This is a genomic window from Hydromonas duriensis (assembly GCF_004363775.1).
Classification (GTDB): domain Bacteria; phylum Pseudomonadota; class Gammaproteobacteria; order Burkholderiales; family Burkholderiaceae; genus Hydromonas; species Hydromonas duriensis.
Genome location: NZ_SNZE01000016.1, coordinates 1 through 48,346 on the forward strand (window position 1 = coordinate 1; position 48,346 = coordinate 48,346).

Annotated in this window: 44 protein-coding genes; 30 read left to right on the forward strand and 14 right to left on the reverse strand. The window is 48.8% G+C overall.

The features are described from left to right. Positions 1-56: 56 nt before the first annotated feature. The 10 genes from DFR44_RS07650 to DFR44_RS07695 form a co-directional block, all read right to left on the reverse strand. Positions 57-2,000, reverse strand: coding sequence for a two-partner secretion domain-containing protein (locus tag DFR44_RS07650; protein ID WP_133620720.1), 1,944 nt, complete (start codon positions 1,998-2,000; stop codon positions 57-59). Positions 2,001-2,065: 65 nt separating this feature from the next. After that, on the reverse strand, positions 2,066-3,826 hold the full coding sequence (locus DFR44_RS07655; protein ID WP_133620722.1) for a ShlB/FhaC/HecB family hemolysin secretion/activation protein: 1,761 nt from the start codon (positions 3,824-3,826) through the stop codon (positions 2,066-2,068). A 141-nt stretch (positions 3,827-3,967) separates the two neighbouring features. Further along, the gene (locus tag DFR44_RS07660; protein ID WP_133620724.1) at positions 3,968-4,639 is read right to left on the reverse strand and encodes an HAD-IA family hydrolase; all 672 of its coding nucleotides are present in this window, start codon (positions 4,637-4,639) and stop codon (positions 3,968-3,970) included. Between the two features lie 63 nt (positions 4,640-4,702). Next, entirely contained in the window at positions 4,703-5,416 is a 714-nt protein-coding gene (gene ubiG / locus DFR44_RS07665; protein ID WP_133620726.1) for a bifunctional 2-polyprenyl-6-hydroxyphenol methylase/3-demethylubiquinol 3-O-methyltransferase UbiG, read from the reverse strand. Between the two features lie 17 nt (positions 5,417-5,433). After that, entirely contained in the window at positions 5,434-6,462 is a 1,029-nt protein-coding gene (gene galE / locus DFR44_RS07670) for a UDP-glucose 4-epimerase GalE (protein WP_133620727.1), read from the reverse strand. A gap of 65 nt (positions 6,463-6,527) precedes the next feature. Beyond that, positions 6,528-7,292, reverse strand: a complete 765-nt coding sequence (gene lptB, locus DFR44_RS07675) for an LPS export ABC transporter ATP-binding protein (RefSeq protein WP_133620729.1) — start codon at positions 7,290-7,292, stop codon at positions 6,528-6,530. Positions 7,293-7,419: 127 nt separating this feature from the next. Then, the gene (lptA, locus tag DFR44_RS07680; protein ID WP_162845204.1) at positions 7,420-7,962 is read right to left on the reverse strand and encodes a lipopolysaccharide transport periplasmic protein LptA; all 543 of its coding nucleotides are present in this window, start codon (positions 7,960-7,962) and stop codon (positions 7,420-7,422) included. Between the two features lie 10 nt (positions 7,963-7,972). Then, entirely contained in the window at positions 7,973-8,620 is a 648-nt protein-coding gene (gene lptC / locus DFR44_RS07685; protein ID WP_133620733.1) for an LPS export ABC transporter periplasmic protein LptC, read from the reverse strand. Beyond that, a complete protein-coding gene (locus tag DFR44_RS07690; protein WP_246012081.1) occupies positions 8,620-9,210 on the reverse strand; it encodes a KdsC family phosphatase in 591 nt (196 codons plus the stop codon). The genes lptC and DFR44_RS07690 overlap by 1 nt, the downstream gene beginning before the upstream one ends. Beyond that, positions 9,210-10,205, reverse strand: coding sequence for a KpsF/GutQ family sugar-phosphate isomerase (locus DFR44_RS07695; RefSeq protein WP_133620801.1), 996 nt, complete (start codon positions 10,203-10,205; stop codon positions 9,210-9,212). The genes DFR44_RS07690 and DFR44_RS07695 overlap by 1 nt, the downstream gene beginning before the upstream one ends. 126 nt (positions 10,206-10,331) lie before the next feature. Between DFR44_RS07695 and DFR44_RS07700 the strand changes: the two genes are divergently transcribed. Continuing rightward, complete coding sequence (locus DFR44_RS07700) at positions 10,332-12,368, forward strand: cation:proton antiporter (protein ID WP_133620735.1); 2,037 nt, start codon at positions 10,332-10,334, stop codon at positions 12,366-12,368. Positions 12,369-12,585: 217 nt separating this feature from the next. Here DFR44_RS07700 and DFR44_RS07705 read toward each other — a convergent pair whose 3' ends face one another. After that, entirely contained in the window at positions 12,586-13,290 is a 705-nt protein-coding gene (locus tag DFR44_RS07705; protein WP_133620737.1) for an OmpA family protein, read from the reverse strand. A gap of 463 nt (positions 13,291-13,753) precedes the next feature. Here DFR44_RS07705 and gyrA point away from each other — a divergent pair, with 463 nt between their 5' ends. The 7 genes from gyrA (at position 13,754) to DFR44_RS07740 (ending at position 20,744) form a co-directional block, all read left to right on the forward strand. Continuing rightward, complete coding sequence (gyrA, locus tag DFR44_RS07710) at positions 13,754-16,405, forward strand: DNA gyrase subunit A (RefSeq protein WP_133620739.1); 2,652 nt, start codon at positions 13,754-13,756, stop codon at positions 16,403-16,405. Positions 16,406-16,595: 190 nt separating this feature from the next. Then, positions 16,596-17,384: a gamma-glutamyl-gamma-aminobutyrate hydrolase family protein gene (locus tag DFR44_RS07715; protein WP_133620740.1), complete on the forward strand. Its 789-nt coding sequence runs from the start codon at positions 16,596-16,598 to the stop codon at positions 17,382-17,384. Between the two features lie 267 nt (positions 17,385-17,651). Continuing rightward, positions 17,652-18,551, forward strand: coding sequence for an RNA polymerase sigma factor RpoH (gene rpoH, locus DFR44_RS07720; protein ID WP_133620743.1), 900 nt, complete (start codon positions 17,652-17,654; stop codon positions 18,549-18,551). Between the two features lie 93 nt (positions 18,552-18,644). After that, positions 18,645-19,109, forward strand: coding sequence for a hypothetical protein (locus DFR44_RS07725; protein WP_133620745.1), 465 nt, complete (start codon positions 18,645-18,647; stop codon positions 19,107-19,109). Further along, positions 19,106-19,354: an accessory factor UbiK family protein gene (locus tag DFR44_RS07730; RefSeq protein ID WP_133620747.1), complete on the forward strand. Its 249-nt coding sequence runs from the start codon at positions 19,106-19,108 to the stop codon at positions 19,352-19,354. The genes DFR44_RS07725 and DFR44_RS07730 overlap by 4 nt, the downstream gene beginning before the upstream one ends. Before the next feature lie 79 nt (positions 19,355-19,433). After that, positions 19,434-19,757: a YkgJ family cysteine cluster protein gene (locus DFR44_RS07735; protein ID WP_133620749.1), complete on the forward strand. Its 324-nt coding sequence runs from the start codon at positions 19,434-19,436 to the stop codon at positions 19,755-19,757. 102 nt (positions 19,758-19,859) lie between these two features. Continuing rightward, positions 19,860-20,744 carry a DMT family transporter gene (locus DFR44_RS07740; protein WP_133620751.1) on the forward strand — a complete coding sequence of 295 codons (885 nt, stop codon included), beginning with the start codon at positions 19,860-19,862 and terminating at the stop codon, positions 20,742-20,744. 94 nt (positions 20,745-20,838) lie between these two features. Here DFR44_RS07740 and aqpZ read toward each other — a convergent pair whose 3' ends face one another. Beyond that, positions 20,839-21,537 (reverse strand): aquaporin Z, encoded by a 699-nt coding sequence (gene aqpZ, locus DFR44_RS07745; RefSeq protein ID WP_133620754.1) that lies wholly within the window; start codon positions 21,535-21,537, stop codon positions 20,839-20,841. A 436-nt stretch (positions 21,538-21,973) separates the two neighbouring features. On the opposite strand from aqpZ, the gene DFR44_RS07750 reads away from it, so the two are divergent. Then, positions 21,974-23,449, forward strand: a complete 1,476-nt coding sequence (locus tag DFR44_RS07750) for an APC family permease (protein WP_133620756.1) — start codon at positions 21,974-21,976, stop codon at positions 23,447-23,449. A 2-nt stretch (positions 23,450-23,451) separates the two neighbouring features. Continuing rightward, complete coding sequence (locus DFR44_RS07755) at positions 23,452-24,336, forward strand: universal stress protein (RefSeq protein ID WP_133620758.1); 885 nt, start codon at positions 23,452-23,454, stop codon at positions 24,334-24,336. A 64-nt stretch (positions 24,337-24,400) separates the two neighbouring features. Here the strand turns inward: DFR44_RS07755 and ruvX are convergent, their stop codons facing one another. Both ruvX and DFR44_RS07765 read right to left on the reverse strand, forming a co-directional pair. Next, a complete protein-coding gene (ruvX, locus tag DFR44_RS07760; RefSeq protein ID WP_133620761.1) occupies positions 24,401-24,814 on the reverse strand; it encodes a Holliday junction resolvase RuvX in 414 nt (137 codons plus the stop codon). Further along, a complete protein-coding gene (locus DFR44_RS07765) occupies positions 24,814-25,428 on the reverse strand; it encodes a YqgE/AlgH family protein (RefSeq protein WP_133620763.1) in 615 nt (204 codons plus the stop codon). The genes ruvX and DFR44_RS07765 overlap by 1 nt, the downstream gene beginning before the upstream one ends. A gap of 480 nt (positions 25,429-25,908) precedes the next feature. Between DFR44_RS07765 and mraZ the strand changes: the two genes are divergently transcribed. The 20 genes from mraZ to DFR44_RS07865 form a co-directional block, all read left to right on the forward strand. After that, positions 25,909-26,337, forward strand: a complete 429-nt coding sequence (mraZ, locus tag DFR44_RS07770; protein WP_133620765.1) for a division/cell wall cluster transcriptional repressor MraZ — start codon at positions 25,909-25,911, stop codon at positions 26,335-26,337. After that, positions 26,334-27,266 carry a 16S rRNA (cytosine(1402)-N(4))-methyltransferase RsmH gene (gene rsmH, locus DFR44_RS07775; protein ID WP_133620767.1) on the forward strand — a complete coding sequence of 311 codons (933 nt, stop codon included), beginning with the start codon at positions 26,334-26,336 and terminating at the stop codon, positions 27,264-27,266. The genes mraZ and rsmH overlap by 4 nt, the downstream gene beginning before the upstream one ends. 105 nt (positions 27,267-27,371) lie before the next feature. Continuing rightward, positions 27,372-27,689: a cell division protein FtsL gene (gene ftsL / locus DFR44_RS07780; RefSeq protein ID WP_133620769.1), complete on the forward strand. Its 318-nt coding sequence runs from the start codon at positions 27,372-27,374 to the stop codon at positions 27,687-27,689. Beyond that, positions 27,686-29,464, forward strand: coding sequence for a peptidoglycan D,D-transpeptidase FtsI family protein (locus DFR44_RS07785; RefSeq protein ID WP_246012082.1), 1,779 nt, complete (start codon positions 27,686-27,688; stop codon positions 29,462-29,464). The genes ftsL and DFR44_RS07785 overlap by 4 nt, the downstream gene beginning before the upstream one ends. Beyond that, complete coding sequence (locus DFR44_RS07790; protein WP_133620771.1) at positions 29,464-31,005, forward strand: UDP-N-acetylmuramoyl-L-alanyl-D-glutamate--2,6-diaminopimelate ligase; 1,542 nt, start codon at positions 29,464-29,466, stop codon at positions 31,003-31,005. The genes DFR44_RS07785 and DFR44_RS07790 overlap by 1 nt, the downstream gene beginning before the upstream one ends. After that, a complete protein-coding gene (locus DFR44_RS07795) occupies positions 31,005-32,402 on the forward strand; it encodes a UDP-N-acetylmuramoyl-tripeptide--D-alanyl-D-alanine ligase (RefSeq protein WP_246012083.1) in 1,398 nt (465 codons plus the stop codon). The genes DFR44_RS07790 and DFR44_RS07795 overlap by 1 nt, the downstream gene beginning before the upstream one ends. Before the next feature lie 33 nt (positions 32,403-32,435). Further along, positions 32,436-33,605, forward strand: a complete 1,170-nt coding sequence (mraY, locus tag DFR44_RS07800; RefSeq protein WP_133620773.1) for a phospho-N-acetylmuramoyl-pentapeptide-transferase — start codon at positions 32,436-32,438, stop codon at positions 33,603-33,605. 25 nt (positions 33,606-33,630) lie between these two features. Further along, a complete protein-coding gene (gene murD, locus DFR44_RS07805) occupies positions 33,631-35,097 on the forward strand; it encodes a UDP-N-acetylmuramoyl-L-alanine--D-glutamate ligase (RefSeq protein ID WP_133620775.1) in 1,467 nt (488 codons plus the stop codon). Then, positions 35,098-36,309 carry a putative lipid II flippase FtsW gene (gene ftsW, locus DFR44_RS07810; RefSeq protein ID WP_133620777.1) on the forward strand — a complete coding sequence of 404 codons (1,212 nt, stop codon included), beginning with the start codon at positions 35,098-35,100 and terminating at the stop codon, positions 36,307-36,309. It begins immediately after the preceding gene. Beyond that, positions 36,306-37,382, forward strand: coding sequence for an undecaprenyldiphospho-muramoylpentapeptide beta-N-acetylglucosaminyltransferase (murG, locus tag DFR44_RS07815; protein ID WP_133620779.1), 1,077 nt, complete (start codon positions 36,306-36,308; stop codon positions 37,380-37,382). The genes ftsW and murG overlap by 4 nt, the downstream gene beginning before the upstream one ends. A 23-nt stretch (positions 37,383-37,405) precedes the next feature. Further along, positions 37,406-38,827 carry a UDP-N-acetylmuramate--L-alanine ligase gene (murC, locus tag DFR44_RS07820; RefSeq protein ID WP_133620781.1) on the forward strand — a complete coding sequence of 474 codons (1,422 nt, stop codon included), beginning with the start codon at positions 37,406-37,408 and terminating at the stop codon, positions 38,825-38,827. Positions 38,828-38,838: 11 nt separating this feature from the next. Further along, positions 38,839-39,807, forward strand: coding sequence for a D-alanine--D-alanine ligase (locus DFR44_RS07825; RefSeq protein WP_133620783.1), 969 nt, complete (start codon positions 38,839-38,841; stop codon positions 39,805-39,807). Between the two features lie 5 nt (positions 39,808-39,812). Beyond that, complete coding sequence (locus DFR44_RS07830; RefSeq protein WP_133620785.1) at positions 39,813-40,604, forward strand: cell division protein FtsQ/DivIB; 792 nt, start codon at positions 39,813-39,815, stop codon at positions 40,602-40,604. Beyond that, positions 40,601-41,926, forward strand: coding sequence for a cell division protein FtsA (gene ftsA / locus DFR44_RS07835; protein WP_133620787.1), 1,326 nt, complete (start codon positions 40,601-40,603; stop codon positions 41,924-41,926). The genes DFR44_RS07830 and ftsA overlap by 4 nt, the downstream gene beginning before the upstream one ends. An 83-nt stretch (positions 41,927-42,009) precedes the next feature. Continuing rightward, positions 42,010-43,329: a cell division protein FtsZ gene (ftsZ, locus tag DFR44_RS07840; protein ID WP_133620789.1), complete on the forward strand. Its 1,320-nt coding sequence runs from the start codon at positions 42,010-42,012 to the stop codon at positions 43,327-43,329. A 326-nt stretch (positions 43,330-43,655) separates the two neighbouring features. Beyond that, complete coding sequence (gene lpxC, locus DFR44_RS07845; protein ID WP_133620791.1) at positions 43,656-44,591, forward strand: UDP-3-O-acyl-N-acetylglucosamine deacetylase; 936 nt, start codon at positions 43,656-43,658, stop codon at positions 44,589-44,591. A 307-nt stretch (positions 44,592-44,898) separates the two neighbouring features. Then, positions 44,899-45,279 (forward strand): 30S ribosomal protein S12, encoded by a 381-nt coding sequence (rpsL, locus tag DFR44_RS07850; protein ID WP_133620793.1) that lies wholly within the window; start codon positions 44,899-44,901, stop codon positions 45,277-45,279. A gap of 158 nt (positions 45,280-45,437) precedes the next feature. Further along, positions 45,438-45,908, forward strand: a complete 471-nt coding sequence (gene rpsG / locus DFR44_RS07855; RefSeq protein ID WP_133620795.1) for a 30S ribosomal protein S7 — start codon at positions 45,438-45,440, stop codon at positions 45,906-45,908. Between the two features lie 129 nt (positions 45,909-46,037). Further along, a complete protein-coding gene (fusA, locus tag DFR44_RS07860; protein WP_133620797.1) occupies positions 46,038-48,140 on the forward strand; it encodes an elongation factor G in 2,103 nt (700 codons plus the stop codon). A gap of 112 nt (positions 48,141-48,252) precedes the next feature. Continuing rightward, the coding region (locus DFR44_RS07865) for a GTP-binding protein (RefSeq protein WP_005434227.1) at positions 48,253-48,346 on the forward strand (94 nt) is incomplete at its 3' end.

The window sequence follows — 48,346 nt, forward strand, 5'->3', positions numbered from 1 at the left end:
CCTGCTTATAAAATAAGCAGAATACTTGGATTACCTGGTCAATTTTGAACGCAAATTTATGCCTTTAAATGGTCAGTTTTGAACGAGCAGCAACAGCTGCTGTTGTTCAGCGTGAGGTTTTTAGCGGTGATGCTGCCTTGTTGGTTGTTAAATTCGGCTTGGCTAAAGCTCAAATCGCCACCGCTGATGATGCTGCCTTTGGTGTTGTCGATGCTGGGCGTGTTTAATGTCAGGGCTTTGCTTGCAATGCTGCCTTGTTGGTTGATGATTTGACCTCTGGCGTTAAGTGTCAAGCTGGTTTCGCCCGTGATTTGACCTTTGGTGTTGTCGATGGTCGGTGCGGTGACGGTGAGGGTTTGTGCTTGTAATTTGCCTTGGTTATGCAACTGATTGGCACTGATGTCTGCGCTGGTTTGTGATTTAATGGTGCTGTTTGTGCTGTTGGTTAGGGCGTTGGTGTTGAGGCTTAATGCGCCTGCCGTGCGAATCGCACCGTTGTTGGTCAACGTGTCGCTGTTGCTGATGGTCAATGCACCGCTGGTGCTGATGGTGCCGCTGTTGGTCAGGGCGTTATCGACTTGGATGTGCCCTGCTTTGAGTACCACAGGATTGGTGGTGACGGGTGCGCTGCTGCCATTGTTGGCGGTCGTGTTGCCCGTATCGGTGTTGGGCGCTTGCGTGTTGCTGCTGGTGCTATTGCCTGTCGCGGGGTCGGTGGCGATGGGTTTACTGGTGTCTTCTGCGATGCCAATGGTGCCACTGTTACTCAAAGCGGTGCTGCTGAGGGTGAGGGATTGTCCGCCTGTTTGGCTGATGGTGCCTGTGTTGTTAAGCTCGCTCGCTTTGAGCTGCACGCTGCCCGCCAAGACCTTGCTTGTGTTGGTGACACTTTGGCTGCTGCTGATGTCCAAATTGTTGATGGCACCGATTTGGCCTGAGTTGTTCAGGGCGTTGGCTTGAATGTGAGTGTCGTTCGCGCCTTGTATTTTGCCGCTGTTGATGAGTTGACCTTGTGCGTTTAAGGTCAAGTCGTTGGCATCGGCGATGATTTGCCCTTGGTTGTTGACGCCCAGCCCTGCTTCTGTGCCGACAATGGTCATTTGACCTGCATACATACTGCCCAGTTGCGAGACATCGAGCGCGAAGCTGGGGGCTGCGCCTGTGCCTGCTTGTGCAGTGGCGGTGCCTGAACTGCCACTGTTGTCGGCGGTGACTTGGTTGGCGCCGAGGGTGACTTTGACTTGATTGCCCCACAGCTGCGCGTTGACTTGAGCGGCGCGGCTAATCAGTTCGAGCTTGTCGACATTCGAGGCGTTTAAACCACTGCCGTTGATGTTGATGGTGCCTTGATTGACGTTGTAGCCCGTTAGCGCGCCATTGTTAAACTGTGGTGTGCCTGTGGTGAGGGTGACGTTGGCGGCGTTGATGAAGCCTGCGCCGTTAATGGAAATGCCATTCGGGTTGGCGATGACGAGGTTGGCGCGATGGCCTGCGATTTCATGAAAGCCGTTGATGTTGGAGCCGTTGGGCCCCGTGACTTGATTGACAATGGTGCTGGCGGAGGCGTTGCCTAAATAAGGGTTGCCTTGTACGTAGCCCGCCAGTTGCGTTTGATTCATGCCGCCGCTGTTGTTGAGAATAACCCCTTTGTTGTCGACATTGTATTGATTGAATTGGTTAAGCGAGACGCCGTTGCTGTTGGGTGCGACGATGTTGATGACAGGCACGCCATTGCCTGCAACGCCGATCATCGGTTTGCTGCCTGCTTGGTTGGGGTCGTTGCTGATTTGTGCTTGTGAGACCAATGGGGTTAAGGCTTGAAACGCCATGAGCAAGGCGGCAAAGCCTTGTTTGACTTGAATGCTCAAGCCTGAGTGCGAACTTGAACCCGCGCGTGACTCACCCAGTGCGCCGTCGTTGTGGCTGTTGGCGGTTTCGGCGACGGCAACTAACATGCCACGGATTTTACTGAAGATGAGTTTGTATTGACGTTGGTTCATGATGATGGTGTTCCTGTGAAGGGATATGAATCTGGTTTATCTGTGATGGGTCTGTGTGTCGTGGCTTAAAACTGGTAGCTGATGCTGCCGTAAAATGAGGGGTCGTGCCGATGGCTGATGTACTTGGGGCTCTTAATGGGTAGGCCAAGAGCTAAATCGTAGTTCAGCCCTTTGTAATATCCTCGGACTCCCAGTGCTGAGCCCATTAAACTTGTGGCCAGCGAATCTTCAGTCGCAGGGCCTTTGACCTTGCCCCAATCAATGCCAAGGTAGACTTGTTGTCGTTTGTCGGGGCCATAAAGATACGCCCATTCGTTGCGTATCAACACGCCGTCTTCGCCGCTGATGGAGAAGCTCTCGTCAAATCCACGCACGGTGTAGCGGCTGCCGAGGCTGAACAGCTCAGAGCCTGGTGTGGGGCGTTTGGCGCGTTGCGCTTTTAATGTGCCGTTGTATCTAAATGTGGCGGTACCGAGTTTGAATGGGATGGTTGCACTGGCATTGAGCGTATACACGCGCCATTTGCCATTCCAATCGGGTTCGCCATACACGTAGCCGACCGATTTAGAGAGTGAGGGCAGGTTTTGGCGGACATTAAAGCCAATCGTGTATTGCTGGTCTTTGTGGTATTGCGTGTGATTGAGCCCCATGTCGGTGTAGACATAGTCCCGCATTTGAATCGGAATCTCTGTATCGTCAATGAGGTTGTGGCTGATTTTACGCCCCAGCTTGATGGCCGCTTGAGTTTTACTGTTGCTGCTTCGATGCAGCATAAAACCTGCGCTGGCGTAGAAGTCTTGACTGTTACCCGTGTAGGCTAAATTGCTTTGATAACCCGCTACAGTTTGTAAATAGCTGCTTTTGTTATAGCCCAAATCAAATGTACCGTAACCCGTGGCGATGCCCCAATAGGCACCATAGGTTTCGGTGTTGTGGTCGCTGTTGGACGCATCTGCATTGTGGTTGTAGTTGAGCGTCAGTTGGTCATTCAGATGCAGTGGTGAGTCAATCGACAGGCTGCCATTGGCTTGATATTGGCCTGAGGTTTTTGAACCTGCATTGTCGAAGCCTATTGTGCCGTTAATGCGCTGCAAGAATGTTTTAGGTTCAAGTTTGTATACGATGTTGGAGGTGCCCGTGGCTTCACCTGGTTGCAACTCAATCGTGGCATTGCCTTGGCTGGATAGTCGCTTGAGGTTTTCTAATGCTTGGTCGGCTTGTCGTTGGTTGTATAGCTGACCTTCTCGATTTGGGAACAACACGTCTAAGCTGCCAATGGGTTGACCCGTCTTGGTATCATGCGTGATTTTAGCCACGGTACCAGGGTACCAATCAATGGTGAGTTGACCCGAGGCGATGTTTTGAGCGGGGAAGTTGATTTTGCTGGTGATGTGTCCGTGCTCTATCAGTGCGTTGGAGAGGTCTTTTTGTAGTTGAATAATTTGTGCTTGATTGAGGCATTCATGTGCGTGTATCCCTCGATAGGCCTTGTATTTAAGATACAGTGGCGGTGGAATGAGGCCTTGAGTCTGTTGCCAAATAATATGTTTCAGTGCAAAGCAAGGCCCTTCATTGGCAACGGGCTTGTCAGGTGTCGTGGCAGTGGCTTGAGCATTGGGCGTTTGCACGCGTGAGCGTTGCTCTTGCTCTTGTTGTTGCTGTAAGCGCAGTTGTTCGGTTTGTTCGCGTTGACGCTGTTCTATGCTTTGTGCGTTTTGAATCACAGGAGGTATAGTCGGTGATGCACTGGTTTGTGCCCACGCAAAAGCAGGCATCGTTAAGATGCCTGCACTGAGTAAACAGCGGGTGATTTGGTTCTTGCGCATGGGTCAATTTCCACAAAACAAAATATTAAGATATATTTTTATTTAATGCTTATATCTTAGTCTGAATTAAATTAAGCGGGAATTGTACGTGCCTATGCGTTTTGCGACAATATTTTTGTAAGCTTTATGTAAATTTGTGTTTTATTTGAGTAACTTTAGGATGTCAGTGGGCGTGTTTAGAATGGCGTCTGCGTGCCATGTTGCCACCTCGCTGGGTTGACAGTAGCCATAGGCGGCGGCGAATGCACTCATGTAATGTGCTGCGCGAGCCGCTTCGATGTCGCGCGCATCGTCACCCACGTAGATGAGTTGTTCTACGGGGCGTTTTAATATGTTGGCGGCGTGTTGTAGGGGTAGAGGGTGGGGTTTGGCGTGAGCGGTGGTGTCGCCACTGATGATGACGGCGGCTCGTGCGTCTAGTCCCAAAGCTTGAACCAATGGGGTTGTGAAGCGTGTATGTTTATTGGTGATGATGCCCCACGGTAGGTGGTGCGATTCGAGCCATTGCAGCACCTCTTCAACACCGTCGAAGAGGTGGCTGTGTACGCAGCAGTGGGTTTCGTAATAGTCTAAAAATTCATCGCGTAGCATTTCAAAATCGTTGTGTTCGGGCGTGATGCCCATGCCTGCGCCAAGCAGTCCGCGCGCGCCTTGAGAGGCAAAAGGGCGGAGTTGGGCAAGGGGCAGTTCGGTTAGGCCACGTCGTACGCGTAATGCGTTGACTGCGCCTGCGAGGTCAGGGGCGGAGTCAACTAAGGTGCCGTCTAAATCAAATAGGACTGCGCTGGGGGCGGGTTGTAAATGTGGATTCATGCGTGAGTGACGTCAGTGATTCGTATGTGTTGCTGTTTTTTATAGAGTGGGCGAGACATGGGGTTAATTTTTGCGACAGGCCATCATGTAATTGACATCGGTATCGTGGGTCGTGACAAAGGGGGCCTGTTTGTCGCGCCAAGGATGGTAGGCGATGCCACGAACGTCAATGACTTCTAACCCAGCCAATCGCGCATATTGCGCCAGCTCACTGGGCTTGATGAATGTTTTGTATTGATGTGTGCCTTTGGGAATCCAGTTGAGTAGGTATTCAGCGGCGACAATGCCGAGGGCGAGTGCCTTTGGATGACGGTTCAGCGTGGAGAAAAATACCGTACCGCCTGTTTTAACCATTTTGGCGCAGGCTTGAATCACTGATGCAGGGTCGGGTACGTGTTCTAACATTTCCATGCAGGTGACGGCATCAAAAGTATGTGCGGCTTCTTCGGCCATCTGTTCGGCGGTGTTGACATGGTAAGTAATGGGCAGGTGATGCGCCAGTGCGTGTAGTTTCGCGATTTCAATGGAGTCTGCAGCCATGTCTAAACCTGTGGCGTGTGCGCCTGCGCGTGCCAAGGCTTCGGTTAAAATGCCGCCGCCGCAACCCACATCAATGACGCGGGCTTGTTGTAAATTGATGTGCTCACTTATCCATGCTAAACGCACGGGGTTGACTTGATGCAATGTTTTTAATGGGCCGTTTTCATCCCACCATTGTTGGGCATGTTGTGAGAATTTTTCGATTTCGGCTGGGGTGATGTTTTGATTGAGGGGCATGTGCGTATTCATCCATGTCAATTGGGTTGTTCGGTTTCATAGCCATTTGGGTTTTGACGCTGCCAGTTCCACGCATCGCGGCACATGTCGTCAATATTGAATTCCGTGTGGAAGTTCAAAATGTGTTGAGATAGGCTGGGGTCGGCATAGAAGCATGCAATGTCACCTGCACGGCGTGGTGCAAATTGGTACGGAATTGCTTTGCCGCTTACCGCTTCAAATGCCTTGACCATGTGCAATACGGATACAGGCTGCCCTGTGCCGAGATTGGTCGTGATGGAGTCTTTACCGCTTAATAAATGTTGCACGGCGAGCACATGACCACGCGCCAAGTCCATGACATGGATGTAGTCGCGTTCGCCCGTGCCGTCGGTTGTGTCGTAGTCATTGCCAAAAACAGATAACTTGTCACGTAAGCCAACAGCGACTTGCTGAATGTAAGGCATGAGGTTGTTTGGAATGCCACGAGGGTGCTCGCCAATTAACCCCGATGGATGCGCGCCGACAGGGTTGAAATAACGGAGCATGGCGTAGCGTAAAGTCAAGTCGGCTTTGGCGACATCGCGGATGATGTGCTCCATCATGACTTTAGATTCGCCGTAAGGACTGGTCGCGGATAAAGTGCTGTTTTCTTTATAAGGCGAGACATTGTGCTCGCCGTAGACAGTTGCTGACGAGCTGAGGACGATGTGTTTCACATCGGCCGCGCGCATGGCTTGCAACACATTAATCAGACCAACCACGTTGTTATGGTAGTACTCCAGTGGCATGGTGACTGATTCGCCGACCGCTTTCAGCGCGGCAAAATGAACGACCGCTTGAATATGATGGTCTCGCAATACTTGAGTCACGCCTGCGGTATTGAGGACATCCATTTCAATTAATATGGGTCGAACGCCCGTGAGTCGCTCCAGTCGGTCAAGAACTTTAGGTGAGCTGTTGATGAAGTTGTCGAGCAAAATCGGTTGCAAGCCCGCTTCAATTAAACTGACGGCGGTGTGTGACGCTATGTAGCCTGCACCGCCCGTGAGAAGAATGTTTGTCATTGTTGATTCGCTTTCGAGTACACGAGAGTTTGAGCGAGTATAAATGTGTGCTCAATTGAGTGTGTTTACATGGAGAAGTTTTCACCTAAATACACTTGGCGGACGGCCTCATTGTCCACAATCGATTGAGCATCACCCTCGGCCAGTACTTTACCTTCACTGATGATATAGGCTCGGTCACAAATGCCCAATGTTTCACGCACATTGTGATCGGTAATGAGGACGCCGATGTTGCGCTCTATTAAGAATTGAATGATTTTTTGAATATCGATGACCGCAATCGGGTCAACCCCTGCAAAAGGCTCATCCAGCAAAACAAAGCGCGGGCGAGTGGCTAAGGTGCGCGCAATTTCAACTCGGCGACGCTCGCCGCCAGATAACGCAGGCGCAGGGCTGTGGATGATGTGGCCAATTTGTAAATCGGCGACCAAGTGGTGCAGCTCATCAGAAATTTGGGCGTTGGTTAATTTTCGACCATCGGCATCGCGTTGTAGCTCTAACACCGCGCGGATGTTTTCTTCGACGGTGAGTTTACGAAAAATAGACGCTTCTTGTGGCAGGTAAGACAAACCCAAACGAGCGCGCTTGTGCATCGGTAAGCGGTTAATGACGGCGTTATCAAGCGTAATTTGACCGCCATCCGTGCCGACCAAACCGACCACCATATAAAAACATGTTGTTTTGCCCGCACCATTCGGCCCAAGTAAGCCGACGACCTCGCCACTTTTAACTTCAAAAGACACGTCTTTGACTACGGTACGAGCGCCGTAGCGTTTTTTGAGCTGCTGTACGCACAGAATGTGCTGTTCGGATGTTGTGTGTGTTGGCATGGTCTGTGGGTGCTAATGCACTTCTTGTTGAAATACGAAGAAATAAAAAATTAACGTTATTTGTTCGAGGTTGACGGGTATATAAAACATGGGCAAGTGTTTAAGGGCTTGCCCAAGAGAGCAGTGGCTAGTTTGTTTTGGAAGCAGGTGTAATCACCACCCGTGTGCGACCAGGCACGCCTGCGAGTGTATGTGATTCAAAAACCTCAGTGAGTTGATTGTAGACCAATTCGTCGCCATTGATTTGGTCGATGAGTTTGCCGTTAGGGGAGAAGCGTTGCATTTGCGCACGGTCAGATAACACAATAATATTTTGCTTGCCGTCATAAATGAGTTTATTGGCTTGTGCTTTGATGATTTCGTTGCTGCCTTCTCGTTTTTGACTGAATTTAACCATGCCTGATTTATTGGTCATGCTGGCAGTGGCGAACTGATAGCCCTCAGGGTCGGTGACCGTTTCCATTTGGTCAGCTTGAATCATCATAGAACCTTGGGTCAAGATAACTTTACCCGTGAATAGGCTGGTTTGTGTGATGTCTTTATACGTAACGCCGTCGGCTTCAACCGTAATGGGTTTTTGACGGTCGCTGTTTTGGTTTTGAGCGTGCAAGCTGGCGGCAGGAATAATTAAGGCCACGAGCGGCAGTAAGAGTGAGCGTCCCAATGTCATGGGTTTATCCTTATTTGGTAGGGTCATTTTTTATGTTTTGCAAAACAGCAGAGATGCGTTCACCTGTGTTGCCGCCCATCATGAGGTCGCGCGAGGCGTAATCATAGCTAAAGCGACGGCCTTTGACGCTGTCATGTTGTCCGCGTGTCAAGACGAATGCGTCGTCACTGCTGGCAATGTTGCTGTATAAACCGATGGTCATGGCTTCTGTGGTGAGTTCCAATGGCGCAGTTTCTGGCGTTGCGAGTCTATTCATGACAACATGACCTTTTAAATCAATGACATGTGTTTCATCCGACCAAGTGGCGGTGTCTGCTCGAGCCGTCGATGTGGGTTGCCCAATGGGGGTGGCCGCCACTGTGACTTCTTTTAACTCGGCATTTTTGTCACCGAAATGCACAACTTCTTTGGCGGTCACAACGTATTCAACCGCGCCATTTTTACCCGTACGGTTGATTTGCATGCCAGAAGTGAAAGCGTCGGCTAACTCAGGGTGATGTTCTTTAGCGGGCTTTTCGGTTTCACTGTCTTTTTTTATCCACCAATAACTACCCGCAGCGACCACGATTAAAATCAGTAAATAGATGAGGTTGGGCAGGTGAAATCGTGTCCAATAACGCCAGCGAGAAAATGTGGTTTTAAGGGGTTGCTTGTCCATTACATGATGTCCAGTTTCGGGGTGTGCTCATCGTTTAGATAGGCATCATAGGCTAAACTTAATTTGTCTTGGGCAAATAATATCAGCTCGGCTATTTCGCGAACGGCACCCATGCCGCCGCTATTGTTACTGACCCAATGAGCGGCTCGCTGGGCGAGTACATGTCCATTGGGTACGCTGGCAGCAAAGCCAACCGCTCGCAAAATTGGCAAATCAATCACATCATCGCCTATGTAGGCACATTGTTGTGGGGTGACGTGTGCTTCCTGCATCAGCTGAGACAGTGCCAAGCCTTTATCTTGTGCGCCTTGGTAAAGAAAATCGATTTTTAAATCTTTGGCGCGTGCTGCGGTTACTTTAGAGTTGCGTCCACTGATGATGGCGATGGGGATGCCGACTTGACGCAGCAATTGAATGCCCAAACCATCGTGCACATAAAAGGATTTGACAACTTCGCCGTTGGCATCGTAGTCCAAGTAGCCCGTGGTCATGACGCCATCAACATCTAAAATCAATAAGCGCACTTCACGCGCCAAGGCGAGAACCTCTTCCGAGGGCATGACGGCGGGGAAATATAAATTTTCTGCCATCACATGACCCCTGCGGCCAATAAATCATGAATATTGAGTGCGCCGATGAGCGTGTTGTTTTCGTTGGTGACCAACAGTTGATTGATGCGATGGCTGTCCATCATCTCAACGGCAGACACGGCGAGCACATCCGCAGCAATCGTGCGGGGGTTGATGTGCATGACTTCGTCAATGCTAAGCGTGCGCACGTCCACACCTTTTTCAAAGAGTCGGCGCACGTCGCCATCAGTCAATACGCCGAGAACTTTATTCGATGTGTCAACCACAGCGGTCATGCCCATGCGTTTATTGGATATTTCTAGTAATGCCGCCGTTAAACTCGTACCGCTTGTGACGGACGGGATTTGCTCGCCTACGCGCATGACGTCTGAGACGTAGGTCAATAAACGTCGCCCAAGAGCCCCGCCTGGGTGTGAGCGGGCAAAGTCTTTTTCGTTGAAGCCGCGCAACTCAAGCAAGGCAATCGCCAGTGCGTCGCCAAGAGCAAGGCTGGCGGTGGTGCTGGCGGTGGGCGCGAGATTGAGCGGGCAGGCTTCTTTCTCGACTTTAATCATGAGATGCACATCGGAGAGCTTTGCCATCGGAGAATCAGCGTGCCCTGTCATGGTGATGAGTTGAGTGTGATGGCGTTTAACTGCGGGTAAAATGGCTAGTAATTCCTCACTTTTACCCGAATAGGATAATGCAAGCACCACGTCGTCTTGGGTAATCATGCCTAAATCGCCGTGAGCCGCTTCACCTGGGTGCATAAAAAAAGCAGGTGTTCCTGTCGAAGCCAATGTTGCGGCAATTTTGCGAGCAATGTGCCCCGATTTCCCCATTCCTGAGACCACCACGCGCCCCTTGCATGCGAATAGCATCCGCACCGCCCTCACAAATTGTGTGTCTAGGGTGTGAGTGAGGTTCATTAATGCTTGCGCTTCAATGTTCAAAACTTTGTGCGCGGCATTTAATATGTCGTCGTCGTTTAAAAGGCTGGGTTTGTTTGTTATCATCATGGCTGCCAGTATAGCGTTTTTAAATCATCAGTACAATGATGGTGCGGTTTTCGGCGAAGTGAAGGTGTTGTTCAGCGACAGCTTTGCACTGTTTTTGCAACTCCACTGAAGGTGCTTTTTCTTATGCATGGTCTCACATTTCTTATTTTATTGCTTGCGGTCACAGTTTTGGGCGTGGTGCTCTTTCGTCTGATGCATCTGCCACCTGTGCTCGGGTATTTGTTTGTGGGCGTGTTGGTTGGACCGCATTCGTTTGGATTGTTGCCTGATACTGAGGATACCAGCCATTTAGCTGAATTTGGCATCGTCTTTTTGATGTTTACCATTGGTTTGGAGTTTTCCTTGCCTAAGCTGAAGTCGATGCGTCGCGTCGTATTCGGTCTTGGTGGCTCTCAGTTGCTGGGGACGATGCTTGTGAGCGTGCTGCTGGGCTTTGCTGTGAACTGGTTTTTGCCTGAAGATTACAAAATGGGCAACAAGGGCTGGTTTGCCCTTGGTGGCGTGTTGGCGATGTCTTCAACTGCGATTCTCATGAAAGTTTTGACCGAAAGGATGGAGCTTGACTCGCAGCACGGGCGCAATATTTTTGGGGTGCTGTTGTTTCAAGATTTGGCTGTTGTGCCGTTGTTGATTTTAATTCCAGCCTTGGCGAATAGCGAATCAAATTTAATGGTGCTTATGGGGGTAGGTCTTTTAAAAGCGGCTTTGGTTCTGGCGTTGCTTTTGAGTTTTGGGCAAAAACCGATGCATGCATGGTTGACCCTTGTGGCAAAACGTCGCTCGCAAGAGCTGTTTATGCTCAATTTGTTTTTGATGACGCTGGGCTTTTCATGGTTGACAGAGATGGCGGGGTTGTCATTGGCACTGGGGGCTTTTGTTGCAGGCATGTTGATTTCGGAAACCGAATTTAAATTACAGGTGGAAGAGGATATCCAGCCATTCAAAGATATTTTGCTAGGCTTTTTCTTTATCACCATGGGCATGCAGTTGAATTTGCCACAGATTTATACGCAGCTGCCCTTGGTGCTCATCACGTTGGCGGTGCTGTTGTTAGCAAAATTTGTTGTGATTGCGGGGTTGACGCGTGTATTTGGTCATTCGCCAGGCAATGCGGTGCGTACCGCGCTGGCGCTGGCGCCCGCGGGTGAGTTTGGATTGGTGCTGTTGACGTTGACTTTACAGTATCAGTTGGTGCATCCAATGGTGGGGCAGTGGGTGTTGGCGGCCATGTTAATTTCAATGTTTTTGACGCCGTTCATTTTGCAACATGCCGATAAAATTGTATTTCGTATCACCCGAAGCGAGTGGATGCTACAGTCGTTGCAATTGACTAACATAGTCAGCAGCACCATTGAGGCAGAACAACATGTCGTCATAGCGGGGTTCGGTCGTAGCGGCACCAGTTTGGGTCGCTTGTTGCGCGAACAGAATATGCCCTATATTGGTTTGGATAATGACCCTGAGTGTGTGCAAAAATCGGTGCTGCAAGGGCATGATGTCGTTTATGGTGACTTTACGCGCAAGGATGCGTTGTTGGCGGCAGGGGTTGCGCGTGCGCGTGCGTTGGTTATTACTTATATTGAGCCGAAAGTGGCTTTGCAAGTTTTGCATCATGTTAAAGCGATTAATCCTGAGTTGCCCGTTATCGTTCGCACTTTAGATGACGAGATGCTGGAGCAATTGCAAAAAGCGGGTGCGGTTGCTGTCGTGCCCGAGATTTTAGAAGGTAGTCTTGTGCTTGCCAGTCAAACGCTACTCACTGCGGGCATCGCGCCGCAAGACGTGCTCGCCTTTATCGCAGCGCAACGACGCGAACGTTACGACTTGTTGCGCCAGCATTTCAGTATGGATGAGCCTTTTGGTGTCACAAGTAGTACGCCAGACGCGGTGGAACAGCCTGAGTTTGAACGTCAACCAGCTAAAGTTGAGCAAATTCAAGAGCTAATGGTTGGCGTTAAAGATGAGAGTTTGTGGCTGAATCAGCCTCTTGATAGTCTGCCACTGAAGGCATGGCGGGTGGAGGTGAGCCACTTGGTGCGTGAAGGTGAAAAGTTAGATGTGTATGACAATCCAGTTTTGCTTGAACATGATGTTGTTGTATTTTTAGGTGGGGCTTATGATGTGAAGCACGCAGCGCAGGCGTTAAATGGTGAAGTGTAAAATCTAATGTCGAGCGAAGGGTTTTCGGTGGGTAGCGATAGGTATATGCGACCGCCGAATGCTCGGTATGAGTGTGTCGAGGCAGGCTTGTTTTTAGACCCAACCGCTTGAGGCGGCTTTTTTGTGGTAACTTCATTTGTCCCGATTTTACAGTGTTCTGAACATAAAAAATACCGCTCTAATGAGCGGTATTTTTAAGTGCTTGATAAGTACAATATTACTTAACAACATTCACGTTAACGCCTGGAACGCTTTTCAAGAAATTGTTCCAGCGGTCAACTTGGTTTGCTGGAATGACAACACCGCGAACGTCAACAGATACGCGACGGTTTGGTTGTTCAGCAGCGATACGTGCAGCGCGAGTGCCTTTAGTCAAAGGTTGAACTAACAATTGACGTTCACCCATGCCTGAAGTGCTGATAGACGCAGCATTGATGCCTTGGCTAACCAAGTATGCTTTAACGGCTTCAGCGCGGCGCAATGACAAGCGGTCATTGTAAGCGTCAGAACCGAAAGAGTCAGTGTGACCAACAACGATGGTTTGGTCAAAAGAAACTGATTTCAATGCGGTCGCCAAAGCAGCTAAAGCTTGTTGACCCATTGGGCGCAATGTTGATTTGTTAAAGTCAAACAATGCGTTTGCATCGAAGTTAATTGTTGTGCTTTTTTGCTTCACAATGGTTTCAGTTACAACTTTAGTTGCTGTTGCATCGCAACCGACAACAGCGTTACCATCAGGGTAGTAGCCAGTTTGCCAGCACAAATCATCTGTACCGTTTTTCCATACTTGATGTTCAGTATTAGCAACGTGACGGCTGTTTACAGCATCTTCTTTAGGCATTACGTTGGTGTTTGGATTGGTTTGACATGCCGCGAGGGCTAATGTTGCGGCCAAAGAAGCTACTTTTACGAAGTTTTTCATGTTTCTCCTCTTTTTTGGAAAATGCGCAAGTTACCCTGCGGAATACGTTAACCTTGCTTTTAAAACAGGGCAAATTATAACGGCTTGGTGCCTGCCGTGCAATAAAAATCGCGCACAGCACACTAAAGCACGCACCGTACGCCGACCATTGTGCCACAAAATACTTGGCCTAGTGCAAAGAAAGAACTTTAATTGTGGAGGCCGTGTTCGCGAGCTCTATAAAATTGTTTCAATTTTGCAACAGCTGTTGCTTTACACCCACACAAGTGGTTGTGTAAAAAAGACAGTTTTGTTCGTTTAAGTGTTTAATATTTAATCGACATTAACGTAATGTTATCAACGCTGGCGTGATAAAATGCTCGACTAATTTATAGTATCGCTTTTTGTGTCTGATGTGAGGGTTGGTGGTCGCTCGCATAAAAAGATAATGATATAAAGAAAGATTTTATTTATAGGATGTCTAATGCAATCTTTTGCTAAAGAAATACTACCCATTTCTCTTGAAGATGAGATGCGTAACTCTTACCTTGATTACGCGATGAGTGTGATTGTGGGGCGGGCGTTGCCAGATGTGCGTGATGGCTTAAAACCTGTGCACCGCCGAGTGCTGTATGCCATGCACGAGTTGAATAACGATTGGAACCGTGCGTATAAAAAATCGGCTCGTATTGTGGGTGATGTGATTGGTAAGTACCATCCGCATGGCGATACGGCAGTCTATGATACGGTTGTTCGTATGGCGCAGGATTTTTCATTGCGTTATATGTTGGTAGACGGGCAGGGTAACTTCGGTTCTGTAGATGGTGACTTTGCCGCTGCGATGCGTTATACCGAAATTCGTATGGCAAAGATAGGCCATCAGCTGCTTGAGGATATTGATAAAGAAACGGTGGATTTCGGTGCGAACTACGATGGTTCAGAAAAAGAACCGCTGGTTTTGCCTGCACGTATTCCTAATTTGTTAATCAATGGCTCAACGGGCATTGCTGTTGGTATGGCGACCAACATCCCGCCGCATAATTTGTCTGAGGTCATTAAGGGTTGCTTACATGTGTTGCATAATCCTGAGGCGACGGTTGATGATTTGTTAGAGTTTATTCCTGCGCCTGATTTTCCAACGGCGGGTTTGATTTATGGCATTTCAGGTGTGCGTCAGGGCTATCGCACGGGTCGTGGTCGAGTGGTCATGCGCGCTAAAGTGCATGTTGAGGACATGGATAAGGGCAATCGCCAAGCGATTGTTGTCGATGAGTTGCCGTATCAAGTGAATAAGCGTCGCTTGCTCGAATCAATTGCTGAGCAGGTGAATGATAAGCGTCTTGAGGGCATTTCAGACATCCGCGATGAGTCGGATCGTTCGGGTATGCGTGTGGTCATTGAGTTGAAACGTGGCGAAGTTGCGGAAGTGGTTTTGAATAACCTCTATAAACATACGCAGTTGCAAGACACCTTCGGCATCAACATGGTGGCCTTGGTGGATGGCCAGCCAAAGTTGTTGAATTTGCGCGAAATGCTGGTGTATTTCCTTGAGCATCGCCGTGAAGTGGTGACGCGCCGTACTGTATTTGAACTGCGCAAAGCGCGAGCGCGTGGACATATCTTAGAAGGTTTAGCGGTCGCCTTGGCGAACATCGATGAGTTTATTGCGGTGATTAAAGCGGCGGATACGCCACCTCAAGCAAAAATCGAATTGATGGCGAAGGTTTGGGATTCGGCGATTGTGCGTGAAATGCTCTCGCGTACCGAGGGCGGCGGTGCGTTGTATCGTCCAGATGATTTGTTGCCTGATTTTGGTTTGCAACAAAATGGTTTGTATCGTTTGTCTGATGTACAAACTCAAGAGATTTTGCAAATGCGTTTGCAACGTTTGACGGGTTTGGAGCAAGATAAAATCGTCCAAGAGTACAAAGACATCATGGCGGAGATTGCTGATTTGCTCGATATTTTGGGGCGTCCAGAGCGCGTGACCGCAATTATTGATACGGAGCTTACGGCGATTAACGATGAGTTTGGCGATGCGCGTCGTTCGCAAATTGAGCTGAATGCTTTTGATATTGACATTGAAGATTTGATTACACCGCAAGACATGGTTGTGACCTTGTCGCATGGTGGTTATATTAAAGCGCAGCCGTTGACCGAGTATCGCACGCAGCGTCGAGGTGGTCGTGGCAAGCAGGCCGCAGCAACCAAAGAAGACGACTGGATTGATAATCTGTTTGTTGCCAATACACATGACACGATTTTGAGTTTTTCTGACCGAGGTCGGGTCTACTGGACGAAGGTGTATGAAGTTCCACAAGGCTCCCGCACTTCGCGGGGTACGCCGATTATTCGGATGTTGCCACTTGAAGAAGGTGAAAAAATTACGGTGATGTTGCCGATTTCATCTGCGGATGGCTTCCCAGAAGACAAATATGTGTTTATGGCCACGCGTTTAGGCACGGTGAAAAAAACCCCGCTGTCTGATTTCAAACGCCCGATGAAACGAGGCATTATTGCTGTTAATCTTGATGAAGGCGACCATTTAATTGGTGCGGCGATTACCGACGGTCAGCACGATGTCATGTTGTTCTCCGACGCGGGTAAGGCGGTGCGTTTCGACGAGTCGGACGTGCGTGCTGTGGGTCGCAATACGCGCGGTATGCGCGGCATGCGCTTGGAAGAAGACCAAACCATTATTGCTTTGTTGGTTGCCGAAAGTGAAACGCAATTTGTTTTGACCGCAACCGAAAATGGCTATGGCAAACGGACGCCCATTGCTGAATATACCCGTCACGGTCGCGGCGGCAAAGGCATGATTGCGATTCAAACATCTGAACGTAACGGTAAAGTGGTTGCGGCTCAATTGGTTGAAGAAACAGACCAAATCATGCTCATTACCACTGGGGGCACCTTGGTTCGTACGCGCATCTCTGAAATTCGTACCGTTGGTCGTGCCGCACAAGGGGTGACCTTGATTGGTTTGGATGATGGGGACGTGCTATCAGGTGTTCAAAAAATCATCGAAACTGTGCCCGGAGTAGAAGATAACGAAGATGAGGAGGGTGCTGTGGATGATGTGGATGATGTGGTGGTCAATGCATTTGATGTAGATAAACCGTCTCAGGCAGAGTAAGCGCGGGGTATGTTTAAAGAAAAAACGGGTGCGTTAAGCCCCGTTTTTTTATGCCTTTTTTAGAGCGTTTTTTAATCCTTATCAAGAGGTTGAAGTTGAAAAGTGGTCGCGGTGTCTGCCCTTTATGGGGGCAAGTGGTTCTGTTTTTGTATCCGTTTACCCTTTAGAGTAACGCCTCGAGGTGAACAATATGATAAATAACAATACAGAGACAACTGTGCAAACAACACGCAAGCCCATCGTTCTAGTGCCTACGGGTGCGAAAGAGTATGGTGGTCATTGGTATCAACTCATGGGCAAGAAGTATTTGGATCCATTGGTTCATATCGCTGACTGCGCCCCTGTTATGTTGCCAACAGCGTATGGCGAGGACCGTATTGAACAGTACTTAGACATGGCCGATGCCATTTTTTTGTCAGGCGCATCGACCAATATTGATCCTACGTTGTATGGACAAGAATGGCTAACGCAAGACCAAGCTCAAGATAAAGGGCGCGATAATTTTAATATCGCCTTGATTCGTGCGGGCTTGAAAAGAGGATTGCCCTTTTTAGGTATTTGCCGTGGTTTTCAAGAGTTAAATGTGGCTTTTGGAGGCGACTTGTACCAAAAAGTACATGAAACGCCAGGTATGCAAGATCATCGCGAAAAAGATTCAGAAGCGCCATTAACGGAACAATATGGACCGAATCACTCGATTAAACTTGTGCCTGATACTTGGCTACAAAAAATTCTTGGCGTGAATGACATGATGGTTAACTCTTTGCATGGGCAAGGCGTTAAAACGTTAGGACGGGGCATCGTTGCTTTGGCGCATGCCGAGGATGGTTTGGTTGAGGCCGCCTATTGTCCAGAGTTCTCTCAGTTTACCCTCGGTGTGCAGTGGCATCCAGAGTGGTTGGCGACGGAGAACCCTTTGTCGGTCAAATTATTTAAGGCATTTGGTCAGGCTGCGCGTGATTATTCGGGGCAACGATAATTTGATGGGTGTGTCGTGCGCACTCTGCACGCCTGCTTGCATCAAAATTGTTGTAAACGGCTGGATTGAGCGCCGTCAACTTATAATCCGTTGTGATTATAAAAAACGTCTTGTTAAACAAGACGTTTTTTTGTTTTATTAGGTTTTTCTCATCAAATATTCTACACATTTTGCGCCTATATTCATTTCAACACGCAATTAGCAGTCTATGACAAAGAGTGCTAAAATGATGCAGAACATTTATTTTTCTTTAGGAGAAAATTACTGATGAGCGCTTACGCCGTCACGCCTTACATGAAATCTTATCAACAATTGCTCGCGGTTCCGACGTTTGGTGATTTGGATGCCTACGCCCGCGCAGTCAATAGTGTGCCCATGCTCACGCCCGAGCAGGAGTATGACTTGTCAATGGCGTATCGTGCCGATCCGAATAACCTATATGCGGCACATACGTTGGTTATTTCGCACCTGCGGGTTGTTGTGGCGCAAGCGCGTAAGTACGCAGGTTATGGCTTACCGCAAGGCGATTTGATTCAAGAAGGCTCAATTGGCCTCATGAAAGCCGTGAAACGTTTTGACCCGACGCGTGGCGTACGATTGGTGTCATTTGCGATGCATTGGATTAAGGCTGAAATGCACGAGTACATCGTCAAAAACTGGCGCATGGTGAAAATTGCCACCACCAAAGCCCAGCGCAAGTTGTTTTTTAACCTGCGCAGCATGAAAGAAGGCGAGCACATGAGCCAAGACGAGATTCATAAAATGGCAAAGGTGTTGAGCGTTAAGCCTGAAGAAGTCGTGGAAATGGATAAGCGTTTGTCGGGGCGAGATATTGCGGTCGATGGCGGTATGGACGATGGCGACGAGCCGCAACACATGGTGCCTCTTGCTTATTTAGCGGATGAGACACAAGAGCCCACGCAAATTTTGGCGCGTCAACAAGAAGACAAGCGCCAAACCGAAGGTTTGCAAAATGCCTTGGCACTGCTTGACGAGCGTTCGCGCACCATTGTTCAGTCGCGCTGGTTGGCGAATGACGATGATAAAGCATTGACCTTACATGATTTGGCGGCTCAATTTGGCATCTCGGCTGAACGTGTGCGACAAATTGAAAGTGCTGCAATGAAAAAGATGAAGTCGTTTTTGAGCGAGGCCTATGCGCAGTAATTTCAATGCAGATTGAATGCTTCATCATATGAAAAAAGGCGACGTGGGTTGCCTTTTTTTATTAGAATACAGACTCAATAGATAAGGGGTTGAATGATGCGAATGGTTCGTAATGTGTTGATGTACATGCTTTTGTGTGCGAGTACACAGATTCTGGCGCAGAGCAATGCGATGCCAGTGGATGGTGATTTGGTGGGTACTTGGGAGGGCGAGTTTCCTGCGAGTCAAGAGGTCAGTTGCAGTGCGTATAAATGGACAATGACGCGCAAATCGGATGGTACTTATCGCTATCATGGTTATGATGACACACAGACCATCATTGATGATGAGGGCCGCTGGTGGGTTGATGCAGGTCATGCTACATATTTTGAAACTGTGAATACACAAGACGAAGTCCCAACCGAATATGCTTATAGTGTGAGCCAAAATAACATTAACAATAATAATGTTGAGGTTGAGTTTAAACAAATCAAACCGCTTGAGCAAGGTGAGTGTAGTCAAACATTTCGCTTTAGTGAACGCAAATCCGCAAATGCACAACCGAAGGAGATGTCATGAACAATTGGCAAGAGCAATGGAAAACTAACGTTGAAAAAACAGTTGAGCAATTGACTAAAAATACGCCTTTTGCTGAAATGGGGCAAAATGCCAAGGCATTTTTTACCAGTGCGTTGCAAAAGCTGGATGTCGTGACGCGTGAGGAATTTGATATTCAGGTCGCCATGTTGGCGCGCACGCGCGAAAAGTTAGATGCTTTAGAAAAGCAAGTCGCTGCTTTGGAGCAAGGTTTAAGTAATAAGTAAGCCGCTGCTGAAAAAAATAGAGGGTTAGAAGTTAGAAGCGGCCGAGTGTTCAGCTCGCTTTTTTAATTTTTTCATCGTTATGAGTGATGTATGTATTGCCTGTGGCGCGTGTTGCGCCACTTTTCGTGTCTCGTTTTATTGGGCAGAAACAGATGCCCATCCTGATGGGGCTGTGCCTGTTGAGTTAACAGAGCCTGTAAGTGCTCACTTTGTTGCCATGCGAGGTACAAATCAAGCTCGCCCACGTTGCATTGCGCTACAGGGCGATATTGGTCAACCGGCAGGCTGTGGCATCTATGCCCAACGTTCAAGTACATGCCGTGAGTTTGAGATGGGCGATGCGCGCTGTGCTCAAGCAAGGGCTGGTTTCGGCTTGCCACCATTGGAATCAGAGTTCTTCTGAGTGTTGCGTTCGTTTCAATCATTTCAATAAAAGTTCAGTGAGGTTGTGACGCACCTTGCAGGCGTTATTGCATTTCTTCACTAAACTGGTATTGGAGCTGTTGTGTTTTCGTTGTCAAAAAAATCCCTGTCTGTCCTCGCCTTGCTCGAAGTATCAATCTTTTGGGGGTTGTGTTGGATGGGTTATCGACAGCTGTATTCGCTTGGTATGAGTGCCATGGGTGCGGCTGTGTCCACTTCTTTAGTGGCAACTGTTGTATCTGGTTTGCTGGCAAAGCGTGCGCTGTGCGCTGGGGAGTGGCGCGAAACGCCCCCTTCGCGTTTGGCCATGCTGATGTTGTCCTCTGCGGTGGGTGCGCTTGGTTTTACTTGGGGAATGGTGCATGGTGAAGTCATGCGGGTGATGTTGCTGTTTTATTTGATGCCCGTGTGGACTGTAATTTTGGCGCATTTTGTGGTGAAAGAAAAAACCAATTGGGCGGGCTGGTTGGGAACAGGGATGGGGCTGATGGGCGCGGCTTTTATGTTGTACGATTCTAAACTTGGCCTGCCATTTCCTTCAAGTACGGCTGAGTGGGCGGGGCTGACTGCGGGCATCGGGGCTGGTGCGTTGAATATTCTGGTTAAACAAACGCCGAATATTCGAGCGGATAGTTTGACCTTCTTTTTGTCTTTGGGCGGGTTAATTTTGGGTTTGTTTTTAGTGTGCTTTGAGCAAGGTTCGCATTTGCCGTCATCGGGTAATGTTTGGTCTGCTGTGTTTATAACGATGCTTATGGGATGTTTGTTGCTGTTGACCAACCGCATGTATCAGTTTGGTGTCAAGCATTTGACCTCTCATCAGGTTGTTGTGATTTTACCTTTTGAGTTGGTGATAGGTGCTGTGTCCAGTTGGTTGTTGGCGGGTGAGTTGCTAAGTGAACGGGCTTTGCTTGGCGGTGTGTTGATTTTAGGCGCGGGTATGGTGTCGGCGTGGTGGAGTGAGTAATATCGCGCTGTACTTTGCACTTTTTGGCTGGCTTAAATGACAACAAACCCTCCGTTTTGGAGGGTTTGTTGTGTATGTCAAGGATGAGAAGAGATTATTTCTCTGACTTAACGACTCTGAACAAGAGTGCGCCGATGATGCCGCCAACAATCGGTGCGACCCAGAATAACCACAACTGTGACATTGCGCCTGTTTGGGCGAACAACGCGACGCCTGTTGAACGCGCTGGATTTACAGAAGTGTTGGTGACTGGAATTGAAATCAAGTGAATCAAGGTCAATGCCAAACCGATGGCGATAGGTGCGAAGCCCGCAGGCGCATCTTTATGGGTCACGCCCATGATGATGAACAGGAAGATGGCCGTCATGATGACTTCGGTAATCAAAGCAGACATCATGCTGAAGTGTCCGGGAGACAGTTCGCCGTAGCCGTTGGATGCAAAACCACCCACCCCTTTAAAGTCCGCTTTGCCGTAAACAATCATGAATAAAACTGCTGCGGCGACGATGGCTCCTAAAACTTGAGCTGTGACGTAACCTGCAATATCTTTAGCTTCAAAACGCCCGCCTGCCCATAAACCAAAAGTGACCGCTGGGTTGAAGTGACCACCAGAAATAGGGCCAACCGTGTAAGCCATGGTTAATACCGTTAAGCCGAAAGCAAAAGACACGCCCGTTAAGCCGATGCCAATTGAATTGGTCGCGTCAGGAAAAGCCGCCGCCAAAACTGCGCTGCCACAACCACCCAATACCAGCCAAAATGTGCCGATAAATTCTGCTAATAATTTATTCATGTGAACTCCTACTTAAAAAATGAAAATGCCTCATAAGTGGCGCATGATTGTGATGCCATTCAACGCATGCCACAACGAAACCGTTTTGTGTCACGTTGCGGGGGATTATAAGTGAATTTGTAAAGGTGTATTTGAAAAGGTTGTGTTTTTTATATAAAAATTTATTTTTTAAAAGGCTTTAGTTGTATTTATTTATTGCTTAACACTATTATTTAAATAGTCAAAAAAACACTGGTTGGTGTTAAGCGATGTCTCGATTCACAGTATGTGCGACTTCAAAAAACACTTGCACGGATTGAAAATTTGGCGCATTCTTGCGCGTTAACGGCGTGGCGTTTTTTATTGTCCGTTTAAGTAAATATTAAAAAAGATTGGTGTGTGCATAACGTGCTAGCCAATAGGATTAAATACATAACAATGCTTTTTGGAGACACATATGAGTTCTTTGTTTAATCGCTTGATGCGAACAAAATCAGTGGATGCCGAAGCGGGTGCGGCAGGTGCTCATGGCGGCCATAGTGGCGATGAATTAAATCGCACTTTAGGTCTATTTTCGTTGGTGATGCTGGGTGTGGGGGCAACCATTGGCACGGGGATTTTCTTTGCCATGGTCGAGGCAGTACCGAAAGCGGGGCCTGCGGTGATTTATTCGTTTTTAATTGCAGGCTTGGCCGCGGCTTTAACGGCATTGTGTTACGCGGAGTTGGCATCGAGCATCCCTGCATCGGGTTCTGCGTATTCATACACGTACGTCGCGATTGGTGAGTTTGCGGCGTATATTGTGGGGGCGTGTTTGTTGCTCGAATACGCTTTGGCGGCCAGCGCAACGTCAATTGGTTGGTCAGAATATTTGAACAGCTTTTTAAATCATGCGTTTGGTGTGGAAATACCCGATTATTTGCGCAGTCCGCTGATTGTCTCGGGCGAGCATGGCAATGAAATTCATTGGGGACATTTTAATTTGCCCCCAATGATTTTAGTGAGCATGTGCTGTTTCTTACTGTTACGCGGCGCTAGCGAGTCCGCTGCAGTCAACGCCATCATGGTTTTGATAAAGATTGGGATTTTGGTGTTTTTCTCGGCGATTGCATTCACGGCGTTTAGTACAGAACACTTTAAGCCTTTTAATCCCTACGGTTTAATGGGCAATGGTCAGGAAGGTAAAGGCGTTTTGGCGGCTGCAGGCACAATCTTTTTCTCGTTTATCGGTTTAGATACCGTGGCCACAGCGGGGGCAGAGGTTAAAAATCCAAAACGTAACGTGCCTTTGGGCATCATCATCGCATTGTTGATTGTGGTGGCGGCGTATATCACCGTAGCTGTTGCGGCCATGGGGGCGCAACCCGCAGCCGAGTTTAGCGGTCAAGAGGCGGGGTTGGCGGCAATTTTGGAGAAAGTCACGGGTTCGGGCTGGCCCGCATTGTTGTTGTCGGCAGGTGCGGTGATTTCGGTGTTTAGTGTGACCTTGGTGACAATCTACGGTCAAACCCGTATTTTGTTTGCCATTTCGCGAGATGGTTTAATTCCAGAAAAATTTCGTACCGTGAACCCGCGCACTTTAGCGCCCGTGTTCAATACGGTGGTGGTTTGTATTTTTGTGGGCTTAATTGGTGGCTTTGTGGACTCAGGCTATTTGTGGGACATGGTCAGCATGGGGACTTTGGTTGCGTTTTCAGTAGTCTCGATTGGTGTCATCGTCATGCGCTATAAAGCCCCTGATATGGTGCGCGGATTTAAATTGCCTTTTGGCGCATGGACCATTCCAACGGCGAGTGTCTTGGTGTGTGGCTGGATTATTTCTGACCTATCAAAGGCAACGTACACCGTTTTTACCATTTGGATTGGTTTGGCGATATTGGGTTACTTTATGTATGGCTTGCGCCACTCAAAATTGGCTAACAAAGGGGATTGAAAATGAAAACCTGTTTAGTGGGGTACACGCCTGATTATGCGGGGCAAGAAGCCTTGGCTTTGGCGCGCATGATGACGGCAACCAGTGGCTCTAATTTAGTCGTGTGTACTGTTGTCCCCGAAGTGTGGGGGCATCCATCGCTTGCACCCGTGGATAAAGAGTACGGTGATTTTTTAGCACAGCATGCTCAAGCGACTTTGGATAAAGCGCGTGCGCAATTGGCGGATGTGGCGAATGTGCGTTATATCAAGTTTGGCGCGAGTTCAGCGACGGTCGGTTTGACACAAGCAGCGAAGCAAGAGGGCGCGGACATCATTGTGCTGGGTTCGTCGCGCGATGGCTCTTCGGGGCGTTTGTCGGTGGGCGGTGTCGCGGGTGAGATTATGCATTTGGCCGAAGTGCCGATTGCGATGGCACCTCGTGATTTTCGAGTGAAACTGGGTACGCAATTACCGCGTTTGACTTGTGCATATTCAGGCTCAGAGGAAGCCAGCGGCACGGTGCTTGAGGCTTTGGGTATCGCAACTGAGCTGGGTGTGTCATTGCGATTGGTGAGTTTTGCGGTGCGCGATCGTCAGATGTATCCGTCATTAATTGGCTATCAGGCTGAAAAAGAAGTTCAAGCGGCATGGCGAGAGCAAGCGCGGGTGTCCTTGGAGCGCGTATGTAAACAATTGGCAGGACACGAGCCTGCAATTGAAATCGACGTTGCTGAGGGAGAGACATGGGAAGATGCACTCAGCAGCATTGAATGGGAAGCTGGAGAAGTGCTGGCTTTAGGCTCGAGTCGAATGGGGGTTTTGCAGCGAGTGTTTTTAGGCTCAAATGCTAAAAAAATCATGAAAGCTTCGCCCGTGCCCGTTATGGTTTTGCCAAGAGCGTCCTAAATTGCACAAAGCCATACAAAAAATAAAGCCCCAGCCTTACGCTGGGGCTTTATTTTGCCTATGCTTAACATTCATTGAGGTATTGTTGCAAAATCAGAGCGGCCGCTTGGTCGTCTTGTACTGCGGCGCGGATTTTGCCGTTGCTTGAACGGGTTGTTTTAGGACGAAGCACGGCGGAGGAGTAACGCTCATCAACTTCGGCCACGGGGACTTGTAAAATATTACGCAACTGTTCGATAAAAGCCAAGCATGTGGCCGTCATGTCATGCGCCGTGCCATCGGGATGGCGAGGCACACCCACGAAAAGTTGCTGGACTTGCCACTCTCGCATCAATTTTTCAATGGCGCGAATCACTTGCGCATCATCGATGCGTTGTAGCACGCTCAAAGGTTCTGCGTGGCGGGTCAGCGTGTTCCCCACCGCGACACCCACACGTTTCAAACCATAATCAATGCCAATATATGTTTGAATCGACATTATGCGTGTCCAGCCTGTTCGGACAGCATGGCCGCATCGAAGCCAAGTAAGCGCAGAGCTTGGTCGTATTTTTCACGTGGCAATGTTTCAAAAAGTACGTGCTCATCAGCGGGTACGTTCAGCCACGCATTGCGTGCCAATTCATTTTCTAGTTGTCCCGCGCCCCAGCCCGCGTACCCTAAAGCCAAAAGCATGTGGCGAGGCCCCGCGCCTCGTGCCACATCCTCAAGAATGTCACGAGAGCTTGTCAAACCCAGATTGTCACTGACTTGAATGGTCGCGGCATATTTTTGAAAAGGCGAGTGCAAGACAAAACCGCGTTCAGTTTGGACAGGGCCGCCGACCAATACATTGTCCGTGGCATGTGCAGCGTATTGGATTTGCACATCATCAGCCACCTGAAGTTTAGACAGTACGTCAGAAATGGTGACATCGGATGTTCGATTGACCACAAGACCCAGTGCGCCCGTTGCGCTGTGTTCGCATACATAAATCACTGTGCGTTCAAATGCATCACCGTGCTGACTGGGCATGGCGATTAAAAATTGCCCCGTCAAATTCATGGTTGTTGGTTTAGATGTGTCGGCGGAAAGAGTGTTTTTTTCAATGTTCATGGTGGCATTTTAACCGAAAAAGAAATTTCTGAGATATACGCAGACGCGTCAATGTGTTGTAGATGGGGCGAATCATGAAAAAACCAAGGTGTGGGCAAAAAATGAGCAATACTTTAAAAAAATGCAGGGAAATGCTGAAAAAAATAAACAAGTCAAAACTTTTGAGGTGACACTTTCACAATGTTTTATAGGGCTTTGATTATAAAGGATTAAATAATTTTGGCTGGCGAGTGAAAAACACGCTAAGTCATTGTCTTTATTAAGAAATTTGGCTTTTGCGCTTGACTTGTGCAAACTCGTGTCGTAAAGTGGCGAAAAGTGTCAAAAAGTGGGTTTTTATGTAGTTGGTCTTATTGCAACTGCGCAAATGAATGCCTCATGGGTTTAGAAAACAAGGCAAGCATTTTAGCAAAAATAGGACACATAAAAATGAAAACGACAGTTTAACAAGAGTAAGACAGCTATTTGCAAAGGTGTGCCATGTATAAAGGCATTTCAGCATTGGCGTTGGATGCAAAAGGTCGGATGCTTATCCCGACCAAGTATCGCGACGCATTAACCGTGCAGTGTGGGGGGCAATTGACAGTGACTCGCCATCCGCATGGCTGTTTGCTGTTGTTGCCGCGCACGGTGTGGGCGGACATGGAGCGTGAAATTGCGGCTTGGCCGATGGCGGCGCGTTCTTGGCAGCGCATTTTTATGGGCAATGCCACGGATGTTGATATCGACAACGCAGGACGGATTTTGATTGCTCCTGAGTTGCGCTCGAAAGCTGGCTTGACTAAAGATGTGGTGATGCTCGGTATGGGTTCGCACTTTGAGATTTGGGATGCCGCTCAGCACGATGCAAATGAAGCGGCAACTTTAGCGGCGGGTATGCCTGATATTTTAAATGGATTTTCGTTTTGAGCGATACGCCTGAACACGTCACGGTGATGCTGCATGAAGCGGTAGATGCGCTAAATATTCGACCAGACGGTGTGTATGTGGATGGGACTTTTGGGCGGGGCGGGCACAGTCGTTTGATTTTAAGTCGGCTGTCTGAGCGTGGTCGTTTGTGGGTTTTTGATAAAGACTTGCGAGCCATTGCCGTGGCAAAAGAGTTGGCAGCAAGAGATGCTAGGGTTCATGTGGTTCACGACAGCTTCACGAGTGTGAGTCAATATTTGCAAGCAGATGGTGTGGACGGCGTGTTGTTGGATTTGGGCGTGAGCTCCCCTCAAATTGACGATGCCGAGCGTGGGTTTAGTTTTCGATTTGATGGTCCGTTGGATATGCGCATGGATGATAGCAAAGGCGTTAGTGCTGCGAAATGGATTGCTCAAGTAGAAGAATCTGAATTGGCTGGGGTCATTAAAGAGTATGGCGAGGAACGATATGCCAAAGCAATTGCACGGGCGATTGTGGCACGTCGGTTGGTTAAACCATTTGAGCGTACTTTAGATTTGGCTCAGGTGGTGGCGGCTCAGATTCGAGGTTTTGAAAAAGGTCAGCATCCTGCGACGCGCACGTTTCAAGCCATTCGAATTGCTGTCAATAGAGAGTTGGATGAGCTGGATGAGGTGTTGGAAAAGGCACTGGCCGTACTTAAAGCACAGGGTCGTTTGTCTGTTATCAGTTTTCACTCATTGGAAGACAGGCGGGTCAAGCAATTCATTGCTCGGTATGCGAAACATGACAAATCGTTGTCTAGGCTGCCTTTGCGAGAAGACCAATTGCCACCGTTGCTCTTGACGGCTTTAGGTAAAGCGAAAGCGAGTGTGGCTGAGGTTGAAATGAATCCTCGTTCGCGTTCGGCCGTGTTGCGAATCGCAGAAAAAAATCCACTGCCTATTTGATGCGAATGTATGTGAGAGTGTTTTTTAAAAGTAAGAGAAAGTAAACACTGCTTTCAAAATGTGATTAATAAAGGGTTGAGGGTTGAAAGACCTTCAGCAAACAATATGTTGGCATGGCGCAGTACAATTTTTCTATTGGTCTTGGTGGTTGCTTGTGCAATGGCCGTGGTCAATGTGCGCTATCAAGCCCGTAGTGCGGTGGTTGAATTAGAAAAAGCACGTCAACAAGAACAACAATTACAAGTTGAGTGGGGTGCGTTGCAGGTACAGCAAGTGGCGGCCTCAAAAAACGACCGCATCGCTGAACAAGTGGCCAAACAAAATATGCAGCGCGTCAATCCAAGCATCACCCGTTATTTGTTGTCGGATGGCACATCACCGCAAACGACCGTCTCAACCACTGCTAAGGCGGTGAAGCCATGAGTCGCACACACTACACCCCACAACAACCCGCTGGAGGCAAACGCCCCCAGCGCATGGAAAAGAAAAATTTGCCTGTTGCCAAACTTGAGCAGTGGCGTTCGAGTTTATTGTTGGCATTGATTATGTTAGCAATGGCGGTGTTGGCGTTGTGGGCGGTGTGGCTACAAGTCATCAGCAATGATTTTCTACAAGAAAAAGGCGCAGCGCGCTACTCTCGGTTGCTTGAAATTGCTGCGCCACGTGGCAAAATTTATGACCGCAACATGCTCGTGCTGGCCTCCAATGTGCCCGCTCAAGCCATCTGGATTATTCCTGAAGAAGTCAAAATGACGCCCGCGCAAGAATCTGCCTTGGCCAAATTGCTGGATATGTCGGTATCTGATATCCGTAAAAAAGTGGCTAAAGACGACAAGCGATTTGTTTACTTGCGCCGACAAGTGCCGCAGGACATCGCCGATCAAATTAAAAATTTAAAAATTGCAGGCATATATGCCCAAAAAGAAGTCAAACGCGATTATCCGCAGGGCGATGTGTTTGCACATTTAACGGGTTTTACCAACATTGAAGGTCAAGGTCAAGATGGCATTGAATGGTCATACAACAAGACCATTGAAGGTAAGCCTGGTACGCGCCGAGTCATTCGTGACCGCATTGGCAACGTGATTGAGGATGAAGGGGTGGTTGAGCCTGCCGTGCCCGGTGAAGACGTGGTGTTGTCATTGGATGCAAGGGTTCAATACATCGTATTCAATGCGTTGCGCGAGGTGGTGGATGTCAAAGGCGCGAAAAGCGCATCGGCCATGGTGGTCGACACACAAACAGGCGAAGTCTTGGCAATGGCAAATTATCCGTCATTCGACCCCAATAGCCGAGTCGGTTTAACAGGCGACCAGCTTAGAAATCGTGCGCTGACCGATGTATTTGAACCTGGTTCAACATTAAAACCATTTGCGGTGTCGTTGGCCTTAGAGCAGGGGGTCGTCGCGCCGACCACAATGATTGATGCTCAAGGCGGTAAGCTGACCATCGGTGATGCAACAATCAGCGACTCTCACCCCAACGGAGCCTTGACCGTTGAGCAAGTGATTCAAAAGTCTTCTAATGTGGGAACCAGCAAAATTGCCCTGAAACTCAAACCAGAAGACATGTGGAATATGTTTAATAACTTGGGTTTTGGTCAAAGTTATAAGGTTGGCTTCCCTTCGGTTGCGGCTGGGATTTTACGCCCTTATAAATCATGGATGCCGATTGAACAAGCCACGATGTCATACGGGCATGGCATCGCCATGTCTTTGTTGCAATTGACCCATGCCTATACGGTGTTCGCCCGCGATGGTGACATTATTCCGTTGACCTTCATCAAGGCATCAACGGCCGATGCGGTTCAGGGCAAAAAAGTCTATTCGCCTAAAACAGTTGCCGCCATGCGCAAAATGATGGAAATGGCGACGGAGCCTGGTGGAACTGCACCAAAGGCGCAAGTGATTGGGTATCGCGTTGCAGGTAAAACGGGGACGGCTTATAAAGTAGAAGGCAATGGCTACAACAAAAATAAATACGTGGCCTCATTTGCTGGTCTTGCCCCTGCCTCAAAACCGCGAATTGTTGTGACCGTTATGGTTGATGAACCGCCTGCGGCCGAGCATTTTGGTGGACTAATTGCCGCGCCTGTGTTCAGCCAAATTGTCAGCGAGACGCTGCGCACATTGTCGGTAGCACCAGATGCGCCTTACAAAACCGCCATTTCGACAGTAGGTGTAGAGGAGTCGTTTTAATGAACAGTCGAGCCAATACTTTGACCTTAGAGCAACAACAAGCATGTGCCGATGCGCAGGCTTGGTTGGCTCGTGTGCTGCCAAAAGGAGCGCACTTGTCGAGCGATTCGCGCAAGGTCGGTGCGGGAGATGCTTTTGTTGCTTATGCGTTTGATGCTAAAAATGATGGTCGCCCGCACATTGAGAAAGCCATTGATAACGGCGCATCTGCGGTGTTGTGGCAAGCCGATGAGCCCGAATTTGAATGGGTACGTCAGGATTCGACTGCTCAGTTTGGCGTTAAAGATTTGAATGTGTGCTCGGGGCATATTGCCCATGCATATTACGGCGAACCATCAAGCCGCATGAGCATGGTTGCTTTGACGGGCACAAACGGCAAAACCTCAAGCGCGCAGTGGATTGCACAATTATTGACCGCTGTCCATCAACCGTGCGCCATGATGGGCACTTTGGGGGTGGGCTTTGTGGATGACATGCAGGAAACGGGCTTCACCACGCCACAAGCCATCGAAGTACATCGATGGCTTGCGCATGTGCAAACGAAGGGTGCGCAAGCAGTCGCGATGGAAGTGTCGTCACACGCACTGGAACAAGGGCGTGTCAATGGGGTGGCTTTTGACGTTGCTCTATTTACTAATTTGACGCGCGACCATTTGGATTATCACGGCAGCATGCTGGCGTATGAAGCGGCGAAAACTAAATTATTCACGTGGCAAGGTTTGAAGTCCGCGGTGATTAATACCGATGACGAGGCTGGTCGGCGCATGGCGCAGATTGCACAATCTCACGGTATTTATGTAATAGGTTACGGTCTTTCAAGCGCGCCCGTGTTTGTAGACGCTTACTTGCAGGCTTTGGATGTCGACCAGTCGGGTGCAGATACCCGCTTCACTCTGCGTCATGGCGACAAGCAATACGATATTCGCAGCGGTATTGTGGGCGAATTTAATGTCATGAACTTGTTGGGCGTGCTCGGCGTGCTGCTCGCGTTGGGGCATGATTTGAGCATAGTGGCGCCGTTGTGCGCGGACATCAAGGCCGCCCCTGGACGGATGCAACGCTTTGGTGGCGAGCAAACACCGCTGGCCGTGGTGGATTTTGCCCACACACCCGATGCTTTGGAAAAAACATTAACGGCCTTGCGTCCAATTGCACAAGCAAGAGGTGGTGCGTTGGTGTGTGTATTTGGTTGTGGTGGTGATCGTGATCCAGGTAAACGCCCGCAAATGGGCGAAATAGCCGCTCGTATTGCAGATCGAGTGGTGGTGACCAGCGACAATCCGCGCACTGAGGAGCCGAGTGCGATTGTTGCTGCTGTCGCAGCTGGCACGCAATCAGGGCAAGCGCAAGTGGCTGTGGAAATTGAACGCCGCATGGCGATTGATAGGGCCATACAGGATGCTCGCTCACAGGATGTGATTTTAGTAGCAGGTAAAGGACATGAAGCCTATCAAGACATTATGGGCGTCAAACATCCGTATTCAGATTTAGAACAAGTTCAACAAGCCATTCAAAAATGGTCATTAGAAAAGAGAGTGTGATGAGTGAGATAGTCATGGGTTCGTTGGCGCAAGTAGCGAATTGGGTCAAGGGCGCACAAGTCAAACCAGAGCAACGCGCGGTCACTTTTGACCGAGTGAGCACCGACACACGCACTGTGCAAGCGGGCGATTTGTTCATCGCGCTTAAAGGTGAGCGATTTGATGCACATGATTTTTTGAGTGAATTGCAAGTGGGTGATGTGGCCGCCGTCATTGCTTCGCGTGTCCCAGATGGATTTTCCTTGCCTTATGTGCTGGTGACAGATACCCGTGTGGCTTTGCAAGAGCTGTCACATGGTTGGCGTTCGCAGTTTAACTTGCCGCTGGTGGTGGTTACGGGCAGTAATGGCAAAACAACCGTTAAAGAAATGATTGCTTCAATTTTGAATCAAGCATATGACGGGCAGTATTTGGCGACGCGTGGCAATCTAAATAACGACATTGGTTTGCCAATGACTCTGCTGCACTTAACCGCACAACATAAGGCCGCTGTTATCGAATTGGGCATGAATCATCCAGGTGAAACAGCGGAGCTGGCTCCTTTGGCGTCACCCACAGTGGCATTGATTAATAACGCCCAACGCGAACACCAAGAGTTTATGCAAACCGTTGAAGCAGTGGCTCAAGAACATGCGCATGCGTTGGATGCCTTGCCTGCAAATGGGATGGCTGTTTTCCCCGCTGACGACGCCCATGCGGAAGTGTGGCGTGCACGCGCGTTAGAGCGTGGGTTACAGATATTTGATTTTAGTATTGATGAAAGTGTCAGTGCCGCATTTACAGCACGTTACGAGTTGGGATTGCATGCGTCAACCATCCAGTTAATGACACCACAAGGTCAATGCACCACGCAAATCAATATTCCAGGTGTGCACAACGTACACAATGCCCTCGCTGCTTGCGCCGCCGCAAGTGCAATGGGCATCTCGCTTGATAAAGTAGCGCAAGGGTTGGCGGCCTTTGTGCCTGCCAAAGGGCGATTGCAAACCCATCGTTTGGCGGATGGCGTGACTTTGATTGATGATACATACAATGCCAATCCTGATTCAGTCCGCGCGGCGATTGATGTGCTCGCAAGCAGTGCGGGGCGCAAGATTTTGGTGTTGGGCGACATGGGTGAAGTGGGCGACCAAGGTCAGGCTTTTCACGAAGAGGTCGGCGCGTATGCAAAGGCGCAAGGCATTGATGTGCTTGTCGGCACAGGTGATTTGATGCGCTTTGCCGTCACAAGTTTTGGCATGGGGGCGCAGCACACCTCTGATGTGACCATGATGGCCGCTTCGGTCGTGGGTCATATGCAAGCAGGTGCTGCACACACCATTTTGATTAAAGGCTCGCGTTTCATGGGGATGGAACGCGTCGTGGCGGCACTGTTGTCCGCCAATGAATCTCATTAATCTCATTAAACCAATAAGAATAGGTTCGTACACATGTTATTAGAAATTGCCAAATGGCTCGCACAGGACGTTCGATTTTTCAACGTTTTTAATTACTTAACGTTGCGTGCGGTGCTCGCCTGTGCAACCGCCTTAATCATTGGCTTGATTGCAGGGCCGCATGTCATACGCAAATTAGCGGAGATGAAGTTCGGTCAAGCGGTTCGTACCAATGGGCCGCAAACACATTTGGTCAAACAAGGCACGCCCACCATGGGTGGCGCATTGATTCTGATTTCCATCGCAATTTCAGTGTTTTTGTGGGCGGATTTATCGAATCGGTTTGTGTGGATTGTCATGCTGGTGACAATGGGCTTTGGCTGGGTGGGTTGGGCCGATGACTATCGTAAAGTGGTGAATCGCGATCCAAACGGCATGCCCTCACGCGAAAAATTCATGTGGCAAACCATTATCGGAGGTGTTGCTGCGGTGGCTTTGGTGTTTTCTGTCTCTGCTTCAAGTGAGCTGCACACTTTTGGTTTGTTTTGGGAGTGGCTAAAAAGCGGCATGACCATGCCTTTACCGAATAAGGCGGATTTAATCGTGCCCTTTTTCAAAAGTATCAACTACCCATTGGGGGTTTTTGGCTTTGTGTTCTTGTCATATTTGGTGATTGTCGGAGCGAGTAACGCGGTTAATTTAACCGACGGTTTAGACGGCTTGGCGATTATGCCAACAGTCATGGTTGGTTCGGCCTTGGGGATTTTTGCTTACATTTCAGGCAATGCCAATTACGCGAGCTATTTGTTATTGCCCAGTATTCCAGGAGCGGGCGAAGTCTTTGTTTTTTGCGCGGCAATGGCGGGCGCGGGTTTGGCATTCCTTTGGTTTAATGCGTATCCAGCGCAGGTGTTTATGGGCGATGTGGGTGCATTGGCTTTGGGCGGTGCACTGGGCACCATTGCCATTATTGTCCGTCAAGAAATTTTGTTGTTCATCATGGGTGGGATTTTTGTGGTCGAGACGTTATCGGTCATGTTGCAAGTCAGCTATTTCAAATACACCAAAAAACGTTATGGAGTTGGTCGTCGAATTTTATTGATGGCGCCTTTGCACCATCATTATGAGCAAAAAGGTTGGCGTGAAACACAAGTGGTGGTGCGCTTTTGGATTATCACCATCATGCTGGTTTTGATTGGTTTAGCGAGCATCAAGCTCCGTTAAAAAATAAAAAGGAAATGCGCAGGCTATGTCAACAGTGCAATTGATTATCGGTTTAGGAGAGTCTGGTTTGGCGATGGTTCGCCACGCGGTGATGCGTGGCGTGCCTGTGCGCGTTTATGACTCACGCCAAGCACCTGCTCAATTGAAAACCGTTAATGACAACTATCCTGATGTCAAAGTGTTGTGCGGAGAGTTTCGAGCTGAGTATTTAGATGGCATCGGCGAGGTGGCCGTTAGCCCTGGGTTAAGCCCGCACGCAGAACCGTTGAAAAGCATTTTGTCATGCGCATCTGAGCGCAATATTCCCGTGGTCGGTGAGCTGATTGTTTTTACTCGCGCACTGGTTGATTTAAAGGCGCAAAGTGGTTATGCACCCAAGGTCGTTGCCGTTACGGGCACCAATGGCAAAACGACCGTCACGTCGTTGACCCGCCATTTATGCCAAGCTGCGGGGGTATCGGCCATTGCGGCAGGCAACATCAGCCCCGCCATGTTGGACGCGTTATGTGATGCACAACTTGCGCAGGCATTGCCGCAGGTCTGGGTGCTCGAGTTGTCCAGCTTTCAATTGCAATGGGCGCAAGATTTTAATCCCGATGCTGCGACTGTTCTTAACATCAGCCAAGACCACTTAGATTGGCATGCGGACGAAGCCGAATACGTCCAAGCCAAAACCCATATTTTTGGTGACACAACGGTACGGGTGCTTAATCGTGATGATGCACTGACCATGCCAATGGTGGGCGTAGGGAAACCTGTATGCACGTTTGGTGTGAGCATGCCGAGTGAAAATGGGCAGTACGGCTTGTGGTTGGATGGGGCGATGGATTGGTTGGCTGTCGCGACAGCGGTGGAAGTGGACGAAACGCGCAAAAAACGCGGCAAAGTGGAAGCGGTCGAACCTGCGTCCTTGCAACGACTGATGCCAGCGGATGCTCTGCGCATTCGAGGTCGTCACAATGCGATGAATGCTTTAGCCGCTTTGGCCTTGTGCCGAGCGATTGATTTGCCTTTGGCGAAGTTGTTGCATGGTTTACGCAGCTATGAAGGCGAACCGCATCGCGTGCAATGGATTGCCAATATCAATGGCGTTGATTTTTTTGACGACAGCAAAGGCACAAATGTTGGCGCAACTTTGGCGGCATTGGAAGGCTTAGGCAAAACCATTGTCTTGGTGGCGGGTGGCGACGGTAAAGGACAAGATTTTTCGCCATTGTTCGATGCGGTGAAGCAGCATGTGCGCGTCATGTGTTTAATCGGCAAAGATGCGCAGGCGATGAAGAACAGTTTAGATGGGGCGTGTGACCACATCACGATTCACCAAGCCTTGGAAGAGGCCACGCAACACGCGGCCGAGCAGGCGCAAGCGAATGAAGCGGTGCTGTTGTCGCCTGCGTGTGCAAGTTTAGACATGTTTAAAAATTATGCCCATCGTGCCGAAGTATTTGTGGCGGCGGTGCAGGCATGGGCGCATGAGAATGGGCAGGTTTAAATGAAGCGATTTAAATTTCGCACTGCGGGCGTGCAAACTCAACATGATGGCGTACCCAATTTTTTGCGTGCGCCCAGTTTGGCGCGCCAAGAAGTGGATTGGGTCGTATTGTGGGTGCCTGTTTTATTGATGTTTTTAGGGTTGGTCATGGTGTACTCGGCGAGCATCGCATTGCCTGATTCGAACCGCTATAAAAACTACAGTCATTACGCCTTTTTAATTCGCCACGCGGCTGGGATTTTTGTTGGGTTAATTGTAGGCGTGTTTGCATTTCGAGTGCCAACCAAGACGTGGGAAAAACTCGCGCCTTTGTTTTTTGTGGGCACATTGTTTTTGTTGATGATTGTTTTGGTTGTAGGGCGAGATGTCGGCGGTGGTCGCCGCTGGTTGCCTTTGGGTATTATGAATTTACAACCCTCTGAGCTGATGAAAATAGCCAGTGCGCTGTATGCCGCGAGCTACTGCGTGCGTAAACAAGGTGATATTCGTGATATTGGCAAAGGTGTTGTGCCGATGATTGTGGTCATTGGCATTGTGGGTGTTTTGCTGATGGCCGAGCCTGATTTGGGCGCGTTGATGGTCATCGTGTCGATTGTGATGGGCGTGATTTTTATTGGCGGTGTGAACTATAAAGTTTTCGCTGCGATTGTGGCTATTTTGTCCGCGGGGTTTGCCGCTATGGTTGTGCTGACGCCGTGGCGAGCTGCGCGATTGTTTGCCTACCTTGACCCGTGGACTAAAGACAATGCGGAAGGCAAAGCTTATCAGCTGACTCAATCTTTGATTGCCTTTGGCCGAGGCGAATTGTTTGGTGTGGGGCTTGGTGACTCTGTGCAAAAAATGTTTTATCTGCCCGAAGCGCATACGGATTTTATCCTTGCGGTGATTGGTGAAGAGTTTGGTTTGGTCGGTGTATGGGCTGTGATTTTGGCTTTTACAGTATTGGTGCGCCGTTCATTTTCAATTGCGCGTGAGGCGATGGCATTTGACCGCGTATTCCAGTCGTTGGCCGTGCAAGGCATTGCGATTTGGTTTGGTGTGCAAGGTTTTATCAATATGGGTGTGAATATGGGCGTGTTACCAACCAAGGGTTTGACGCTGCCTTTCATTAGCTACGGTGGGAGTGGGATTTTGGTCAACTGCTTGGCGATTGCCTTTATTTTGCGTGTGGACTATGAAAATCGCCGACTCATGCGGGGAGAAACGGTATGAGCCAAAAAACAATTTTAATCATGGCGGGCGGTACAGGCGGGCACATCATGCCAGGTCTGGCGGTCGCACATGAGCTGGAGCTGCAAGGGCATAAAGTGGTTTGGCTTGGTGGTGTGAAGAGCAGCATGGAAGCCAAACTCGTGCCGCAACAAGGCATTGAGTTTAATAGTGTTGAGTTCGGTGGCGTGCGGGGTAAAGGCGTGGCGACTAAGTTGTTGTTTCCGTTACGACTGGCAAAAGCAGTGCTGCAAGCACGTCGGGTGATGAGCAAGGTCAAGCCTGATGTTGTGTTGGGCATGGGCGGATACATCACGGTGCCTGGTGGCATTGCCGCGAAAATGGCGGGCGTGCCGATTGTGTTGCATGAGCAAAATTCGATTGTCGGCATGTCAAATAAGTTCTTGGCGAAAATGGCTAAACGTGTTTTATCAGGTTTTCCAGATGTCTTGCCAAACGCCACATGGGTAGGCAATCCTGTTAAACAAGCCATTGTTGATGTGCCTGCACCCGACATGCGCTATGCAGAGCATGAAGGACCATTGCAAATCGCCGTGGTGGGTGGCAGCTTGGGTGCTCAAGCATTAAATAGTGTGGTGCCGCAAGCATTGGCTTTAATGCCTGAGGTTTCTCGCCCGCTCGTGATTCATCAGGCGGGTGAAAAAATGATTGCGCAATTGCGTGAAAACTATGCACAAGCCAAAGTAGAGGCGCAATGCGTGCCTTTCATCAATGACATGGCCGCTTTGTATGGCAAGGTTGACATGCTGATTTGTCGTTCAGGGGCAATGACCGTAAGCGAGTTGGCGGCGGCGGGCGTGCCGAGCATTATGGTGCCTTTCCCGTTTGCGGTGGATGACCATCAAACGACCAATGCGGCTTTGTTGACTAAAGTCGGTGCGGGTGTATGTATCCAGCAGGCTGATTTGACCGCACAACGTTTGGCCGATGAGTTGAGCGTGCTCACGCGCGACATATTGAAACAAAGAGCCGTTCAAGCACGCTCGGTGGCGAAGCCCAAAGCCACTCAAGATGTTGCACAAGCGTGTTTGGACGTGGCAAAAACAGCAGCTTAAAAGAGAACATAAAAGAGATAAAAATGAAACATAAAGTTGATTTGATTCACTTCGTTGGCATTGGTGGCGCAGGCATGAGCGGCATTGCTGAAGTGTTGATTAATTTGGGCTATTCCGTGTCAGGTTCGGATGCGGCGAATAGCGCGACGGTTAAGAGGTTGCGTGACTTGGGCGCAAAAGTACATATCGGTCATTCTGCGGAGAATGTTCAAAAAGCCGATGTGATGGTGGTTTCAACGGCCATTGCGCAAGACAACCCTGAATGGGTGGCGGCACGTGAGCGTGGCATACCGATTGTGCCGCGTGCGGTGATGTTGGCGGAATTGATGCGCTTGCGTCGTGGCATTGGCATTGCGGGCACACATGGCAAAACCACAACCACCTCTTTGACCGCCAGTGTTTTGGCGCAAAGCGGCATGGACCCAACCTTTGTGATTGGTGGCAAGTTGAACAGCGCGGGAGTCAATGCGCGGCTGGGTAAGGGTGAATACATTGTGGTTGAAGCCGATGAATCGGACGGTTCGTTCTTGAATCTGTTGCCGATGATTGCGGTGATTACGAATATTGACGCAGACCACATGGACACCTACGACCATGATTTCAATAAGTTGAAAGATGCTTTCGTCGCCTTTACGCAGCACATTCCTTTTTATGGCGCAGCCGTGGTCTGTATTGATGATGCAAACGTGCGAGAGATTGCGCCACGCATTGCAAAAACAGTAATTACGTATGGTGTGTCAGATGATGCGCAAGTCCGTGCGTATGACGTTGTGGATGCGAATGGACAAATGAAGTTTAAGGTTGAGCGCAAAGGTTTTGGTGAGGAGTTACCCGTACTGGATGTGGTTCTGAATTTGCCTGGCTTGCACAATGTGCGCAACGCCTTGGCCGCAATTGCAGTGGCTACAGAATTGGATGCGGATGATGCGGCGATTGTTGAAGCCTTGGCTGCTTTTAATGGCGTAGGCCGTCGTTTTCAGCGTTATGGTGAGGTCAACGTGTCAGCGGCAAATGATGGTGGTCAATTCACATTAGTGGACGATTATGGTCATCATCCCGTGGAAATGGCCGCGACTTTAGCGGCGGCGCGCGGCGCGTTCCCGAATCGACGCATCGTATTGGCATTTCAACCGCATCGTTACACACGCACGCGCGATTGCTTTGAAGATTTTGTGAAAGTGTTATCAGAAGCCGATGCTATTTTATTGGCAGAAGTCTATGCCGCGGGTGAGCCTGCGATTGTGGCCGCCGATGGTCGCTCGTTGGCGCGTGCTTTGCGCGTGGCGGGCAAGGTTGAGCCTGTTTTTGTTGATGACATAGCGCAGATGCCGCAAGCCATTGTTGACTTTGCTCGTGATGGCGATGTGGTCATCACCATGGGTGCAGGTTCGGTCGGTGCGGTATCAGCGCAGGTGGTTGAGCTGGCAGGACATATTACAGGTTGAGGGATATAAACATGAACATCAAAAAAGAACAATTAGGTAAAGTCGCTGTGTTGTACGGCGGTGTGTCAGCAGAACGTGAGGTGTCGATTCGCTCAGGCACAATGGTTCATGCGGCCTTGGTTAAACAAGGTGTGGATGCGCATTTGTTTGATACCGCTACACGCGATGTGTTTGATTTGAAAAAAGAAGGTTTTAATCGAGTCTTTATTGCCCTGCATGGACGTTTTGGTGAGGATGGTACATTGCAAGGTGCTTTGGAGCTGATGGGCATACCGTATACGGGCAGTGGCGTGTTGGCGAGTGCTTTGGCCATGAACAAAGTACGCACCAAACAAGTGTGGTTGCAAAATGGCTTGTCGACCCCTTTATATTATGTCCTGCCGCGCGGCGCGGATATTGCTGCGGTTCAGGCTGAGATTATTGACACTTTGGGCTTGCCGATTTTTGTTAAGCCGCCACATGAAGGTTCTTCATTGGGGGCAAGTAAAGTCGAAACGGTAGAGCAGCTGCAGGCCGCGTGTGAGCTGTCGTGGAAATACGATACGCATGCCTTGATTGAGCAATGTGTTGAAGGGCGTGAATTGACGTGTGCGGTATTGGGGACAGGGGCTTCCGCGCGAGCGTTGCCGATTGTGGAAATTAAAGCACCTTCAGGTGACTACAATTTTCATAATAAATACAACGGCAACGAAACTGTTTATGTTTGTCCCGCAGAGCTGTCTGAGGATTTGACGGCGCAGATTCAAACCTTGGTTTTGAATGCCTATCGTGCTTTAGATTGTGCAGGTTGGGCGCGTGCGGATGTGTTGTTGCGTGCTGTAGACGGCAAACCATTTTTGTTAGAAATGAACACATCGCCTGGTATGACCGACCATTCACTGGTGCCTATGGCGGCGCGTGCGTCGGGTTTAAGTTATGAAGAGTTGGTTATCGAGATTTTGAGTAATGCGCGTGTACACGTGCAACGGCAAGTGGGCTGATTGAGATGCTGAATATTTGGCAAGACGTTGATTTGATGGCTTGGGTGGCGCGATTGGTGATGCGCGTCGCCTTGGCCTTGCTTGCCTTGGCTGGGGTTGCGTGGTTGTTGCAGCGACCTTATTTTGCCATCAATCAGTTTAAATTTGTCGGCGATGTGAAGCAGTTGGATGAGGCTCGCTTACGTGATTTGTTGCAAAAAAATTTAGACAGCGGCTTGGCAGGCGGTTTTTTTTCGATGGAGCTGAAAGAGGTTCAAAACAGCTTAAAAGAATTTAGCTGGGTGAAAAGCACATCGGTGCGCCGAGTCTGGCCGCATGAAATAGAAGTGTCTGTCGAAGCGTTTAAACCTGTTGCCGTATGGGGTTCACAGTATTTGAGTTCGGACGGCGATGTGTTTGATGCGAGTTTGGATGAGGCAACACGTCGGCAACTGCTGGTCACGCAGGGGCCGCTGGAGGCATCGAAGTTAGTGGCCGAGCAAATTCCTGTGTTTCAGGAATGGCTCAAGCCTATGGGGTGGAGCTTGCGTTCGTTGACATTATCGGAGCGATACAGCTGGCGGTTGGGCTTGTCCAATGGTTTGCAAATAGAGTTCGGGCGAGCGGATACGCCCACGGTTTTACAAGAGCGTGCGACGCGCTTAATGCAGTCAGCGGCTTTTATTAAGGGAAATATGAAATCAGGGGAAGGTGGATACATTGACCTTCGTTACCCAAATGGATTTGCGATGCGCACAGATGAATTGCATCGTGTGGCCAGTGTCACAAACGTTAACAATACAGGTGAGAAAAAATGAGTGAACCGACAAAAGATTTAATCGTCGCGTTAGATATAGGCACGTCCAAAGTGGTGGCGATGATTGCCGAAGTGCAGCCGAATAATGGTTTTAATGTCATTGGGATTGGGCATCATCCTTCGCGCGGCATGAAAAAAGGCATGGTGGTTAATATTGAGGAGACCATTCAGACCATTCAATATGCGATTGAAGAAGCTGAGTTGCGAGCAGGCTTCTCGGTTCGCAGTGTATGCACAGGCATCGCAGGTAGCCATATTCACAGCTTCAATTCAAGCGGCATGGTTGCGGTAAAAGATACCGAAATCACGCAGGCGGACATTGAGCGGGTTTTGGAGACAGCGCGTGCGGTCAGCATTCCAGCAGACCAACAGATTTTGCATGTGCTGCCGCAGCAGTTTAAAGTCAATGACCAAGATGACATTCGTAATCCGATTGGTATGACAGGGATGCGCTTGGAAGTGAAAGTGCACATCATCACAGGCTCCGTGTCTGCGGCACAGAATATTGTGAAGTGCATCCGTCGTTGTGGTCTTGATGTGAGTGAATTGGTTTTGCAACCGCTGGCCTCAAGCATGGCGGTATTGACTCAAGACGAGCGCGATATTGGCGTGGCTTTGGTGGATATTGGTGGTGGCACAACAGACATTGCGGTGTTCATTGATGGTGCGATTCGTCACACGGCGGTGATTCCAATTGCAGGTGACCAAGTCACGAACGATATTGCCATGGCGTTACGTACGCCCACAGTCGAAGCCGAAGAGTTAAAGCTGCGTTACGGCGTGAGTAAACAAATGATGGTGCCGCCTGACTCCGTGATTGAAATTCCTGGTGTGGGCGACCGAGTGGCGCGTCGTGTCAAACGCCAATCGTTGGCGGCGGTGATTGAGCCTCGACTTGAAGAGTTATTTGTGTTGGTGCAACGTAATTTGGTTGAAGCAGGTTTCGAGCATTTAATCGCTTCGGGTGTTGTATTGACGGGCGGTACGAGCCTTCTACCTGGGATGACCGAATTGGCCGAAGAAGTATTCATGAAGCCCGTGCGCATTGCGCAGCCAACTTATGACGGCAATTTGTCTGACATTGTATGTAATCCGCGTTACGCCACGGTCGTCGGCTTGTTAATTGAAGCTCGCCGACACAAAGGCGAGGATGTGGGTTTACACCATGGACGACAAACTGCGACGCGTGGCAAGTTGAAATTAGAAAGTGACTCGCAAAATGCCATCTTACCTCGTGCAAAAGCGAGCAGAGTAGATGTGAATGATGGTTCGCAACAATCCGTTTGGACCAAAATGAAAGAATGGTTTGTTAAAACGTTTTAAAAAATAGTATTGAAATTTGAAGAAAGCAAAGCATCGCTGACATCAATGTAGTTTAACGTGTGTTAGAAAAAAGGGGAAATAAAATGAACTTCGAAATGTTAAATGAGAAGCCTGAAGGCACAATCATTAAAGTGATTGGTGTGGGTGGTGCTGGTGGTAATGCCGTGCAGCACATGATTGCGCGAGGCGTGTCTGGCGTGGAATTTATTTGCGCCAATACCGATGCGCAAGCATTGAAACATGCCACTGCTGTGAACAAATTGCAGTTGGGCTCAAGTGGCTTAGGTGCGGGTGCGAAGCCAGAAGTTGCGCGCGCGGCCGCAGAGGAAAATCGTGACCGTATTGCAGACCTATTGCGTGATGCCAATATGGTCTTCATCACCGCAGGTATGGGCGGTGGTACTGGAACGGGTGCGGCCCCTGTCATCGCCGAAGTGGCCAAACAAATGGGTATTTTGACGGTCGCTGTAGTGTCAAAACCTTTTTCATACGAAGGCTCGCGCCGCATGAAAATCGCCAATGAAGGTTTGGCCGCATTAGAAGCGAATGTGGACTCACTCATCGTCGTGCTCAATGACAAGCTCGAAGAAATTTTAGGCGATGATGTTGCCATGGACGAAGCCTTTCATGCCGCAGATGATGTTTTGAATAATGCGGTTGCAGGCATTGCAGAGATTATCAATGTCGATGGCCATATCAATGTCGACTTCAATGACGTCAAAACTGTGATGGGCGAACAAGGGCGTGCCATGATGGGAACCGCCTTGGCTTCTGGGCCTGATCGCGCTCGTCATGCCGCTGAAGAAGCAGTGGCAAGTCCATTGTTAGATGGTGTGAACTTATCTGGTGCGCGTGGTATTTTGATTAATATTTCGGCTTCGCGCGAAACATTAAAAGCGCGTGAAACGCGCGAAGTGGTCAGCATCATTCGTGACTGTGCTTCTGAAGATGCAACGGTGATTTATGGCTTTGTCTATGATGAGTCATTGACCGATCAACTGCGAGTCACTGTTGTGGCAACGGGCTTAGGTGGTGCGCCTTACTCCGATTATATGGATTCGTCGAAAAAAGAAGCGACAGGCGTTCGCACCACATCCGCTCCCGAAACAGCTGCGCCTGCAGTAGAGCCAGCACCTGTAGAAGCAAACTATGCTGCCCCAGTGTCGCATGCCGCTGTTGCCGCCGAGAACATTAGTTTTCACGGTGGTTACACCGCGCCAGTCGTTGATGCGCCCGCAGCAGATGTGCGCCGTGGTATGGTGCAAACTTTTGGTAACTATGATGACTTGTCTGAGCCAACATTTATGCGCCGCCAACGCGAACAGGTGACGACGCGCGTGGTCAATGGTGAAGATTTTTCTGATTTGGATGTGCCCGCCTTTTTGCGTCGTCAAGCGGATTGATTGAAAAAACAATCAAGGCATCCCCTGCCTTGATTGGAGTCTTCACACGTTTTACCCATCGTTTAGAAAGCTGAACGATGGGCTTTTGTCCCTTTAAAATCTGAGATCGTTTTTAGAACGCCACCAATTAAGGTGGTTTTTTTGCGGTGTCATTTTATGACACATAACATACAGCTTCGCTCTGCATGTATATATGAATGAGTGAAGCAAAATATACGGCCAATGAATATTCTAGATTTGACGTAAAATGTCAAAATAATGACAGTCTTTCTTAAGGAAGGTTGTGGGAATTGCTCACATAAGCAACGACGAACTGGAACAAACGCATGAAAGCACTTTTACAAAAAACCTTGGCAAGTGAAGTCAAAACAACAGGTATAGGCTTGCACTCAGGCCGCAAGGTGATTTTGACACTCAAGCCCGCGCCGATTAATACAGGCGTGATTTATCGACGGACAGATGTAGATGAGCAGTTGGATATTAAGACCAATGCTCAGGCAGTGGTCGATACACGGATGGCGACCACCTTGGCTCATCCAGAAAACAGCCAAGCACGCGTGCTTACAATCGAACATCTGATGTCGGCCTTGGCTGGACTGGGTGTTGATAATGTAATTGTGGAGGTGAATGCGCCCGAAATTCCAATTATGGATGGCAGCGCCACCAGTTTCGTTTATTTGATTGGCTCGGTTGGTTTGGTCGAGCAAAATGCACCACGCCAGTTTATACGTATCTTGCAGTCAGTCTCAGTTATTGAAGGTGACAAATGGGCGCGACTTGACCCTTACTTCGGCTTTAAAGCGCGATTCAATATTGATTTTAACCATCCAGCCATAGACCAAACGGGCAGTGAATATGAGCTTGATTTTGAAGGCGATGCGTTTGTGAAACACATTTCACGCGCGCGCACTTTTGGATTTATTCAAGATGTTGAGGCTTTACGAGGTTTGGGTTTGGCGCAGGGTGGAAGTTTGTCCAATGCCATTGTGATGGACGAATATAAAATTCTCAATCCAGAAGGGCTTCGATACAGCGATGAGTTTGTCAAACACAAAATTCTGGATGCCATAGGCGACTTGTATGTCATAGGACATCCCGTTTTGGCCGCTTACAGTGCTTACAAATCAGGACACGCTTTGAATAACCAACTGATTCGAGCGGTGCTGGCCGACGAAGCCAACTACGAAATGGTCACTTTTGAAAATGCGGCAGATGCGCCGAATTTTGCACAGCCATCGAAACAGGCAGGGGCATGGATTTAAGTTGAGCAATCGGCAGAAAAAGAATGGTCGGCATAGTGTTGTAAATCCTATGAATTCAGAGACTTAAGCAGAGGGTCAGCGGCTAAAATCGTTGACCCCTTTTGTTTTCTGGCGTATCATGCAAAGTTCATTGTAATGGGTGAGGTGTATGTTTTTTTCTTATGCTCCTCATGTGTTTTAGTGAATTTAACGTGTTTAATCAGTAACTTACTTGTTTTAAAACATCAAAAACAAAAAAGTGAAAAGAGCCGCCATCATTGGTTGCCGTGATTAAATGAATATATTGTATTTATATTGGATGTAAACAATGCCAACGATTAATCAGTTGATACGTCAGCCTCGTTCTGCCGTACGTGAGGCGAGCAAAAGCCCAGCGCTTGACAATTGCCCTCAAAAACGTGGTGTGTGCACGCGTGTATACACAACTACACCTAAAAAACCAAACTCTGCGATGCGTAAAGTTGCCAAAGTTCGTTTAACCAACGGCTTTGAAGTGATTTCTTACATCGGCGGTGAAGGTCATAACTTACAAGAGCATAGTGTTGTGTTGATTCGCGGCGGTCGTGTAAAAGACTTGCCGGGTGTGCGTTACCACATCGTCCGTGGTTCTTTGGACTTGCAAGGTGTTAAAGACCGTAAACAATCACGTTCTAAATACGGTGCGAAACGCCCTAAGGCAGCTAAGTAATTTTTAGCCCTTTTAGCGCATAGATTGTTGAATAAGAGTTTAATTTTTAATAAAACGCGGTGTCCAAGTGATTGGTAGCCGAGTAAGTGACGGTGCGTGGTGAAGATTGTTCGCCGTCAGGGTAGAGTATTCTGCCCAACTGAAGAAAGGAAGATGAGATGCCTCGTCGTCGTGAAGTCCCCAAACGTGAAATTTTGCCAGACCCAAAGTTTGGCAGTGTAGATTTAGCCAAATTCATGAATGTCATCATGTTATCTGGCAAAAAAGCTGTAGCTGAAGGTATTGCCTACGGTGCATTGGAGCAAATTGCTACCAAAACGGGTAAAGACCCATTGGAAGTGTTTACTACTGCATTGAACAACGCAAAGCCAATGGTTGAAGTGAAAAGCCGCCGTGTTGGTGGTGCCAACTATCAAGTACCTGTCGAAGTCCGCCCATCGCGTCGCATGGCATTGTCGATGCGCTGGTTGCGTGAAGCGGCCAAAAAGCGTGGTGAAAAAACCATGGCTTTGCGCTTGGCGGGTGAGTTGATGGATGCGGCTGAAGGCCGTGGCGGTGCCATGAAAAAACGTGACGAAGTTCACCGCATGGCAGAAGCGAATAAAGCATTCTCTCATTTCCGCTTCTAATTTTTGCAGGAAGCAAAGCGGATGTCTGAAGATTTTTTTCCGCTTTGTTTTGCAAAATATAGAGATGTTGAAGGCTTAAAATATTTATAGATGGGGAAAGTGATTTCTTTCTCCGAACAAGGATTGATTATGGCTCGCAAGACCCCTATTGAGCGTTATCGTAATATTGGTATTTCTGCGCACATCGACGCAGGTAAAACCACAACGACAGAACGCGTATTGTTTTACACAGGCGTGAATCACAAAATTGGTGAGGTTCATGACGGCGCAGCAACGATGGACTGGATGGAGCAAGAGCAAGAGCGTGGTATCACGATTACTTCTGCTGCAACCACGACCTTTTGGAAAGGTATGGCTGGTACATACCCAGAGCACCGCATCAACATCATTGACACCCCCGGTCACGTTGACTTCACGATTGAAGTTGAGCGTTCTATGCGTGTGTTGGATGGTGCATGTATGGTTTATTGTGCGGTTGGTGGTGTTCAGCCGCAGTCTGAAACCGTATGGCGTCAAGCCAACAAATATGCCGTGCCTCGCTTGGCATTCGTGAATAAAATGGACCGCACTGGCGCGAACTTCTTCAAAGTTGTTGAAGGCATGAAAACTCGTTTACGTGCAAATCCAGTTCCAATTCAAATTCCAATCGGCGCGGAAGAAAACTTCCAAGGCGTGGTTGATTTGATTAAGATGAAAGCCATCATTTGGGATGAGGCGTCACAAGGCACGAAGTTTGAATATGGTGACATTCCTGCTGACTTGGTGTCTACGGCACAAGAATGGCGCGAAAAAATGGTTGAGTCTGCTGCTGAAGCGACTGAAGAACTCATGAACAAATACCTTGAAGAAGGTGATTTGTCTGAAGAAGAAATTAAATCAGCTTTGCGCACGCGTACATTGGCTTGCGAAATTCAACCCATGATGTGCGGTTCAGCGTTTAAAAACAAAGGCGTACAAGCCATGTTGGACGCTGTTTTGGACTTCATGCCATCACCAGTAGACGTGAAAGCGATTACAGGTGAAGACGAAGACGGTAACCCCGTGACGCGTAAAGCCGACGACAAAGAAAAATTCGCCGCACTGGCGTTCAAATTGATGACGGATCCATTCGTTGGTCAATTGACATTCGTGCGCGTGTATTCGGGCGTGTTGAAAGCGGGCGAAAGTGTCTTGAACTCTGTTAAAGACAAAAAAGAACGCGTGGGTCGTATCGTGCAAATGCATGCCAACTCACGTGAGCCCGTAGAAGAAGTTTTGGCAGGTGACATCGCTGCATGTATCGGTTTGAAAGACGTAACGACGGGTGAAACATTGTGTGCATTAGACGCGCCAATTATCCTCGAGCGCATGGTCTTCCCTGAGCCAGTGATTTCTCAAGCTGTAGAGCCAAAAACCAAAGCTGACCAAGAAAAAATGGGCTTGGCTTTAAACCGTTTGGCGCAAGAAGATCCATCATTCCGAGTGTCGACTGATGAAGAATCAGGCCAAACGATTATCGGTGGTATGGGTGAGTTGCATTTGGAAATTATTGTTGACCGCATGAAGCGTGAGTTCAACGTTGAAGCGAATGTCGGTAAACCACAAGTGGCCTACCGTGAGACGATTCGTGAAGTGGTTGAAAATGCCGAAGCGAAATTCGTTAAGCAATCAGGTGGTCGTGGTCAATACGGCCACTGCGTATTGAAGCTCGAACCGCAAGAAGCGGGTAAAGGTTTTGAATTCGTTGATGAAATCAAAGGTGGTGTGATTCCTCGCGAATTCATTCCAGCGGTTGCTAAAGGTGTTGAAGAAACGCTGAAATCAGGTGTGATTGCTGGTTACCCAGTGGTTGACGTGAAAGTAACTGTTCACTTTGGTTCGTACCATGACGTGGACTCGAACGAAAATGCGTTCCGCATGGCGGGCTCAATGGCGTTCAAAGAAGGTATGCGTAAAGGTAAGCCAGTATTGCTCGAGCCAATGATGCAAGTTGAAGTGGAAACACCAGAAGAATACACGGGCACAGTGATGGGTGATTTGTCATCACGTCGCGGTATTGTTCAAGGTATGGACGACATGATTGGTGGCGGTAAAGCAATTCGCGCTGAAGTGCCATTGTCAGAAATGTTCGGTTACTCAACTGACTTGCGTTCAGCGACTCAAGGTCGTGCAACGTACTCAATGGAATTCAAACATTACTCAGAAGCGCCGCGTAATGTCGTTGAAGCTGTAATGAGTGCGCGTGCAAAATAATTTGTACTTAGATTTATTTTTAACCCAGAATTTGTGCGGGACTACCGCGCAAATTCTCTAATAATAACTAGAGAAGCAGTATTTTGCTTTTTTAAACAAAAGGATATTTATCATGGCAAAAGGTAAGTTCGAACGGACCAAACCGCACGTTAACGTTGGCACGATTGGTCACGTTGATCACGGTAAAACGACATTAACAGCGGCAA

Excerpts from the sequence above, each read along its gene's own strand:
- DFR44_RS07650 (WP_133620720.1), bottom strand. The coding sequence starts at position 2,000 with ATGAACCAACGTCAATACAAACTCATCTTCAGTAAAATCCGTGGCATG.
- DFR44_RS07655 (WP_133620722.1), bottom strand. The coding sequence starts at position 3,826 with ATGCGCAAGAACCAAATCACCCGCTGTTTACTCAGTGCAGGCATCTTA.
- DFR44_RS07660 (WP_133620724.1), bottom strand. The coding sequence starts at position 4,639 with ATGAATCCACATTTACAACCCGCCCCCAGCGCAGTCCTATTTGATTTA.
- ubiG (WP_133620726.1), bottom strand. The coding sequence starts at position 5,416 with ATGCCCCTCAATCAAAACATCACCCCAGCCGAAATCGAAAAATTCTCA.
- galE (WP_133620727.1), bottom strand. The coding sequence starts at position 6,462 with ATGACAAACATTCTTCTCACGGGCGGTGCAGGCTACATAGCGTCACAC.
- lptB (WP_133620729.1), bottom strand. The coding sequence starts at position 7,292 with ATGCCAACACACACAACATCCGAACAGCACATTCTGTGCGTACAGCAG.
- lptA (WP_162845204.1), bottom strand. The coding sequence starts at position 7,962 with ATGACATTGGGACGCTCACTCTTACTGCCGCTCGTGGCCTTAATTATT.
- lptC (WP_133620733.1), bottom strand. The coding sequence starts at position 8,620 with ATGGACAAGCAACCCCTTAAAACCACATTTTCTCGCTGGCGTTATTGG.
- DFR44_RS07690 (WP_246012081.1), bottom strand. The coding sequence starts at position 9,210 with ATGGCAGAAAATTTATATTTCCCCGCCGTCATGCCCTCGGAAGAGGTT.
- DFR44_RS07695 (WP_133620801.1), bottom strand. The coding sequence starts at position 10,205 with ATGATAACAAACAAACCCAGCCTTTTAAACGACGACGACATATTAAAT.
- DFR44_RS07700 (WP_133620735.1), top strand. The coding sequence starts at position 10,332 with ATGCATGGTCTCACATTTCTTATTTTATTGCTTGCGGTCACAGTTTTG.
- DFR44_RS07705 (WP_133620737.1), bottom strand. The coding sequence starts at position 13,290 with ATGAAAAACTTCGTAAAAGTAGCTTCTTTGGCCGCAACATTAGCCCTC.
- gyrA (WP_133620739.1), top strand. The coding sequence starts at position 13,754 with ATGCAATCTTTTGCTAAAGAAATACTACCCATTTCTCTTGAAGATGAG.
- DFR44_RS07715 (WP_133620740.1), top strand. The coding sequence starts at position 16,596 with ATGATAAATAACAATACAGAGACAACTGTGCAAACAACACGCAAGCCC.
- rpoH (WP_133620743.1), top strand. The coding sequence starts at position 17,652 with ATGAGCGCTTACGCCGTCACGCCTTACATGAAATCTTATCAACAATTG.
- DFR44_RS07725 (WP_133620745.1), top strand. The coding sequence starts at position 18,645 with ATGATGCGAATGGTTCGTAATGTGTTGATGTACATGCTTTTGTGTGCG.
- DFR44_RS07730 (WP_133620747.1), top strand. The coding sequence starts at position 19,106 with ATGAACAATTGGCAAGAGCAATGGAAAACTAACGTTGAAAAAACAGTT.
- DFR44_RS07735 (WP_133620749.1), top strand. The coding sequence starts at position 19,434 with ATGAGTGATGTATGTATTGCCTGTGGCGCGTGTTGCGCCACTTTTCGT.
- aqpZ (WP_133620754.1), bottom strand. The coding sequence starts at position 21,537 with ATGAATAAATTATTAGCAGAATTTATCGGCACATTTTGGCTGGTATTG.
- DFR44_RS07750 (WP_133620756.1), top strand. The coding sequence starts at position 21,974 with ATGAGTTCTTTGTTTAATCGCTTGATGCGAACAAAATCAGTGGATGCC.
- DFR44_RS07755 (WP_133620758.1), top strand. The coding sequence starts at position 23,452 with ATGAAAACCTGTTTAGTGGGGTACACGCCTGATTATGCGGGGCAAGAA.
- ruvX (WP_133620761.1), bottom strand. The coding sequence starts at position 24,814 with ATGTCGATTCAAACATATATTGGCATTGATTATGGTTTGAAACGTGTG.
- DFR44_RS07765 (WP_133620763.1), bottom strand. The coding sequence starts at position 25,428 with ATGAACATTGAAAAAAACACTCTTTCCGCCGACACATCTAAACCAACA.
- mraZ (WP_133620765.1), top strand. The coding sequence starts at position 25,909 with ATGTATAAAGGCATTTCAGCATTGGCGTTGGATGCAAAAGGTCGGATG.
- ftsL (WP_133620769.1), top strand. The coding sequence starts at position 27,372 with ATGTTGGCATGGCGCAGTACAATTTTTCTATTGGTCTTGGTGGTTGCT.
- DFR44_RS07785 (WP_246012082.1), top strand. The coding sequence starts at position 27,686 with ATGAGTCGCACACACTACACCCCACAACAACCCGCTGGAGGCAAACGC.
- DFR44_RS07790 (WP_133620771.1), top strand. The coding sequence starts at position 29,464 with ATGAACAGTCGAGCCAATACTTTGACCTTAGAGCAACAACAAGCATGT.
- DFR44_RS07795 (WP_246012083.1), top strand. The coding sequence starts at position 31,005 with ATGAGTGAGATAGTCATGGGTTCGTTGGCGCAAGTAGCGAATTGGGTC.
- mraY (WP_133620773.1), top strand. The coding sequence starts at position 32,436 with ATGTTATTAGAAATTGCCAAATGGCTCGCACAGGACGTTCGATTTTTC.
- murD (WP_133620775.1), top strand. The coding sequence starts at position 33,631 with ATGTCAACAGTGCAATTGATTATCGGTTTAGGAGAGTCTGGTTTGGCG.
- ftsW (WP_133620777.1), top strand. The coding sequence starts at position 35,098 with ATGAAGCGATTTAAATTTCGCACTGCGGGCGTGCAAACTCAACATGAT.
- murG (WP_133620779.1), top strand. The coding sequence starts at position 36,306 with ATGAGCCAAAAAACAATTTTAATCATGGCGGGCGGTACAGGCGGGCAC.
- murC (WP_133620781.1), top strand. The coding sequence starts at position 37,406 with ATGAAACATAAAGTTGATTTGATTCACTTCGTTGGCATTGGTGGCGCA.
- DFR44_RS07825 (WP_133620783.1), top strand. The coding sequence starts at position 38,839 with ATGAACATCAAAAAAGAACAATTAGGTAAAGTCGCTGTGTTGTACGGC.
- DFR44_RS07830 (WP_133620785.1), top strand. The coding sequence starts at position 39,813 with ATGCTGAATATTTGGCAAGACGTTGATTTGATGGCTTGGGTGGCGCGA.
- ftsA (WP_133620787.1), top strand. The coding sequence starts at position 40,601 with ATGAGTGAACCGACAAAAGATTTAATCGTCGCGTTAGATATAGGCACG.
- ftsZ (WP_133620789.1), top strand. The coding sequence starts at position 42,010 with ATGAACTTCGAAATGTTAAATGAGAAGCCTGAAGGCACAATCATTAAA.
- lpxC (WP_133620791.1), top strand. The coding sequence starts at position 43,656 with ATGAAAGCACTTTTACAAAAAACCTTGGCAAGTGAAGTCAAAACAACA.
- rpsL (WP_133620793.1), top strand. The coding sequence starts at position 44,899 with ATGCCAACGATTAATCAGTTGATACGTCAGCCTCGTTCTGCCGTACGT.
- rpsG (WP_133620795.1), top strand. The coding sequence starts at position 45,438 with ATGCCTCGTCGTCGTGAAGTCCCCAAACGTGAAATTTTGCCAGACCCA.
- fusA (WP_133620797.1), top strand. The coding sequence starts at position 46,038 with ATGGCTCGCAAGACCCCTATTGAGCGTTATCGTAATATTGGTATTTCT.